This window comes from Qipengyuania sphaerica, assembly GCF_019711595.1.
Lineage (GTDB): Bacteria > Pseudomonadota > Alphaproteobacteria > Sphingomonadales > Sphingomonadaceae > Qipengyuania > Qipengyuania sphaerica.
In genome coordinates this window covers 329,073-384,413 of sequence record NZ_JAIGNR010000001.1, presented here as the reverse complement: position 1 = coordinate 384,413, position 55,341 = coordinate 329,073, and the positions used below count along the sequence as shown (strand labels likewise).

Here is a 55,341-nt window from a genome sequence, read left to right as displayed (position 1 = left end):
GCGACTTCACGACCTATTGGGAAAGCATAAACAGCAAGGATCGAAAGGCGCCCTACGAGATGCAGATCGTTCGGCTCACTGCCGGCGATTATGTCTTGAGCGCGGATTCGGTCGGCAAGGCCGTGCCCATGGCGACCTATTGCTTCGGCGCGCCGACTTGCCATGTCGAAGCCGGGAAGATCACCTATCTCACCGACCTTATCCCGTTCATGGGCGCCAAGCAGCCCGACGGCGAGAAAATCACCGGCATGGGCTATGCCCGAGATTTCGCCGTCGCGAGCGAGGCGCTCGCCTCGGTCCGCCCCGATCTGGCCGAGCGACTGGTCGATGGCGAGATACACAATGGCGCGACCTATATGTGCTCGGGCACGACGATGACGCGGATGGACTATCCGGGCATCACCGAAGCCGTGGTCGAGACGGTGGCCGAAGAAGACGCCGCGCCGGTCGAGGAAGTCCAGGCCGACGAAGCGCCGTAAGCGGCGAGGATCGGGATAAAGCTGCGGGGCGGAGCGTTGGGGGAGCATGACCATTCATCACCCCTTCCGCTCCGCCCTCGCCTTTTCTTCGCTGGCGCTTGCGCTCGCCGCCTGCGCCGAACCGATCGAAGACAGGCCCGACACCGAAGAAACCGCCATCCCGGTCGAACCCGACGGCGGGATCGGCGACGGCGCCGGACCGCCCGAAATGGTCGACGGCGATATCCCGCCCGCACTGCATGGGCGCTGGGGCCTCGTGCCAGAAGACTGCACATCCGATCGCGGCGACGCGAAGGGTCTCGTCAACATCGACGCCGAGGGCATACAGTTCTATGAATCGCGCGGCGTGGTGGATACGGTTTCCCAGAGCGATCCCGGCTCGTTCCGCGCGACCTATGCCTTCAGCGGCGAAGGCCAGGAATGGAACCGCGATATGGAGCTTACCTTGTCGGAAGACGGCACCACGATCACCCGCAGCGAATTCGGCGAGGAAGCGCTTGCCGAACCTCTGACCTACACCAAGTGTCCGGCATGATGCGCGTCACGATCCTCCCGCTTGCCCTCGCAGCGAGCGCCTGCATGGCCGGTTCACTGCCGACCGGCGGCCTCGATGCAGCCGACGCGCCCCCCGCCAGCTGCACTGCCACCGAGGCGCAGCAGTTCATCGGCCGCAAGGCGAGCAGCTCGATCGGGCGCGGCATTCTCGACATGAGCAAATCCCGCAAGCTGCGCTGGGGCGGGCCGGACAGCGTTTTCACGATGGACTACCGCAAGGACCGGGTGAACGTGATCTACGACGCGAACGGCATCATCACCCGCATCTATTGCGGATGAGCGACCGCAAGCACGCCTTCACCGGATCGCCCTTCGAAGCGAAGTTCGGCTTTGCCCGCGCGGTGCGCGTCGGCGACCGGATTATCGTGGCAGGCACCGGGCCGGTCGAGGATGACGGTTCCTCCACACCTGGCGGTGCCGCCGAACAGGCCGAACGGTGCTGCACGCTTATCCTGCGCGCCATCGAACAGCTCGGCGGCACGGCAGGGGATGTCGTCCGTACACGCATGTTCCTGACCGACTTCGACGACCAGGAAGCTGTTGGCGAAGTCCACGCCCGCTTTTTCGGCGAAGCATCGCCGGCCGCAACGATGGTCGGCGCAAGCTGGCTATGCCGCAGCGATTGGCTGGTCGAGATCGAGGCGGAGGCGATCGTCGGCTAGCGCAAATGCCGGTTTTCTAAGCTTTCCTGCAGGTGCTGATGCCGAACGGCAGGTAGGCCGGGCATACCGAAACGAGGCTTGTCACCACGAAAATTGCCGCAATCGCATAGGCTGCGATGGCGAGTGTGCCCGTCAGCGTTCCTGTCAGGGCAAGCATGACCAGTACCGCTGCCGAGATAAGACGGATCGTCTTGTCGAGCGATCCCATGTTCTTGCGCATCAGATAATCTCCTGCATCCCGGCCAATCTGTCCCGGTTTCGCCGATCTACAGCCATGCAGACGACCCCGCATTGATCTGGCGCAAATCGGCGCTGCGGGAATCAACGTCCACGCTTGGGCAGGAGGTTCGTCACCGCCCCTTCCCTAGCGGCACTTGCGGCGCTAGAGCGCGCGCCATGACTACGAATTCAGGACAATTCCAGCTTACCGAAGAGCAGCTGCAGATCCAGGAAATGGCGCAGCGCTTCACCGCCGACAACATCACTCCGTACGCCGCCGAGTGGGACGAGAAATCGCACTTCCCGCGCGACGTCATCAAGCAGAGCGCGGAGCTCGGCTTCGGGGCGATTTACGTCTCCGAAGAAAGCGGCGGCATCGGCCTCGGGCGACTGGAAGCGGCGCTGATCATGGAAGCCATGGCCTATGGCTGCCCTGCCACCAGCGCCTACATCTCGATCCACAACATGGCCGCCTGGATGATCGACCAGTTCGGCGGGGCGGAGGTGAAGGAGAAATACCTCCCCGATCTCGTGACGATGGAAAAGATCGCCAGCTACGCGCTCACCGAACCGGGCAGCGGCTCGGATGCGGCAGGCCTCAAAACCAGCGCAAAGCTCGACGGCGACCATTATGTCCTCAACGGCACCAAGCAGTTCATTTCGGGCGGCGGTTTCAACGACGTCTACGTCACCATGGTGCGCACCAGCGATCACAAGACCAAGGGCATCACCTGCCTCGTGATCGACAAGGACACGCCCGGCGTTTCCTTCGGCAAGCCCGAAAAGAAGCTCGGCTGGAATGCCAGCCCGACCGCACAGGTCATTTTCGAGGACGCGCGCGTACCGGTCGCCAACCGGGTCGGCGATGAAGGCGAAGGCTTCCGCTTTGCCATGATGGGACTCGACGGCGGCCGCCTCAACATTGGCGCCTGCTCGCTCGGCGGGGCGCAGCGCTGCCTCGACGAGGCGGTGGCCTACACCAGGGACCGCAAGCAGTTCGACACGCCGATTGCCGACTTCCAGAACACCCAGTTCATGCTCGCCGATATGGCCACCGACCTCGAGGCGGCGCGCGCGCTGCTCTATCTCGCGGCGGCCAAGGTCACCGATGGCGCACCCGACAAGAGCAAGTTCTCCGCCATGGCCAAGCGCCTCGCCACCGACAGCGGCAGCAAGATCGTCAATGACGCGCTGCAGCTCTTCGGCGGCTACGGCTATTTGCGCGAATACCCCATCGAGCGGTTCTGGCGCGATCTGCGCGTCCACTCGATCCTCGAAGGCACCAACCAGGTCATGCGGATGATCGTGGGCCGCGACCTCCTGCGCCAGTGAGCACCAGAATGACCGACGAAGTCCATATCCACACGCATGGCCGCACGGGCCATATCTCGCTCAATCGCCCCAAGGCGCTCCATGCGCTGACGCTCGACATGTGCCACGCGATGAGCGCGGGCCTGTCCGGCTGGGCGGGCGACGATCCGGTCGAAGCCGTGATCCTCGACCACGCCGAAGGCCGCGGTTTCTGCGCCGGCGGCGACATCAACCTGCTGCGCAATTCGGCATTGAACGACGGCGGCGCATCGGGCCGCGCCTTCTTCCACGACGAATACCAGCTCAACCACCAGATGATGACTTATGCAAAGCCCATCGTGGCTTTCATGGACGGCATCACCATGGGCGGCGGCGTGGGCATTGCGCTGCCATGCAAATACCGCGTTGCGACCGAACATACGCGCTTCGCCATGCCCGAAACCGGCATCGGCCTGTTCCCCGATGTCGGTGGCGGCTGGCACCTCTCGCGCCTCGGCGGGCGGCTGGGCCAGTTCCTCGCGCTCACCGGCGCGCGGCTCGACGGGGCGGAATGCCTCTGGGCAGGCATCGCAACGCATTACCTGCCAGCTGAGAAGCTCGCCGAAGCCAAGGCACGCATTGCCGAACATCCCGACCGCATCTCGGGCATCCTGTCCGAACTCTCGGTCACGCCGCCCGAAGCGCGGATCGAGGGCAATTCCGACAAGATCGCCAAGCACTTCGCCTCCGATCGCTTCGAAGACATCCTCGCGAGCCTCGAAGCCGACGACAGCGACTGGGCGGCGAAGGAGCTGGCCACGCTGCGCAGCAAGAGCCCGCAGACCTGCAAGGTTGCGCTGCGCCAACTGGCGACAAGCAAACAGCTCGACGATTTCGCAGACAACATGGTGATGGAATACCGCATCGCCAGCCGCGTGCTGACCCGCCCCGACTTTGCGGAAGGAGTGCGCGCAGTGATCGTGGACAAGACCAACGACCCCAAATGGGATCCGGCAACGCCCGAGGGCGTGAGCGAGGAATTGCTCGACAGCATCTTCGCCCCGCTTCCCGCCGATGAGGAATGGAAACCCCTATGAGTTTTGAAACCATCACCGTCGAACAGCGCGATGCGGTCACGCTGATCACATTGAACCGTCCGCAAGCACTCAATGCTTTGAACAGCAAGGTGCTCGAAGAGCTGACCGAGGCATTCGCCGCCTATCAGGCCGATGCCAGCCAGCTGTGCGCGGTGCTTACCGGATCAGGCGACAAGGCTTTCGCCGCGGGCGCCGACATCAAGGAAATGAGCGAGAAGGCGGCAGCCGACTTCTATCTGGAAGATTTCTTCAGCCCCTGGACCAGCGAGATCGTCAAGAAGACCCGCAAGCCGTGGATCGCTGCGGTAAACGGCTTCGCGCTCGGGGGCGGGTGCGAACTCGCCATGATGGCGGACTTCATCATCGCCTCGGACAAGGCCAAGTTCGGCCAGCCCGAAATCAAGCTCGGCGTTGCACCCGGCATGGGCGGATCGCAGCGCCTGACCCGCGCCATCGGCAAGTCGAAATCGATGGAGATGTGCCTCACCGGCCGCATGATGGATGCCGAGGAAGCCGAGCGCAGCAACCTCGTCGCGCGCGTGGTGACGCATGAGCAGCTTCTCGACGAGGCGATGAAGACTGCCGCGCAGATCGCGAGCATGCCGCCAATGGCCGCCATCGCGAACAAGGAAATGGTCAACGCAGCCTTCGAGACCAGCCTCGACCAGGGCCTGATTATCGAGCGCCGCATCTTCCAGATCCTCACCGCCAGCGAAGACAAGAAGGAAGGCATGGCCGCCTTCGTCGAAAAGCGCGAGGGCAAGTGGAAGGGGCGGTGACGCGATAATCCTTTCCTACACGCCGCCGGGACATGTATCGCTCTCGGCGTCGTTCGACACTGCTGCACCAGGCGTAATCTCCGCCACCGGCTCGGTGTCACTTTTTGCGGGAGAACAGCGCCTATATCGCTGTAAAACAGAGGGAAACCGAAGTTGACACAGGTGTCAGCTTCGTCGTGTTCGAGAGAGGAAAACGACATGCAAATCGCCTTCATCGGCCTCGGCAATATGGGCGGCGGGATGGCCGCGAACCTCGTCAAGGCGGGGCACGATGTGAATGCCTTCGACCTGTCCGAAGAGGCGCTCGCGACCGCCAAGGCTAACGGCTGCGCGACCTTCACCGATGCGGCTGAGGCCGTTCAGGGCGTCGATGGCGTCGTGACCATGCTGCCCAATGGCGGGATCGTGAAATCGGTCTACGAGGGTAGCGTGATCGGCAAGGCCCCCGAAGGCGCGGTGCTGCTCGATTGTTCGACCATCGATGTCGCCACCGCCAAGGAGGTGATCGCAAGGGCCGAGGCGGCTGGTTACGACATGGTCGACGCGCCCGTCTCGGGCGGCATCGCGGCGGCCAATGGCGGCACGCTCACCTTCATGGTCGGCGGGACCGACAAGGCGTTCGGGCGCGCAGAGGAAGTGCTCAACGCCATGGGCAAGGCCGTGATCCATGCGGGCGATGCAGGCGCAGGACAGACGGCAAAGATCTGCAACAACATGCTGCTCGCCATCACCATGATCGGCACGACCGAGGCGATGACAATGGCGAAGAAGCTCGGTCTCGATCCGCAGAAGTTCTACGAGATCAGCTCTGTTTCGTCGGGCTACTGCTGGCCGCTCAATGCTTACACCCCAATGCCCGGCGTGGGAGTCGAAAGCCCGGCTGACAAGGGCTACCAGGGCGGCTTTGCCACGGCCCTCATGCTCAAGGATTTGCGCCTCGCGATGGAAGCCGCCGACAGCGTCGATGCGAAGACCGCACTCGGGCGTCACGCCACCGAAATCTACGAGGCATTCGCCGAAGAGAATGGCGGGCTCGATTTCTCGGCGGTCATCAAGACGCTTTGATTTTCAAGAAGGTGGTATCGCGACACCGCCTGTAGGGCGACTGGCCGAAAGGCTCGGGGCAGCACCGCGATACCGGGGTCGGCTATAAGCAACGAAGGTTGCAAAGTCCTAGCCCCGAATCTGGATTTTTCCGGAATTATTCGCCGATTTCAGTCAGTATTCGCGCCAGCCAGTCGCGCGGAGCCTGCCGGCGGCCGATATCGGCGACGAATTCCTGACCGCGCGCGACCGATCTGAGGCGTCCGCCGCGAAGCCAGCGATTCGGGCGGTCATGATAGCTGAGCCCGCCCTCCCGCAGCCAGTCGGGGCGTTTCCACAGGCTGGGCGGGCCGCCGGGAACGGTAAGGCGCAAGGTCTCGCTCGCAGCCGCAGCGGTCGTCCCCCGCCCGACGTAGAGGCAATCGTTGGCCCCGTGCATGCCGAGCGCATGCGGATGAAGCCTGGCCGCAAACTCGCACCGTTCATCCTCACCGCACGCGCCGAGGTGAACCATCCGCTCTACCCGGAGGTAGCCGAAGATCCGATGGTGCGGCTCGCCGCTGTCCTCCTCGCGGAAAAGGCCGAAGAACAGGAACACATCGCCGATGCCCACGCCCCGGTTTGCGAGATGCGTTTGCGCCGCACCGACCTGGCCGAAAATGCAGGTGCCGTCATCGCGGAACATGGGGTCGTGATGGCAGAGGTCATCCGCCCCCAGCCTGCCGCGGCTGGACTTGGCAGCGAGCTCGCCCAGCCCGAGGTCGCCATAACTCGTGCGCGACGCCGTACCCGCAGGGATCGGCAAGCTTACCGGCTTGCCATCCACGATCGGCGACGACCCGCCGCCTGCCGCGCTGTCGAAGCCCTTGCGGCTGAAGACGATCTTCATGGCCGCAGGCGAGCGATCACCGCCCGCCCTGCTCGCTCATCGTCGGTTCGCCGCCCGGAGGATTGGGTTCTTCCCAAGCGAGGATGGGCTTGCGCGCCGCCAGCGTCTCGTCGAGCCGGCGACGCGGTGCGTAATGCGGCGCGGTCTTGAGGCTTTCGTCGCCTGCCCGAGCCCGCTCCGCCACGCTGCGGAGCGCCATGATGAACTGGTCGAGCGCGGCCTTGCTCTCGGTCTCGGTCGGTTCGACCAGCATCGCACCATGCACCACCAGCGGGAAGTACATGGTCATCGGGTGGCAGCCCTCGTCGATCAGCGCCTTGGCGAGATCGAGCGTCGAGATATCCTCGGCAAAGCCCTTATCGCTGAACAGCGCCTCGTGCATGCATGGGCCGCTGTGGCCGAAGGGGGCATCGAGCACGTCGTCGAGGCTGCGCAAAATGTAATTGGCGTTAAGCACCGCATCCTCGGCCACCTGCCGCAATCCATCGGCGCCATGGCTGAGGATATAGGTCAGCGCGCGGGTGAACATACCCATCTGGCCGTGGAAAGCGGTCATGCGGCCGAAGGCCTTGGTGTGCTCGAACTCGTCGGCATTCTCTTCCTCGACGAGGTGCACCGCGCCGTCCTTGCCGCGCACCACGTAGGGGAGCGGGCCATAGGGTGCGAGCGCTTCGGAAAGGACTACCGGCCCCGAACCCGGTCCGCCGCCGCCATGCGGGGTGGAGAAGGTCTTGTGCAGGTTGATGTGCATCGCATCGACGCCGAGGTCGCCCGGGCGCACCTTGCCGACGATCGCGTTGAAGTTCGCCCCATCGCAATAGACGAAGCCACCCGCTTCGTGGACCGCGTCGGAGATCGCTTTCAAATCGCGTTCGAACAGGCCGAGCGTCGAGGGGTTGGTGATCATCACACCCGCGACATCGGGCCCGAGACGGCTCTTGAGCGCATCGAGATCGACACGTCCGTCGGAATTCGCAGGGATGTCCTCGATCTTGTAACCCGCAAAGGCCGCGGTGGCGGGATTGGTGCCATGCGCGCTTTCGGGAACGAGGATGACTTCGCGCGCATCCCCGCGCGCTTCCAAAGCGGCGCGGATGCAAAGGATGCCGCACAATTCGCCATGCGCGCCCGCCTTGGGGCTCATCGCGACACCGTGCATGCCGGTGAGGTCGATCAGCCAGTTGGCGAGTTCGTTGATGACTTCGAGCCCGCCCTTCACCGTGTCGACCGGCTGGAGCGGATGGACATCGGCAAAGCCGGGCATCCGCGCGACCTTTTCGTTGAGGCGCGGATTGTGCTTCATCGTGCAGCTGCCGAGCGGGAAGAGGCCGAGGTCGATCGCGTAATTCTGGCGGCTGAGGCGCGTGTAGTGACGCACCGTTTCCGGTTCGGAGAGACCCGGCAGGCCGATCTCCTCGCTGCGGTCGAGGCCGCCGAGGCGGTTGGCGCCACGCGAAGGCTCCGGCAGGTCCACGCCGGTCGTTTCGGTCGTCCCGATCTCGAAGATCAGCGGCTCTTCCAGCATCAGCGCGCGGTTGCCGGTGACGGTGTCGGGGCCGCTCATCGCGTTGTGATCCTTGACGGGGCTGCCGGGTTTCCAGCCGGACTGGTTGGGAGCGCTCATGCCAGCACCTCCTTCAGCGCGGAGACCAGCGTTTCGATGTCCTCCTCGGTGGTGGTCTCGGTAACCGCGACAATGAGGCCGTCGGCCAGTTCCTCGTGCTGCGGGAACAGGCGGCCGAGCGAGACGCCGGCAAGAACCTTGTCCTTGGCGAGCTTGCGCACCACCGCGCGGGCATCGGTACCGAGGCGGATGGTGAATTCGTTGAAGAAGCTGTCGTTGAGCACCGTGACTCCCGGCACCTGTGCCAACCGGTCGGCGGCGAGGCAGGCAAGGCGGTGGTTCTCCGCCGCCAGCTGCCGCAGCCCCTTCTCGCCCAGCAGGGTCATGTGGACGCTGAAGGCCAGCGCGCAGAGGCCGGAATTGGTGCAGATGTTCGACGTCGCCTTCTCGCGGCGGATATGCTGCTCGCGGGTCGAGAGCGTGAGCACGTAGCCGCGCTTGCCTTCCGCATCCTGCGTTTCGCCGCACAGGCGGCCGGGCATCATGCGGACATGCTTGGGATCCCGGACGGCGAAGAGACCGAGATAGGGACCGCCGAACTGGAGGCCGACGCCGATAGACTGGCCCTCGCCCACGACGATATCCGCGCCCATTTCGCCGGGCGACTTGATCGCACCCAGCGCCACAGGCTCGGTATTCACGACGATAAGCAGCGCGCCCTTCGCGTGGGCAGCATCGGCAATCGGCTGGAGATCGGTCACGCGGCCGAGGATGTCGGGATACTGGACTACGACGCAGCTCGTGTCGCCGTCGATGCGGGCAATCAGGCCTTCGGTATCGGGCGCCGCCGTCATCGCCGGTTTGGCGTGGGCGATCTCGTCGTCGGTGAACTTCGCCATGGTCTTCACGACCTCGGCGTAATGCGGGTGCAGCGCGCCCGAGAGCACGACCTTGCGCTTCTTTCCCCGCGCGATGCGGCTGGCCATCGCGACTGCTTCCCAGCAAGCGGTCGAGCCATCGTACATGCTCGCATTGGCCACCGCGCAGCCATAGAGATGCGCGACCTGGCTCTGGAATTCGAACAGCATCTGCAGAGTGCCCTGCGCGATTTCCGGCTGGTAGGGCGTGTAGGCGGTCAGGAACTCGCCGCGCTGGATGATGTGGTCGACGCTTGCCGGGACATGGTGCTTGTAAGCCCCAGCGCCAAGGAAGAACGCCGCGTCGGACGCCGCAAGGTTCTTCTTCGACAGGCGGCGCATATGCTTTTCGACCGCCATCTCGGAGGCATGCATCGGCAGGCCATGGATCGGTCCGGAAAGCCGCGCCTCCTCGGGCACGTCGACGAAGAGCGCGTCCACATCGGGCGCACCGATTTTCTCAAGCATCGCCGAACGGTCGGCGTCAGTCAGCGGCAGGTAGCGCATCGATTACCTCTTATGTCCCGCGTGCGGGATGGGAATTAGAGTCCGTCGCAAAAGCTCTTGTAGGCCTTGTCGTCCATCAGGCCTTCGAGCTCGGACTTGTCGGAGACGGTCATCTTGAAGAACCAGCCGTCTTCCTCGGGCGAGGAATTGACGAGTGCCGGGTCGTCTTCGAGGCTGTCATTGACCTCGACAACTTCGCCCGAAAGCGGCGCGTAGACGTCGCTTGCGGCCTTGACGCTCTCGACCACTGCGGCGTCCTTGCCCTTTTCGACCATGGTGCCGACGTCGGGCAGTTCGACGAAGACGATATCGCCGAGCTGGCCTTGCGCGAAATCGGTAATGCCGACCGTGGCAGTGTCGCCTTCGAGGTCGATCCATTCGTGTTCATCGGTGAAATAACGGGCCATCAGGTCACTTCCCTCTGTAGTAGCGGTTGGGCACGAAGGGCATCGTTGCGACCTTCGCAGACAGTCTCTTGTTACGAACCTCGACCTCGAGTTCGGTTCCCTCGGAAGCGAGCGCGGTGTCGATGTATGCCATCGCAATCGGGCGCTGGAGCGTGGGCGAAAATCCCCCGCTGGTGACGCGTCCGACCTGTTTGTCGCCCGAATAGACCAGCGCACCTTCGCGGGCGGGCAAGCGGCCCTCGATGTCGAGCCCGACGCGCTTTTGCGCCGGACCATCGGCAAGAACCTTGGCGACCGCCTCGTGGCCCATCCAGCCGCCTTGCTCGCGGCGCTTCTTGGTCAGCGCGAAGAGGAGGTCGGCAGAGACGGGGTCGGTCTCTTCGGTAATGTCGTGGCCATAGAGCGGCAGGCCGGCTTCCAGGCGCAGGCTGTCGCGCGCGCCGAGGCCGATGGGGCGCACCTCGATTTCGGCGCAGAGGCGGTTGCACAGGCTTTCGGCATGTTCGGCGGGGATGGAAATTTCGAACCCGTCCTCGCCGGTATAGCCCGAACGGGTGATCCGCAGGGGCCACTCGCCGAAATCGTGCAGCACCGAATCCATGAAGACCATGTCGTCGATGACATTGCGCATCACGCGGTTGAGAGCCGTCGCCGCATTGGGGCCCTGCAGCGCCACCAGTGCATGGTCGTCCATATGCGTCAGCGTCACATCGTCATCGAGATGTTCGCGCAAGTGGGCGATATCGTCCCACTTCATCGCGCCGTTGACGACGAGATAATAGGCCGGGTCGCCCCAGTGGCTCTCGGTGCCTTCCTCCTCGTCGCCCTCGATCCAGGGGGTGGCGTTGGTGACCATCAGGTCGTCGAGGATCCCGCCATCTTCGGCCATCAGCAGCGAATAGCGCGTGCGGCCGGGCTTGAGCGAGGCAATGGCGCCGGGAAGCAGCTTTTCGAGTTCCTCGGCGGCCTTGTCGCCCGTGACCATGAGCTGGCCCATGTGGCTGACATCGAACAGCCCCGCCTGCTCGCGCGTCCAGTTGTGTTCGACCACGATGCCCTCGTATTGAATCGGCATTTCGTAGCCGGCGAAAGGCACCATGCGCGCGCCCTTGCGGCGATGCCACGCATCGAGCGGCAGCGTCTGGATTTCTTCGATGTTGTCGTTCTCTTCGCTCAAGTCCCGTCCTTCAAAAGCATGGGAGCGCGCCTTTCCAGCGCACCAAACCAACCCATGCCCCCTCTGTCGGGAAACCTGAGAGACTGGCGCAAGAAGCGCTTACCCCTTCGGTGGCCCCGCGCAGCCGCGCGTGACGCTTTCCAGAGTGTCGATGGCGGCGCACGGTCCGTTGGCCTGAGAGTTTCCGGGGCGGTTGCTCCTTCGGCGTTGCGGCTGACCGCAAGCTCTCCCGTGCGCGCCCGCCGCAGAATCGCTCCCGCAGCCGACGGTCCAGCCCTGCGCGATGCAGCCCGCCGGGTCAATTCCCTGCGGCGCTCGAATAGGTGCTAATTCCCCGTTTCCGTCTTTATTCGCAAGGCACGGCGGACCAATATCACCTCTTCGAATGCAAAACCGCCTTCGTCGGGCGCAGTTCGATCCGGAACTTGCGTCACAAAATAGGCGATGCCCGTGCCTGCTTCGTAATCGAGCCACAGACCCGATCTCAGGCCATAAGCTTCTCCCGCATGACCGAGACGCGAGCGTCCATCTCCGACCAGAGCGTCGTCGCACTCTTCTCCCGATAATTCGATCAGCTGCACATGAAATCCGTATATGCAGAAAAAATGTTGCCTTTGGGCTTCGGAATTTGCCGTCAGCGAAAGAAACAGCTCGTCCAGCGCGCGCTCGGAAAATACGCTTTCCTTCGCCGGCTTGAGCAATTCAGCCCCCAGGCGGGCCAGGTCTCGCATCCCGATCCGCAATCCTCCCTGCGGCGAAAATACCGAAGCATTGGTGCCCGGCTCGTAAGCGTCGAGCGAGCAGGTCCTGTCGTCTGCCACGGGGATAGTGCAATTCGGCGGTCGGTCCGCCGGATCGTCGCGGGCGATCTCGCCATTGCTACGATAAAGCGTGACCGCACGGTCGGCCATTCCCTGGGGGCAGCCGATCCAATTGAAGCAGGCATCGATGGCGAGTGGCTCAAAGACCAGCCGCTGGACCAACCGGTCGAAGCGTTCGCCGCTCGCTCCTTCCAGGATGGTCGCCACGACAGGCGAACCGATGTTGGCATATTCGAAGGGAGCCTCTCCCGGCGGCGAACCGCGATACCACGCTTCCGGTTGCTTCAGATGGTCCTCGAGACTCTCGCCGAGCGGGATGACATATCCGGCGGTGTCGCGCAGGCCACTGCGATGCGAAAGGAGCATCGGCAGGGTTATCGGAACATCCGGATGATCGGGATGTCGCAAGGTAAAGCCGAGATGTTGCGAGACGTCCGCATCGACTTCGAGCTTCCCTTCCTCGACAAGTTCCAGAGCAGCAATCGCCATTACGAGTTTGGAAATGCTCGCGATCCTGACGGGATCGTTCGCTTCGACCGGGCGGCCCGTTTCGCGATCGGCCAATCCTTCCACGATTACGGTAGTCGAATCATATCTGTCGAAGACCACGGCTACCGAGGCTGCTGGTGATGGAGCGGGCTGGTTGGCGCATCCGGTCAACATCACTAAGCAGGCGATGGTGACAATGGTTCGCATGGACGCAGACGATTGCGCCACCCAAGCCCGCTGTCAATCAGCCTCGGCCAAGCCAGAGCAGATACATCGCCGAGAGGACGATCCAGCTGCCATCGAGCGTTTTCAGTCGCCGTGCCCCCAGCCACAGGGCGATCGGGCGAGCGAGAAAACCGCCCAGCACGGCTGCCGGGGCGGCGAGCAGGACGACCTCCCACTGGATGGTTCCGGCCTCGACATGCCAGAGCGCCCCCGCAATCACGCTGATGGAGGAAATGAGGCACGCGGCGCCCGTGCAAAGCAGGACTGGATAGTGGCGAATGAACAGGTAGAGCGCGACCAGCTCGCCAATCCCGACCGAGAACAGGGCGGTCAGGACGCCGCCCGGTACGGCCAGCGCGAGCAACACCAGCAGGTCGACCCGCTCAAGCCGGTCTTTTTCGGGACGGGCGAGGTTGACCGTCCAGGTGGACAGGATGAGCGCAAATCCAAGTAGAACCGAGAAGGCCTTGTATCCCATGAGCACGGCGTGCTGGTCGAACTGCGTCATTCTCTGCGTCACCAGCATCGCGGGTAGCGACAGCGCCAGGACTGCCAACGCCACGGTGAAGAAGTCGCGCGGGCGGACAAGTGCGTGCAGATGGTCTGGCGAGGGTTGGTGATAGAGCCGGTCGGTCCAGCGCAATGCACCCATGGTCATGCCGAAGCTCTGGATGCACATCGAAACCCCGACTACCTGGAGCGGTTCGAGGTCCATCACGTCCCATTCGCGGAGCGCGTTGAACACGGGCACGAAGACGACACCTCCGCCCGTGCCGGAAGTATTGGCTATGATTGCACCGACGACCCCGACGCCGGGAAGGAACCACAGCTGCCCCATCAGGCCCGGGTCGCTCGGCACGATGGCCGCCATGGCAGCATAGGCCAGCAGCAGCACGCCGCCGCCCAGCCATACCAGCCTGCCCGGAGGCAGCACGCTCAGTCGAGATTGGGTCGCAGCCATCGTTCGGCCGTCGCCATATCGACCCCGCGGCGACGCGCATAGTCCTCTAGCTGGTCGCGGCCGATACGTGCGACACCGAAATACTCGGCTTCCGGATGCCCGAAGTAGAAACCGCTCACGGCTGCGGTGGGCAGCATGGCGAAATTTTCGGTCAACGTCAGCCCTGCGTTGGTTTCCACATCGAGCAGGTCGAACAGGATCGGCTTGAGGCTGTGATCGGGGCAAGCAGGATAGCCCGGCGCCGGACGAATGCCGCGATATTCCTCCTTGATCAGCGCCTCGTTGGTGAGTTGCTCCTGCGGCGCATAGCCCCACAGATCGGTGCGGACGTGCTGGTGCAAGCGCTCGGCAAAGGCCTCGGCGAAGCGGTCGGCGAGCGCTTTCAAAAGAATGTCGGAATAGTCGTCCTTGTCTTCGAGGAAGCGCTTCGAATGCTCTTCGATCCCGTGGATGCCCACGGCGAAACCGCCGATCCAGTCACCCGCCGGGTCGATGAAATCGGCAAGGCACATATTCGCGCGGTCGCGTGACTTTTTCACCTGCTGACGCAGGAACGGCAGCACGACATGCTCTTCGCGATCGGCGAGGTGGAGCGTCACGTCGTCGCCATCGCGCGCGCATGGCCAGAACCCAGCAACGCCTCTCGCTGTCAGCCATTGGCCCGCGATGATCTGGTCGAGCATCGCATCGGCGTCGGTTTTCAGCTGGCGCGCGGTCTCGCCCACCACATCGTCGTCGAGGATCTTGGGATACGTGCCGTGCAACTCCCAGGCGCGGAAGAAGGGCGTCCAGTCGATATAGTTGCGCAGGTCTGCAAGCGACCAGTCGTCGAACGTATGGATACCGGGCTTCAATGGCGGCGCGGCCTTGTCGCTGAGATAGGCGTCGAAGAAGTTCGCCCGCGCCTCTTCCAAGGTCAGCAGTACGCTTTGTGCCTTGCCCTCGCGCGCCTCGCGGACTTTCACGTATTCGGCTGCCGTGTCCTCGACGAACTCGTCGCGCTGGGTATCGGACAACAGCCGGCTCGCCACACCCACGGCGCGGCTGGCATCGAGCACGTGGATGACCGGGCCCTCGTAGGCCTTGTCGATGCGCAGCGCTGTGTGGACCTTGCTGGTGGTCGCCCCGCCGATCAGCAGCGGCAAATCCATGCCCGCCGCCTGCATTTCCTCCGCCACGGTCACCATCTCGTCGAGCGAGGGCGTGATGAGGCCAGACAAGCCGATCATGTCGGCCTTAACCTCGCGCGCGGTTTCGAGGATTTTCGCCCACGGTACCATGACGCCAAGATCGACCACTTCGTAGCCATTGCACTGCAGCACCACGCCGACGATGTTCTTGCCGATATCGTGGACGTCGCCCTTCACCGTGGCCATGACGATCACGCCCTTGGCCTTGGCGCCCTCTTCTTTCTCCGCCTCGATAAAGGGGATGAGGTGGGCGACGGCCTTCTTCATCACGCGCGCCGATTTCACCACTTGGGGCAGGAACATCTTGCCGCTGCCGAACAGGTCGCCGACGACGTTCATGCCGTCCATCAGCGGGCCTTCGATGACCTCGATCGGGCGTCCACCTGAAGCGGCAAGCAATTCGCGTGCTTCCTCGGTGTCGTCGACCACATGCGCGTCGATGCCCTTGACCAGCGCGTGTTCAAGTCGCCGTGCAACCGGCCAGCTGCGCCATTCCTCGGCCGCTTTCTCGTCCGCCGCGCTCTTGCCGCGATAACTTTCGGCAAGTTCGATGAGGCGCTCGGTCGCGTCCGGGCGACGCATGAGGATCACGTCCTCGCAGGCCTCGCGCAACTCGGGATCGATCTGGTCGTAAACGTCGAGCTGGCCCGCGTTGACGATCGCCATGTCGAGCCCAGCCGGGATCGCGTGGAACAGGAAGACCGAATGCATCGCGCGGCGCACGGTCTCATTGCCGCGGAAGCTGAAGCTGAGGTTCGACAAGCCGCCGCTGGTCTTGGCGAGCGGGCAGCGATGTTTGATCTCGCGCACCGCCTCTATGAAGTCGAGCCCGTAGCGGTCGTGCTCTTCGATACCCGTCGCCACGGCGAATATGTTGGGATCGAAGATGATATCTTCGGGCGGGAAGCCGATGCCGGTCAGCAAATCATAGGCGCGCGAGCAAATCTCGACCTTGCGATCCTTCGTGTCGGCCTGGCCGGTCTCGTCGAAGGCCATCACGACCACCGCGGCGCCGTAATCCATGCATTTGCGCGCATGGTCGAGGAATGCTTCCTCGCCTTCCTTCATGCTGATCGAATTTACGATCGGCTTTCCCGAAACGCATTTGAGCCCGGCCTCGATCACCTCCCATTTCGAGCTGTCGATCATTACCGGAACGCGCGCGATATCGGGTTCGGCAGCGATCAGCTTGAGGAAGGTCGTCATCGCCTTTTCAGCGTCGAGCAGACCCTCGTCCATATTGACGTCGATCACTTGCGCGCCGTTTTCGACCTGGTCGCGCGCGACCTCGACGGCGGTTTCGTAGTCGTCGGAAAGGATCAACTTCTTGAACCGGGCCGAGCCGGTCACATTGGTGCGTTCGCCGATGTTGACGAAGCGGGCTGTCGTAAGATCGGACATCAGGCGGCGATCGTGAAAGCTTCGAGGCCGGCAAGGCGCATGTCGTGATCGACCTTCGGCAGCTTGCGCGGCGCGACCCCCTCGACTGCCTTTGCCATGGCCGCGATGTGCGCAGGAGTTGAACCGCAACATCCGCCGAGCGCGTTGACGCGGCCATTGTCGGCCCAGACCTTGGTCAGCGCAGCGGTGGTCTCCGGCACCTCGTCATATTGCCCGAGATCGTTGGGCAGTCCGGCATTGGGATAGGCCATCAGATAGGTATCGGCGATATCCGAGAGGATCTGGACATGCGGACGCAATTGCTCCGCTCCGAAGCTGCAATTCAGCCCGATGGTCAGCGGCCTGGCGTGGCGCACCGTGTGCCAGAAGGCCTCGACCGTATGGCCTGACAAATTGCGGCCCGACAAGTCGGTGAGCGTTAGCGAAATCATCAGCGGGATGTCGCGGCCTAGTTCCCGCTCCAGCTGCTTTACCGCCATGATCGCGGCCTTGCAGTTGAGCGTATCGAAAACGGTCTCGATCAGGATGAAATCCGCCCCGCCCTCCAGCAGTGCGCGCGACTGTTCGACATAGACCTCGACGATCTCGTCGAAACTGACCTCGCGAAAGCCGGGGTCCTCGACATCGGGCGAGAGCGACAGCGTCTTGTTGGTCGGCCCCATCGCACCCGCCACGAAGCGCGGCACGCCATCGGTGCGCGCGTCGACGGCTTCGCGGATGATGCGGGCAGCGGCCACGTTGATTTCGTGGACCAGCGCTTCGGCACCGTAATCTGCCTGGCTGATGCGGTTGGCATTGAAGGTGTTGGTGGCAAGGATATGCGCGCCAGCATCGATATAGCTGTCGCAAATCGCGCGGATGACCTGCGGCTGGGTCAAATTGACGAGGTCGTTATTGCCCTTCTGGTCCGCCTCCAGCCCGGTGTCGCCCGCATAGTCTTCCGCAGCCAGCCTGGCGCGCTGGATTTCGGTACCGTAGGGTCCGTCCTTGATCAGGATGCGCTGCGCTGCGGCGGCGGTGAATTCGTCTCGTTTCGACATGTCAGGCCTTCGGTCGCAGGCCGAGCATATGGCAGATGGCATAGCTCAGCTCGGCGCGGTTGAGAGTGTAGAAGTGGAACTGGCGCACGCCGCCTGCATAGAGGCGGCGGCACATCTCGGCCGCGATCGTGGCGCTGACCAGCTGGCGCGCTTCGGGCCGCTCGTCGAGACCGTGAAACAGGCCTTCCATCCAGTCGGGGATGGCAGTGCCGCACAGCCCACTCATCCGCTGGACCGCGGCAAAGCTGAGCACGGGCATGATGCCGGGCACGATCTCGCCGTCGATCCCGGCGGCAGCGGCCTTGTCGCGGAACTCGAAGAAGCATTCGGGCTCGAAGAAGAACTGGGTGATCGCCCGCGTCGCACCCGCGTCGAACTTGCGCTTCAGGTTATCGAGATCGGCCTGCCGGTCGGGCGAATCCGGGTGAACCTCCGGATAGGCGGCGACCGAGATTTCGAAATCGGCGACTTTCTTGAGGCCCGCGATCAGGTCGGCGGCGTTTTCGTACCCGCCCGGGTGCGGTGTATAGCCTGCGGATCCGTCGGGCGCATCGCCGCGCAGGGCAACGATGTGGCGCACGCCCTCTTCCCAATATTCGCGGGCGACCGCGTCGACTTCCTCGCGCGTCGCCTGGACGCAGGTGAGGTGGGCGGCTGCGGGAATGCCGGTCTCGCCAACGATACGGCGCACCGCTTCGTGCGTACGTTCGCGGGTCGAACCGCCCGCTCCATAGGTGACCGAAAGGAAGCGCGGGCCCAGCGGGCGCAGCGTCTCGACGCTCTGCCACAGGGTCTCGGCCATTTTCTCGGTCTTGGGCGGGAAGAATTCGAAGCTCACTTCGATGTCTCCCGGCAGGCCGGAGAAGAGCGGCGTTTCCAGCGCCCGCTGGGCTTCACGCATCTGGTCGAGCGTGGGGCTCATGCAAAATTCCTTGTCGCTGCGCGGCGCCGTTCGGCCACCCAGATATTGATCCCGATCTCGCCATCTTCGAGCGATACCGTGTCCTGCGGCGAGAACCCCGCATCGTCGAGCAGGTCGCGCATCTGGCCATCGGCGAACCCGAGCCGTGCATGCGCGTGCTTTTCTCGCAGTTCCTCGCGCTGATGCGCATCGAAATCGACGATTGCGATGCGTCCTCCCGCATTTGTTACGCGGGCCGCTTCGTAAAGCGCGGCTGCGGGGCTGTGCGCAAAGTGCAGCACTTGGTGAAACAGCACGGTATCGAAACTGTCGGGCGGAAACGGAAGGCTGGTGAAATCGCCCTGCACCACCTCCACCCGGTCTGCGGAAAGATGCTGCAGCTTGGCACGTGCCACGCGTAGCATCGCCAGGCTCTTGTCGAGCGCGACGATATGGTCGGCCCGTTCCGCAAAGAGTTCCGCCATCCGGCCGGTGCCGGTACCGATATCGAGCAGCCGCCCAAGCCGTCCGTCACCCAGCGCACCGGCAAGGGCAGTTTCCACTTCCTCGTCAGACGAATGGAGCCGACGCACCTCGTCCCAGTCATGCGCATGCTGTGCGAAATATTCCTGCGCCTGAGCTTCGCGCGTGGAACGGATTTCGGCGAGCTTCTGGCGGTCGGTTTCGCAAAGCGCGCCGAAGTCCGGATCGGCACTTTCCGCCCGCGCCAGCAAGCGTGCGAAATCGGACCTCAGCGGCGGACCGTCGCGCTGGTCCGAGCTTGCACGAAGGAAAATCCAGCTGCCCTCGCGGCGCCGCTCGAGCAGACCTGCATCGCACAGGATGCCGACGTGGCGAGAAACGCGCGGCTGGCTTTGCCCGAGTACCTGCGCGATCTCGCCGACCGCCAGCTCCATCGAGCCGAGCAGCCGCATGATCCTGAGGCGCGTAGGGTCTGCCAGCGCGCGAAAGAGGGATTCAATCCGCATGGTCGGCCCAGATATAAAGATATTTTTATGTCCGTAAACGGCTCGGGGAGAAGCTTTGCCTTGGCCGCCATCAAGGCGAAATTCGCCAAGTGCTTACCGGATCTTCACCATTATGCGGCAGCTTCATCGCCGGGTCAGCCCATGTCGGCCCGGGAGCGCGGACAATAACGCGTCACCGGATTGCGCAGGGCCGTAAATTCGAACGGGCGTATCAATGCGTAAGCCAGCGCTGCAATTTCGGTCATCGGGCGGGGTTCGCCGCACGCAGGTGAGCGCGTGAGCAATTTCGTGACCCGCACCGAATGCGAACGCGTGGTGACCGATCTCCTCGCAATGATGTCCCCCCTCGAGAAAGCCGGGCAGCTGGCGGTCCGTTCGCTCCCTTCGGCGGACGATCGCGACGCGCTGGACAGCCTGCACGAGGACATCGCGGCCGGCCGAGTGGGGGCTGTCAGGGGGATACACGACCGTGCCCAGGCCGAACAGCTCCAGGCCATCGCGCAGGAACGTTCGCGCCTCGGCATCCCGCTCCTGTTTCTAACCGAAACCGGGACCGGGATCGAGACGATCATGCCCGCCCCGCTGTCCATGGCCGCCAGTTGGGACATGGACACGATCGAAGTTGCGGAGAGAGCCGTCGCGCAGGAAGCGCGGGCGCATGGCATCAACTGGGCTCTAAGTCCCGAAGTCACTCTCGCCGAAAACGGATCGACAGGAACGAGCCGCGACTGCGGAAGCGAAGTGCACCTTGCGGCCAGTGTCGCGGCAGCACGCATCCGTGGCCTCCAGGCGGACGGACTGCGCGATCACCAGGGAATGCTGGCGTGCCTCGACCTGTCCGACATCCTGACCACAGCCTGCAGGCGCGATCCTCTCGACCTGCTCCGCATTGCACGCGCCGCGATCGGGAGCGCAGGAGTTGGAGCGATCAGGCTCACCCGCGATGGCGGGCCTGCACGCGAGGCGCTCGAGCGTGCATTCAGTTTCCTGCGCGGTCCCGGGGGATTCGATGGCATTCTCTTATCGGAATGGGACAAGCTGGAACGGCAGGCAGCACCCGGAGAAAATACCGGCCCGATCGGAGTTGCCTCCCCCGATGCCGTAGCCGACGGCGTGAAGGCGGGGCGGTGCAGTGCCAATCTCCTCGACGACACGGCTGCACGGGTGCTGAGAGCTAAGTTCCGCCTCGGCTTGCTCAGCGCCGCGCACCTTGCCGGGAAGCCCCAGCTGGCCAGTGCATTGCCAACCCCCGTCCGCAATCGCGAAATCGCTCTCAACCTCGCCAAGCGTTCTGCCATCCTCCTGCGCAACGAACCGCGCCTCCTGCCGCTCGGCATCGACTCCGGCGACCTGGTCATAGTCGGCAGCGCCGCATCCGATCGCCGCGCACCGCTCGCAGGGCGGGATGGCGTTGCGGCAAGCGTTATCGACGGCTTCGAGCAGCTCGGCATTCCGCATCGGTTTACACCCGGCCTTGCCCTGCGCGAAAACGGCGCCGGGACGGGCCGGATGATCGCTGCCGACAACATGGCAATCGGCATGGCTTGCGAGGCGGCCAAGCGTGCCGGGACGGTCATCTTCGTAGTGGGAAGCAGCGAGGAAGGCCGCATAGGCGAGGCCGACGAGAAGCTCATGTCGGCCCTGTTTGCCGCCAATCCGAACCTCGTGGTCGTCACGCTGGGTGAGGCTCCGCTCGATCCGCTCGTGAACGGGCGGCAGCTACCATGCCTGCTCCATGCCGGTGCGCTCGGCACGATGAGCGGACATGCGGTTGCCGAATTACTGACCGGCGAGGCCGATCCGAGCGGCAAGCTTCCGCTCGAGCTGCCCGCCACCCCGAAAGGCGCCGGACTGCCTTTCGGTCACGGCCTGACCTATGCGGATTTCGCCCTGACCGACCTGTCGATCGAGATCGGGCGCGAGCGTATCTGCGCCTATGCGGACCTGCGCAATACCGGCGAGAGGGAGGGCGTCGAGACGGTCCAGCTCTACCTTCGCCGCATATCGCGCGAGGGATCGGAGGACGCGAGCGCTGTGCTCCTGCTGGTCGATTTCCAGCGCGTGCGCCTGCGACCGGGAGAACGCGAGACGCTGATCTTCGAACTGGGACGCGACGAACTGGGCCAATTTGCCGAAGACGGCAGCTTCCATGTCGAAGCGGCCGGCTTCGACCTGTTCCTCGGCCTCAGCAGGAGCCGCGGCATGTCCGACCGGTTCGAACTAACCGACGAGTGCGCCCGCGCCATGGCCGGCACCGGCATGGCAGCCATTCAGGTGCAGGCGCGCCTCGAAGCCTGAGCGCGAAGCCCTAGACCTGGGCGTCGCGCTTCACGGTGATGACCTGCGGATAGGTGAATTCCTTCAGGCCATCGATCCCGTATTCCGCGCCGATCCCCGATTGCTTGTGCCCGCCGAAAGGCGCGAGCGGCGAGATGTGGAGGAATTCGTTGATCCACACGGTGCCGGTTTCGAGCTGCTCGGCGATCTCGACACCCTTGTCGGTGTCCTTGGTCCAGACTGCGCCGGCGAGGCCGTAATCGGAATTGTTCGCCCGCTCGATGACTTCCTCGACGCTCGAGAATTTCATCAGCGGCATGACCGGACCGAACTGCTCTTCGGCCACGATGCGCGCATCTTCGGGCGGATTGTCGAGGATGGTGATCGGCACGTAGTAGCCCGTGCCCGAAGGATCGACATCGCCGCCGGTCAGGAACTGATAGCCCTTGTCCTTGGCGTCCTGGATGAGCTCGCACACGCGGTCGAACTGCTTCTTGTTCTGGATCGGACCGACGCCCGTGCCTTGCTGCGAGCCGTCGCCCACGACCACGCCCTTGGCATATTCCGCGATGGCCTTGGAGAGATCGTCGTAAATGTCCTCGTGGATATAGATGCGTTTGGCCGCGACGCAGATCTGTCCGGCGTTGGAAAAGCTCGACCAGAAGAGCTGCTCGGCCACCTTCTCGACATCGGCATCGGGCAGGACGATGGAGGCATCGTTGCCGCCAAGTTCGAGCGTGATGCGCTTGAGGTCACCCGCTGCGCCTTCCATGATCTTCTTGCCTGTCGCCGTGGAGCCGGTGAAGGTGATCTTGTCGATATCGGGATGCTCGGTGATGAGCGGGCCGAGTTCGTCAGGTCCGGTGATGATATTGACCGTACCGGCCGGGACCACGTCCTTGATCAGCTCGGCAATCCGCAGCGTGGTTAGCGGCGTGAAGGGAGAAGGCTTTAGAACGATGGTGCAGCCCGAGATCAGCGCGGGCACGATCTTCTGGATCGCCATCATGACCGGGAAATTCCACGGCACGATGCCGCCGACCACGCCCACGGGTACCCGGCGGGTGCGCGAGAGGCGCGTGTCGTCATCCTGGTTGATCACATCGTCGAGGGTCAGCGTCGACTGGGCAGCGGCAAGCCCGGCCGCGCCGAAGATTTCCATCTGTGCCTGCGCATGCGGCTTGCCCTGCTCGGTGGTGAGCAGGCGGAACAGCTCGTCGGCATTTTCCTTGATCACTCCGGCTATGCCCTGGACGACCTTTTGCCGCTCTTCGGCGCTCGTCTTGCGCCAGCTCTTGAAGGCCGTGCGCGCCGCAGCGACTGCGCGATCGAGCTCGGCCTTGCCGCAGGAGGGGGCCAGCCCGACCACTTCCTCATTCGCGGGATTGACGACTTCGAAAGTCGCATCCGTCGTCACCATCTCGCCGTCGATCAGGTTCGCATAGGTCTTGGTCATGGCTCTCTCCTCAAATCCGCAGAATCGGTTGCGGAGAGAAACCTAGACCTTTGCGCGCGAATGACAAACGCGAACTGGCGCCGCCTCACTTCTCACGCAGGGCGAAGTCGACCTGGATGTAGACCTGGCTGCGTGTGGTGCCCACCATCATGCCCGGCGATGCGCTCTGGGTACGCACGACGGGGGGCGGCGAAACCGGCGGCGGCGGCGCTGCCACCTCGACGGCCATCTCGTTCATTGCCTGCGCCCCGCGGAGCCACTGCTGACCCTGCTGCCCGCCAGCGTCGCGGATGTAGAGAGTGCGGCTTATCTCCATCCCTGCAGCCTCGGCGTAGGCTTCGGCCCGCTTCCTCGCCGCCTTGAAGGCATCGGCATAGGCGAGGTTCGCGACTGCTTCGGGATCGCTCATCGTGAGGCTCGGGCCGCTAAGGATATTGGCTCCCGCTTCGGTAACCGCGCTGATCGCCGCGCCTGCCCGGTCGGGATCGTCCATCGTGACCTGAAACACATTGCTGGCCTGGTACTGGCCCTTGCGATCGCCCCAGTCGATCCGGCGAACGGATACGTTCTGCGTCTGGATATCGTCTTCCTCGATTCCGAATTCGCGCAGGGCGGTGACGATCTCCTCGATCTTTTCGGCATTGGCTTCGCTGGCGGCTTTCGCGCTGCGCGAATAGGTTTCGATGCCGGCATTGAACTGCGCGCGATCGGGGCGGCTTTCGGCTCGCCCGCCGGCGCTCACGGACAGCAGCGTTTCGCCGTGTTCGACCCCGCGCACGTCATCGGCGCCGGGAGTACAGGCAGCGAGCGGGAGAATCGAAGCCGCCAGAAGAATGGTATTTTTCACAAGAATGCCCTCCATGTAATGTTGTTACATGGAGGGCATTTCACTCTTCACATGAATGTCAGCTTACAACGGTCAGTCGGCCTTGCGGAAAAGCAGCGTCATCCGGTCGCTCTCGCCGATGGCGAGGTAGCGGTCGCGATCCTGATCGCCGTAACGAAGCGTCGGCGGGAGTGTCCACACACCGCCTTCCCAATCGGCTGGATCGTTGGGGTTGGCGTTGATATCGGAACTGCGCACCAGTTCGAAACCGGCCAGTTCCATCAGCTTGACCACATCGGCTTCGCGCATATAGCCGCGTGCCGGATTGACGTCGTCATAGCTCGCATCGGCAGGAGCGCGATGCTGGACCACCCCGATCACGCCGCCATCCTTCAACAGCGGGCGAACTCTTTTTACATCACCCAGCAGCGTTCCAGCATTCCAGGCACCATGCAAGGTGCGGATGGCAAGCAGCATGTCCACCGTGCCCAGAACCTCTTCGGGCAATTCATCGACTTCATACGCGTGCACGCTTGCAGCATCGACGCCGAACTCTTCCGCGAAATCCGCCTTGAAACGCTCGGTCCAGCCGAGAGCGCGAGCCAGCCGCGCCCGATCATCGGTTTGGATGGTACCGCTGTCCTGCGCGAGTGCGATGTATTTGCCGTGAGGGAGCAGGTAGGGAGCGAGGACGCGGGTGTACCAACCGCCTCCCGGATTGAGTTCCGCCACGGTCATGGTCGGCTCGATCCCGAAGAACTTCAGCGTTTCGGCGGGATTGCGATAGCGGTCGCGCGCGCGATCATCTTCGCGCAAGTCCGCAGCTAGAACCTCGTCAAGATCCGGCGCATGATCGTCGGCGGCAAGCGGGGTAGCCATCATGGCAGCAGCAGCAGCAACACTCATGAAAATACGCATGAAATCTCTCCTCTAGCTTCTTTGCCTTCCCTGCCCATGAACTGGACGGATGACAAGGTGGAGACGGCTTCCTACATCGCGCAGGCAAAGGAGAACACGAATGGCGCAGGAACAGGTGATCGTCGCAGGCGGATGCTTCTGGTGCACCGAGGCGGTGATGAAGGATGTCATCGGCGTAAGTGGCGTCGAAAGCGGCTATATCGGCGGTGACAAGCCCGACCCGACCTACAAGGAAGTGTGCAGCGGCAATACCGGCCATGCCGAAGGCGTGCGCGTGACCTTCGACAGCGAGCGAATTACGCTCGACCAGATCCTCGACGTGTTCATGGGCACGCATGATCCAACCCAGCTCAATCGCCAGGGCAATGATGTCGGGACACAGTATCGCAGCGCGATCTTCCCTGCCGACGGCCAGCGCGAAGCGGCAGAGGCCGCAATTGCCCGGTGGAACGAAGAGCACCCTGGCCAGAGCGCGGTGACCACGATCGAGACCGGCGAATGGTATCCGGCGGAAGACTACCACCAGGAATATTGGGAAGGCGAAGGCCAGCGCAATCCCTATTGCCTTGCCGTGATCCCCCCCAAGCTGATGAAGCTGAGGAAGAGCTTCCAGAAATACCTCAAGGAAGACGCCGAATAAAAAGGGGCGGACATCGCTGTCCGCCCCTTCTTTCTTATCTGGCCTGTCGAGCCTCAGCCTTCTTCCGTCGCCTTGCTGACGAGGATGTTGACCGAGACGCGGCGGTTCTGTGCCTTGCCTTCGGGCGTGCTGTTGTCCGCTGCCGGGTCCGATTCGGACATGCCGGTCGGGGTCAGCATGCGCCACGGCTGCCAGCCGCACTTCTGCTGGAGGTAGTTCACGACGCGGCCCGCGCGGCGCTCGGAGAGGACCTGATTGTAGTCTTCGTCACCATCGGAATCGGTGTAGCCGACGACGAGCAGCAGGGCGTTGTCCATTTCTTCGGCCTGCGAAGCGATGTTGCAGATCTCGCGCTGGCCTTCAGGCGAGATGTTCCACTTGCCGCTGTCGAAATAGACGTTGGTGAAGCCCTTGACGTTGTACTGGTCGATGTTCGCCAGACGGCCCTTCAGCGCTTCGGCTGCGGCAGTGTTGGCGTCGATATCACGGCGATGGGCGACGAAGCGCTGCTCGGTTGCACCGCGGATCATGTTGGCAGTGGCAAGGTCGCTGGCTTTCAGCTTGACCTTGCTGGCAACGAGACCGCCTTCATACTGCAGCGTGTCGACTTCGACCGGGAGGCCGGCCATCAGGCGTGCCGATGCGATGTCCTTGCTGCCGAGGCCGAGGAAGCCGCCGGTGGCGCGCACTTCGGTGCCTTCATCGACGTAAATCTTGGTCGTCTGGCCGTTTTCGAGCGTCACTTCGATCGATTCCGAATCGCGCGAGGTGATCATGCCTTCGATCTGCGGGCCGTCCGACAGGCGCGAACCGTAAACATCGATGCTGGCGTCTTCCTGGGCTACGGCCGGAACGGCCACCGGAAGGGCGAGGGCGGACAGCAGCAGGGGTAGGGCTGCCTTCTTCGTAATTGCAGTCACGTATATTCTCCTAATTATCGCGGCAACCATTGCCTGTGGCCGTTTGACCGGTCGCACCTTGGGGGAGCGTGTCCGGCTGCCGAAATCCGTATGTCTTCTCTTGTCTTTCACGCCGCAGGAAGCCGCGCGAGGGGGGTGGAGGACACCGGGGTTGTTGACCCTATGCTTTCTAATAAATGAACATGGCGCAGATGGTGCCGAAGCCGGGGGCGGGTCGGACCATGGATGCGGTGAACCGTTTTTTCATTGCCTTTTTTCCGCCGCTTTTCACGCGCGTTTGTGCATCCGCGCGATGAAAAAGCCGTCGATTCCGCCGGATTCGGGCAGCATTCCGGGATCGGTCCGCAATGTGCCATCTGCAGAAGGGAGGAGGCCCTCGGGCAGTTCACCAGTCCCAATCGGCTCGGCAGAGAGTGGTTCAGGGAATTCTTGGGCCTCGCCCTCCTCGCTTTCGAGCGAACAGGTCGCATAGACCAATACGCCGCCGGGCTTGAGCCAGCTAGCGGCGCGTTCGAGCAACGCAGCCTGCAGTTCCGCCATCTCCTCGATCTGGCGTGATCCGATGCGGTGGATCACGTCGGGATGGCGGCGCGCGGTCCCCGTTGCGGTACAGGGCGCGTCGAGCAGGATCGCGTCGAACTGGTGCCTTGGCTCCCATTGCAGCGCATCGGCGCGCACGGCGCCGGCTTTCAAATCGGTGCGTTTCAGGTTCGCCTTAAGCAGGTCGAGCCGGCGCTTAGAGATATCGAGCGCGGTGACCTGCCAGCCCTGCGCAGCCAGTTGCATCGTCTTGCCACCGGGAGCGGCGCAAAGATCGAGCACATGACGCCCCTCGCCCGCTCCGAGCAGGCGTGCAGGAAGCGAGGCAGCGAGGTCCTGCACCCACCATTCGCCTGACGCGAAACCGGCAAGTTTCTCGATATTCTCCCCGCGCGCGAGGCGCAGGTGGCCGGGCATGAGGCTGTCGGCAGCGAGCTTCGCTTTCCAGACCTCGGTCTGCGCCGGGTCCTTCAGCGTCAGGTCGAGCGGCGGCGGTTCGGCCAGCCCGGCGGCAATCGCGGAGGCGCGCTCGCCCCACCGTGCGGCCACCTCGTCCGGCAGGCTCGGCGCGTCATTCAGCGAGGCTTCGCTCTTCGTAAGCGTGGAGAAAACACCATGCGCCAGCCGGCGCGGACCGCCTGCCAGCAGCGGCAGGCATGTGGCGATGACAGCATGCGGCGGCGTGTCGAGCCTTAGCCACTGCGCCAGCATCATGCGCAGCACCATCCGCGCCTTTGCATCGTCGGGCAACGGCTTTTTCGTCGCGCTGTCGATCATCTCGTCGAGATCGACCAGCCAGCGCAGAACCTCGCTCGCGATCGCGCGCGCCAAGGCCTTGTCCTCGAACTTGCGCAGGTCCTTGGTGGCCGCACCAAAGGCGACATCCAGGGTCTCGCCGCGGCGAAGCACGGCATCGAGCAGGCGAAGCGCGGCACGGCGCGCGTGAATTCCGGTAGGCTGGGCCATTGCGCGCGCCCCTACCCGCTCTTGCGCAATCCCGCCAGCACCCTCATCTTGGGTGTATGACCAAACGCGCGACCAAGCGGCCCGAGGGGTTCGAGAGGCCCAAGCACTGGAACAGCGAGCCGCCGCCCGAGCCAGCCAAGGGCAAGGACGAGGAAGACCTCAGCCCCACCCGCTATGGCGACTGGGTCAAGGACGGGATCGCGGTTGACTTTTAGTCTTTCGCACCCGCTTCCGCGGGTGCGTCCTCGCTAGATGCGAAGCAAGCTGCGCCCGCTGCGGGCGGGCAGTCGCCCTTGCACTCGCCTTCGGCTCGCGAAATATTTTTCAGATCCTGCGCAGGCTGATCTTCAGCCCGTCACGCGGCTTGGGGATCGGCCAAGGCTGCCAGTCGGGTTCCTGCTCGAGCGCAATCTCGTAGCGCGGCAGCAGCTGCGCCATCAGGATCTTCACCTGCATGTACGCGAAGTGCAGGCCGAGGCACATGTGAGCGCCGCCGCCGAAGGGCACCCAGGCATATTTGTGCCGGGCCTTCACGGCATCGGGAGTGAAGTGGTTGGGGTCGAATTCCCAGGGGTTTTCCCAATGCTCTTCCTCGTGATGCACGAAGAAGGCGTTGATCCCGACATGGCTGCCCGCCGGAATGCGATAGCCGCCATATTCGAATTCGCGGAGCGCGCGGCGCGGCGTTGAAGGCACCGGCGGCACCATCCGCAGCGCTTCCTTGAACGCCATTTCAGTCAGTTCCAGCTTGCCCATATCCTCATAGGCAAGATCGCGCGGGCGTCCATCAGAACCGACGCCGCCGGTCACGCTTTCGATTTCCTGCCGCAGCTTTTCCTGCCATTCGGGATGCTTGGCGAGCAGCCAGATGAGCGAAGTCGCACTGCTGGTGATGGTGTCGTGCGCGGCCATCATCAGGAAGTTCATGTGGTCGACCACCTCGTCGACCGGCATCAGCGAGCCATCCTCGTATTCGGCAGTGGCGAACTGGCTGAACATGTCCTGCCCGCCGCCTTCCGCGCGGCGGCGATGCGTTTCGGCAGTGAAGAAATCGACGAGGAACTTCCGCCCGTCGACCCCGCGTTTCATCTGCGTGAAGGGCAACGGCTTCCTGACCGGCGCGACCGAGGCCTGCACCATGTCGATGAAAGCGGTGTTGATCTTGTCGGCTTCGGGACCCCACTCGATGCCGATAAAACTGTCGGCGGCAAGGTCGAGCGTCAGCGTCTTGATCGCGGGGTAGAACTGCATCTTGCCCTCGCCCCAATCCTCGACCTTCTTCGCGATGCCGCGATTGAGGCTGCCCGAATAGTGCCGCATCGGACCGGGCTTGAAGGCGATCGAGAGCGCGCGGCGGTCGGCGCGGTGATGGTCGAAATCGATCAGCATCAGACCGCGCGGGAAAAGCTGGTCGAGCACCGGACCCCAGCCCTGTTCGGAGGAGAAATTCTTGTTCCGGTCGAACAGTACCAGTTCGTTCGCATCGGCCCCGATCAGCGCGATGTTCCAGCCACCGAAAGCCTTGTTCTTGTACACCCGGCCATAGGTATCGACCATGTGACGCGTGAAAGCGTGCGGGTCCTTGAGCATCTTGAACGTATTGCCGACCACCGGCCACCCGCCCTCGCCCGGGATGTGGGCGAGCTCGTCATCGGTGGGGTTGCCTTCGGTCCAGTGCGTGGGGATCGGATCATGCGCGGCTAGCGTGGCCATAGGTAGCTCCTGACAACTTACCGCAGTGTAAGTAATCGCTAGAAGTTAATCCACCCCGAAAGCTCGCGCCGCAAAAGCGCCTCGAGCATTTTCAGCCCCGCATCGGAGGTATTGAGGCAGGAGAGCGCCGCAAATTTCTCGCCCCCCGCTTCGATGAACTGGTCGCGCCCCTGGATGGCAAGTTCTTCCAGTGTCTCGAGGCAATCGGCCGAAAAGCCCGGCGCGGCGATCGCCATGCGTTTGGTGCCCTTCTCCGCTTCCTCGCCGATCACCGTGTCGGTGGCGGGTTCGAGCCACTTCGCCCTCCCGAAGCGCGACTGGAATGTGGTGCGGATGCGGAACTTCCGGTCGGCGAACCGCTCCTGCAGCAGGCGCGAGGTCTTCTGGCAGTGGCAATGGTAGGGATCGCCCAGATGCAACGTGCGCTCGGGCATACCGTGAAAGCTCAGGAGCAGGACCTCGGGCTCGAAATCGAGATTGTCGAGCTGGCGCGACAAGTCCGCCTCCAACGCGTCGACATAGGCGGGATCGTCGTGATAGGGCGGCAGCGTGCGCAGGCTCGGCTGCCAACGCATTGTGCCCAGCTTTTCCGCAGCCTTGTCCACAACGGTCGCGGTCGTAGCTGCCGAATATTGCGGATAAAGCGGAGCGAGCAGGATGCGCTCGCAGCCCGCGTCCATCAGCGCCTGCAACCGGTCGCCGATTGATGGATTGCCATAGCGCATCGCCCAATCGACCTGAACCGCCTCGCCCAGCCGCGCCTGCATTGCCTCAGCCTGCCGGCGCGTGATGACGGCCAGCGGCGAACCCTCGTCGGTCCATACCTGGCTGTAGGCATGCGCGCTCTTCTTGGGGCGCGTATTGAGGATGATCCCGCGCAGGATCGGCTGCCAGGCGATTGCCGGAATCTCCACCACGCGGCGGTCGGAGAGGAATTCGGCGAGATAGCGTTTGACCGGCCCCGGCTCCGGAGCTTCGGGCGTGCCGAGGTTGACGACGAGCACGCCGATGCGGCCGGACTTTACCGGCGGGTGGTCTGCGGGAAGGTTCTGAGGCTGCCAGGTCATGGGTTCAGCGGCAAACGATAGGAACGCTTGCCAGTCAAGGAGAAGAGCGCATTCGCGATGGCAGCGGGCGCAACGGCCACGCCCAGTTCGCCCGGATCGAAAGGCTCGGCATCGCTGGCGATGAAATCGACCAGCATGTCGGGCATGTCGCCGAGGCCCGGCAGTCCCATGTCGCCCAATGTACGCGGGACCGGGTGGCCCTTCTGGAATGCAAGCGGCGCGCCCAGTGCGAGGCCCATCCCGAACACGAGGCCGCCTTCGATCTGCTGGCGGGCGATGTCGAGGTTTACGATCCGGCCGATGTCCACGACCGCGCTCAATTGCGCCACTCGCACCCCGCCCTCGCCGCGCCTGACATGCGCGACACAGGCGATATGGCCGGCGGTTTCCGGGTCCGCGCCCATGCGGATCATGGCGATCCCCTCGCCCGAGCCTTCCTGGCCGCCGTCCCAGTCTCCCAATCGTGTCGCCTGACGCAGGCTCTCCGCCATTCGCGGGAAGCCGGACAGCATGGCCATTCGATAGAGAAACGGGTCGCGTCCGGCATTGCGCGCGAGTTCGTCGACGAAGCTTTCGGTGAAGAAGCCGGTGTAGGCATGTGCGCCGCCCCGCATGCGACCGGTCGGGATATCGACGCTGGCGGGCACGTGTTCGATGGCGACATTCGCGATGCCGTAAGGCGGAACGGAGCCTTCGACCACGAAGGGATCGGCCATGTCCCGGCTTTCCTCGCGGGCCGCGTCGGTCGTGTAGTTGTCGAACAGGCGGTGTCCCGTCTCCCGCATCCAGGAAGGGCCCGTGATCCGCGCCCGCCAGGCAATCGGTTGCCCTTGCGCGCCCAGCGTCGCGGTGATTTCGCCGGAGACCGGCGCGCGGTACGGGACTGACTGCAAATCCTGCGGGCGCGACCATGTCAGCTGGACCGGCCTGCCCACCTCGGCGGCGATCTGCGCGACCTCGATCGCATGCTGCTTTTCGAGCCGCGCATCGAAACTTCCCCCCGCAGGCATCGGATAGAGCACCACGTCCGAGGGCGATATCCCGATGGCCTTGGCGGCGGCATCGCGCGCTGCTGCGGGGGCCTGGCTGGCGATCCACAGTTCCAGCCTGCCATCGGCCAGCCGCGCGGTGGCAGAGGCCGTTTCGAGCGGTGCATGCGCTGCAGGTGCGACATCGTAACGGCGCGCCATCCGCGCATCTGCCAGCAGCGCATCGGGCTCGCCTATGGTGGTTATGCGCTCGGCACTATCGGGACCGTTCTCGACAGCCCGCTCCATCTCGGTGTCGAGCACGATCTGCTCGAGCGCTCCCGGCCCGGTGAATTCGGGCCGCATCTTCGCCAATGCGCGGTCAGCGATCCACCAGCTTTCGGCGACTGCCGCGATCCAGCGCTTCGACTTGACCACGGCCACCACGCCGCGCGTGCCGGCGACGGCATCCTCGCTGAAACGCAGCAATTCGGGCAGCCCGATCGGCCCGTGGCGGATCGAGGCAAAGACCATTCCCGGCATGCGGATGTCGCCTGCGAAAAGATGGCTGCCGTCGACCTTCGATGGCAGGTCGAGACGGGGGAAGGCAGTCGGCGCATTTCCTTCGCCTGGTATCGGCTCCTCGAATGCCGGTGTAGGGCGGAGCGGTGCCGGATCGGGCGGGTCGAGTTCGGCCGCCTCGTCGACCAGCTCGCCGAAGGACAGGCGCTGCGGGCCGTAAGTGACGAAGCCGTCCTGCACGACGCATTGCTCGGGCTCCAGGTCCCAGCGATCGGCCGCGACGCGGGTGAGCATGTCGCGCGCGCTGGCCGCAGCTTCGCGCAAGGGGAGTTCATAGGCCGCAAGGCTGGTCCCTGCTGCGGTGACATTGAAATCGTGGCGTTCGGCGAAACGGCCTACCGACCAGTCGTCGGCATTCTCGCCCGCACCCAGCATGCCTTCCCACATGGAAGACCATTGCGCCGCCAGCGGCAGGTTGGCGAAAAAGCCTCCCGGCGGGACCGGCTCGATCGCGATCTGCCGCCAGTCGGCACCCAGTTCGGTCGCCGCGATCTGTGCCAGCACCGTCCCGATGCCCTGCCCCATTTCAAGCTGAGGCACCGCCACGGTGACGACCCCGTTCCGGCCGATGACCAGCCATCCGCCGAACAATCCCTCACCCTCGCGCGCGGCGAGCGTGCTGGCATAATTGCGCGGCCATACATGCCAGGCGAGCAGCAAGCCGCCGCCCGCCGCCGCGCCTACCAGGAGCTTGCGACGCGATACGGGAAGGTCCTTCAGCTTTTCGCGGATATCCACGCCTGCAGCCTTTCGGCGATCGCATTGAAAGGAGCAGCCATCGGTCCTTCGCCCGCAGCCGGCGGTTCACCCGCATCGCTCCCCTGCCGGATCGCCATGTCGAGCGGAATGCGTCCGAGGAACGGCAGCTCCAGCCTTCCAGCTGCCGCTTCCACTCCGCCCGCGCCGAAAGGATCGGACACCTCGCCGCAGGAGGGACAGGCATAGCCCGACATATTCTCGACAAGACCGATCACCGGCACCCCGGCGGTATCGAACAATTGCCCGGCGCGCGCCGCATCGATCAGCGCAAGATCCTGCGGCGTCGACACCAGCACCGCCCCCGCGGGTTTGAATTTCTGGATCATTGTCAGCTGCACATCGCCCGTTCCCGGAGGCAGGTCGACCAGCAGCACCTCGATGTCCTTGCTCCAGTGCGCTTCAATCAATTGTGAAATGGCTCCGGATGCCATTGGCCCACGCCACGCCAGCGCTTTTCCCGGCGCGACAAGATGCCCCATCGAGAGATGCGGCACGCCGTATTTGCTCTCGATCGGCGCCGGCTTGTTGTCCAGCCCCTGCGTCTTTACCCCTTGCGTGCCGAATATCACCGGCTGCGACGGCCCGTAGATATCGGCATCGACCAGCCCGACCTTCACCCCGCCCTTCGCCAGCGCGATTGCGAGGTTGGCGGTCAGGGTGGACTTTCCTACGCCGCCCTTGCCCGATCCGACCGCGATGATCAGCGGCCCCTTCCGCTCCGCCGTCATGACGACGCGCACTTCTTCTACATCGGAACGGGCCGAAATCGCGCGCTTTATCGCATCCTCGACACCCGCTCGTTTCGCCTCCTCGATGCGCGCTGCATCGACGACCACGGTGGCGCGGCCCTCGTTCAAAACCGAACCGGTTACGAGAGGGATCAGTTCGGGCGGGAGATCGGCGGAGAAATCGGCGCGGCTCATGGGCGAAGCTGCTGTATCATCGAAAAGCGCATCGCAACCCCTGTTTTTCCGGAGAAGCCTACCTATAAGACACTTATGAGACTTATAGACGGGTTTGGACGGAGGATCGGCCTCGCGATGGCTGGCAAGAATCCCTGGGGCGGCGGGAGCGACGATTCCTCCGGTTCCGATAGCAGCGATACGCCGAAGGGCGACAAGGGCGGCAAAGGCCCGCGCAATCCCTGGCTTCCGCCAGGTTCGGGCGGCGGTCGCGGCCCGAATATCGAAGACATCTTCAAGAACCGGGGCCCCGAAGGTCCGCGCCGCAAGGGCGGCGGGCCGGGCGGCCCCGGCTTCCGCGTCCCGCAGCGCCCCGGCGGCAAGAGCTGGTTCCCGGTCGTGGTGGTCGGCATCATCGGCCTCGGCCTGCTTGCCACCAGCGTGCATCTGATCGGCCCGCAGGAAAAGGCGGTGGTCAAGACATTGGGCGATTACAGCCGCACGATGGATTCGGGGCTGCAGTTCTCGCTTCCCTTCCCGATCGAGACGGTCGATGTCGAAAACGTCGAAGGGGTTCGCCCCATCCGCATTCCCGGCAATGACAATACCGCCAAGCTGATCCTCACGGGCGACCAGAACCTCGTCGATCTCAGCTATATCGTGCGCTGGAACATCAAGGACCTCGAATCCTACAAGTTCCGGGTCGTCGATCCGGAAGAGACGGTGCAAGAAGTGGCCGAGGCCGCAATGCGCGCTTCGGTCGCCGAGAAGCAGCTCGACCAGACTTTCTCGGGTCAGGGCCGTGCCGCCATCGAGCAGGATGTGAAGACGCGCATGCAGGACAAGCTCGACCTCTACCAGGCGGGCATCCGCGTGCTGGGTGTCGAAGTCGAGAAGGCCGACCCGCCCAGCCAGGTCGTCGACGCATTCCGCGACGTGCAGGTCGCCGAGCAGAATGCCGATGCCGCGCGCAACCAGGCGCAGGGCTATGCCCAGCAGGTTCTCGCCCAGGCACAGGGTGAAGCCGAAGCCTTCGACAAGGTCTATGAACAGTACCGCCTCGCCCCCGAGGTGACCCGCCAGCGTCTCTATTACGAGACCATGGAGCGCGTGCTTTCGAAGACCGACAAGACCATCGTGGAAGCGCAGGGCGTGACACCCTACCTCCCGCTCCCCGAAATTCGCCGCCGCGCGCAGCAGCAAGCACCCGCCACCACTGCGACCGCGCCGGGAGGACAATAAGATGCAACGTGTTTGGGAAGATCACCGCCTGACGCTGATCGCCGTCGGCCTGCTCATCGTGGGGCTGATGCTCAGCGCCTATGTCGTGCCTGAAGAGGAACAGGTCGTCATCGTGCGAACCGGTGAGCCGGTCGGCACGGTCAATACGCCCGACGGGACCAAGGGCCCGGGTTTCTACCTGCGAACGCCCTTCGTCGATCGCGTCGTGCGGATAGAGCGCCGCCTGCTCGACCTCGAAATGACCAATGAAGAAGTGCTTTCGAACGACCAGCAACGCCTGCTCGTCGATGCCTTTGCCCGTTTCCGCATTACCGACCCTGTGCGCATGGTCGAACGTGCCGGGACGACCGACGGGGTCCGCACAGCGATGGAGCCGATCCTGAACTCGGTCCTGCGCCAGGAGCTTGGTCGCCGTACCTTCCAGGCGATGCTGACCGCCGAACGCGGGTCCGCGCTCGACAACGTGCGCCGCAACCTCGACCGCCAGGCCCGCCAGTATGGCGCGGAAGTTGTCGACGTGCAGATCACCCGCACCGACCTGCCCGAAGCACCGCTGCAATCCGCCTTCCAGCGGATGGAATCGGACCGTCAGCGCGAGGCGCGGACAATCCGTGCACAAGGCAGCCGCGATGCGCGGATCATTCGCGCAGAGGCGGACGCGGAGGCAGCGCGCATCTATGCCGACGCATTCGGCAAGGATGCCAACTTCTACGACTTCTATCGCGCGATGCAGAGTTATGATGCGACCTTCGCTTCAGATAACGGAGATGCTGCCAGCAGCATCATTCTCTCTCCCGATAATGAATACCTGCAGCAGTTCCGCGGACGGCGTTGATCGTTCGTCGAACGCTGCAGCGCTGCGGCACACCGTTCAACGCGCATTAACCGCGCGCCAGCAGTCTGCCCTGCGGAACCGCAATGGCGTGGCTGCATAATCAAAGGTGCCCGCGCCATACGCGACAAAAGAGGATTGAAGAAAAGGACGTGAAGCCAGTGCGATATGCCTATTCCGTAACCGCCACCCTGCTTGCTGGTGGTGCCGCTCTCTCCCTCGCCGGATTCCCGGCAGGAGCGCAGGTCGCGCAAAACGACGATTCGCAGATGGCACGGGTGGTCCCGCGTGCCGGTGCTCCCGAAAGCTTTGCCGACCTTACCGAGCAATTGCAGCCGGCAGTGGTCAATATCTCGACCCGCCAGCGCATCGAGGTGCAGTCCAACGGCGGCAATCCCTTTGCAGGCACGCCCTTCGAAGGCCTGTTCAACCAGCGTCGCGGCCGGCAGGACGATGCCGAACCGCAATATCGCGAAGGCCAGTCATTGGGCTCGGGCTTCCTGATTTCGGCCGATGGTTACGTCGTCACCAACAACCATGTGGTCAGCCCCAACGGACGCGGTTCGGTCGAGGAAATCTCGGTCACGCTGCCCGATGGCACCGAATACGAAGCCGAGCTGGTCGGCACCGATCCGCAATCCGACCTCGCCGTCCTCAAGGTCAACCGCCGCGAAGATTTCCCCTTTGTGCGCTTCGGCAATTCGGGCGATGCGCGCGTGGGCGACTGGGTCATTGCCATCGGCAACCCCTTCGGCCTCGGTGGCACGGTGACAAGCGGCATCATCTCGAGCGTGCTCCGCTCTACCGGCGGTGGCGGCGCCTACGACCGCTATCTCCAGACCGATGCCAGCATCAACCGCGGCAATTCGGGCGGCCCGCTGTTCGACATGCAGGGCAATGTGATCGGCATCAACAATGCCATCATCTCGCCCACCGGCGGCAGCGTGGGCATCGGCTTTGCCATCCCGGCTGAAACCGCGGCGCCGATCGTCGACAAGCTCGTTCGCGGCGTCGAAATCGAGCGCGGCTATCTCGGCATTCAGATCCAGCCGGTGACCGAGGACGTGGCCTCTTCGCTCGGCCTTCCACGCAATCGCGGCGAGATCGTGCAAATGGTCCAGCCCGGCGAGGCCGCCGCGCGTGCGGGTATCGAGCCCGGCGACATCGTGCTCAAGGTCAATGGCCGCGATGTTACCCCCGACCAGACGCTGTCCTATCTCGTTGCCAATATTGCTCCGGGCACGACCATCCCGCTCGAAGTGATCCGCGACGGCCAGCGCCGCAGTCTCAACGTCACCGTGGGCAAGCGTCCGAGCGAGGAAGAACTGCGGCAGAGCCAGATGTTCGATCCCGATGCCGAGCCGGAAGACGACATGGCACCGAGCGAGAACGAGGTGATCGAAGAAAGCCTCGGCCTGCAGGTTCTGCCCCTGACGGCGACGATCGCTCGCCAGCTTGGTGCGGATGCCAACACGCGCGGCCTCGTAATCGGCGCGGTCGACCAGAATTCGGATGCTGCCCGCAAGGGTCTTCGCCGCGGCGACATTATTCTGACGGCGAACTACCGCCCGGTGGTCGAAGTCGCCGATCTGGAAAAGACCGTCCGCGGAGCCCAGGCAGACGACCGCGATGCGGTCCTCCTGCGGGTTCAGCGCCGTGGTGGCTCGCCGCAATATATCGCGGTGCGCCTGCGCTAAGGCAGAGCCACTGAGGGCAACAAAAAGCCCTCCCGGTTCGCGCCGGGAGGGCTTTTTCTATTGCCTCGATCAATTAGGGGATTGGGTCGGCGTAGGGCTGGGCCTCGGCCTGTCGCGTCCGATCACGCCGTCGAGGAAATCGTCGTCGATCGCCTGCGGAGCGCCATCGGCCCCGCGACCTGTCGAAGGCTGGCGGGGCGCCGGGACACGCTGGACGCGTGGCTGTTGTTGTTGTTGGCGCGGGCGCGTCAGGTCGACTTCGCCCTCACCCGAGCTGTCCTCGGGGAACGGGATCGCTCCTCCCGGCCCTTCGTTGCGGCCCGGCTCGATCAGGTTGCCCTGCTCGTCGATGTAATAATAATCGTCCGGATCGCCGAAGAAGAAGTCATCCTCCTCGTCGATCTGCCATTCGGGCAGCTGAAGCTCGGTGTCGAATTCCTCGACCGGACGATCCTTGACCGCGTAGCGCATGTAGGCAGCAAAGGCCTGGGCGGGAGCGCGTCCGCCCTGAAGCCCGCCGACACGCTTGTTGTCGTCGCGGCCCATCCATACGCCGGTGGTGATCCCACTCGAAAAACCGACGAAGTAGCCATCCTTGTTGGAACTGGTCGTGCCGGTCTTGCCCGCCACGGGGCGACCGATCTGCGCCGCCCGGCCCGTGCCGGTCTGGACGGCCGCCTGCAGCAGGTCGGTAATGCCGCGCGCGACATGATCGGGCACAAGCTGCGTGCTGCGGGCGCGCTTGTGCTGGTACAGCAGCTCGCCGTCGGAGGTTGTCACCTTGACGATACCGTAAGGTTCGACCGAGGAGCCGCCAGCCGAGACCGCGGCAAAGGCGCGCGTCATGTCGAGCAGACGGACCTCGTTCGATCCGAGGACCATCGCCGGATAGCTGTTGATCGGCGTGGTAATGCCGAAGCGACGCGCCATCGAGGCGACCTGGCCGAAGCCGACTTCGTTTCCGAGCTGTGCGGCGACCGTGTTGATCGAATAGGCGAAAGCAGTGCGCAGGTTCGTTTCGCCGATATTGCGGCCATTCGAATTTCTCGGGCTCCATCCGCCGATGCTGACCGGGGTATCCACTACACGGTCGTTGGGAGTGTACCCGGCTTCCAGCGCGGCGAGAAAAACGAACAGCTTCCAGCTCGAACCAGGCTGGCGCAGCGCATTGGTGGCGCGGTTGTAATTGGTCTCGACGTAATCGGTACCGCCGACCAGGGCGAGGATCGCACCGTCGCGGTCGAGGCTGACGAGCGCCCCCTGCGCCCCGTCGGGCGCGTTGCCCGCCACGGCCGCCGTTGCAGCCTTCTGCATGCCCGGGTCGAGCGTGGTCCAGACCTCGATCGGTTCGAAGGTTTCCGGCAGGAGCAAGTCGAGCTGTGGGAGCGCCCAATCGGTGAAATAGCGGACCGAGTTCGTGCCGGTCTCCTGCTTCAGCTTAACTGCCGAGACGTCGACATTGGCCTCGCTCGCGCTGATCTTGCCCTGCTCGCGCATGAGCTGAAGGACCACGCCGGCACGCCCGACAGCGGCATCGACGTCGGCGGTGGGCGAATAGCGGCTCGGCGCCTTTACGAGGCCCGCGATGATCGCAGCCTCCGCCGTGCTGAGCTGGGTGCCCGGGTGGCTGAAGAACTTCCGGCTCGCGCTATCGATGCCGTAGGCACCTCCCCCGAAATAGACCTTGTTGAGGTAAAGCTCGAGGATCTGGTCCTTGGAGAATTTCCATTCCAGCGCCATCGCCAGCACCGCCTCGCGCAGCTTGCGGTCGAGCGAGCGATTGTTGTTGAGGAAGATGTTGCGGGCAAGCTGCTGAGTGATCGTGGACGTACCGCCGATCTGCGAGCGCTCACCGGTAATCCCTTCGATCACCGCCCCGGTAAGTCGCACGGGGTCGGTGCCGAAATGCGAATAGAAACGCTTGTCCTCGACCGCGACCATCGCATCTTTCATCACCTGCGGGATCTCGTCGGAGGTAAGCCACTTGCCATAGCTCGGGCCCAGCTCGACCAGTTCGGATCCGTCGCGGGCGCGCACCACAATCGTCTGCGCGTTCTGGGTTGCCTTGAGCTGGTAATAGCTCGGAAGCGAGCGCGCCGCGAAGGCCACTGCGATCCCGAGGAAGATCAGGCCGAGGACAACTGCGCCCCCGCCCCACAAGGCAATACGCTTGCCCCACAGTTTCACGCCGGAATAATCGCGCTTGCCTTCCGCTTCGGCCCGCCTTGCGCGTGCGGCACGCGTGCTCTTCCTGCGGCGGCTGCCTCTCTTGTCCATCTAGTGCGACTTCCTCATGATCCGTTGCGCTGCCCTATATCCGCCACAATCTTCCATGGCGAGACGTAACCTCGGGTGAACGCGACCACACTTGTGGAAGCTGCCCGCTTCAATCCTCCGGCTCGAAATCGAGCGAGGCGGAATTGATGCAGTAGCGCAGGCCTGTCTCGCCCGGTCCGTCGGGGAAAACATGGCCCAAGTGGCTTTCGCATTTGGCGCAGACGACCTCGGTGCGGATCATGCCGTGAGTGACGTCGCGGTGCTCCTCGACCGAATCGCCCTCGGCCGGAGCAGTGAAGCTCGGCCAGCCCGATCCGCTGTCGTATTTGGTGTCGCTCTCGAACAGCAGCTGGCCGCAGGCGGCACAGTGATATTCGCCTGCCGCCTTGTTCTTTTCATACTTGCCGGTGAAGGCCCGCTCGGTGCCCTTCTCGCGCAGGATTCGATATTGCTCGGGCGTCAGCTTCTCGCGCCATTCGGCCTCGCTCAGTTCCAGCTTCTCGCTCACGCCTTGTCCTTTCCTTGTGCGCTTACCATATAGGGGCAACAGGGCGCGCCGCAGCAGGTTCCGCACTCGCAAGACGATTTGCTTGACGATTCGGGATCGCGAAGCTAAGTGCGCCGCTTTCCGGCGGTTCGTCCGCCTTTTTCGACACGCCCAGACAGAATTTTCCGCCGCGACAGGTTGCGGCTCGATCGAGGACAAACATGGCCAATACGCCGCAAGCCAAGAAGCGCATCCGTCGCAACAACCGCCGCGCCGAAATCAACGGTGCGCGCATGAGCCGCATTCGCGGTTTTGTGAAGAAGGTCGAAACCGCATGCGAAGCGGGCGACAAGGATGCCGCACAGACCGCGCTCAAGATCGCCCAGCCCGAACTGGCTCGCGGCGTCGCTCGCGGCGTGATGCACAAGAACACCGCCTCGCGTAAGCTGAGCCGCCTGACGAAGCGCGTCGCCGCTCTCTGATTCGGCTCCGGCTCGGGCCGGACAAGCAAATTTGAAAGGGGTCGCCGCACATCGCGGCGGCCCCTTTGTCATGTTCGCGTTGCACTTCGAAACCCGCAGGTAACTTTGCTGCAACCTAAGTCACGCAAATCCTGCGATTCGCATGGAAAATTCGGCAATTTCTACGTTTTTCAATGACATGAACGGCGGGCTGCGGGGTAGCGCCGAGTCAACAAGTTTATTTCAGATTTTTTGCAGTTATCCCCCTTGCGACTCATCGCGGGTGCGACCTACACAATAGACCTGCTCGGGGGGGACAGCCCGAGTTTTCACATCGATGGCCAAGGGGAGGGACCACCCGTGAATCACGTGATTCCGGGAGAGGGCAGAGCCGTGCCTGCTCCCCGCAAGGCCAAGGCAACTATGCGACCCGCAAGCGGTCGTTCCGGGGGGAATGAAACTATAATGGCGAAGATGGGCGGCCCGACGGGCAAGCGGAAGGCGACTGACGAAATGGAAGATCTCGAGGCGGTGAACCTCGCGGCCGACTGGGCTGATATCAGCCAGGGCCTGCGAAAGGATCTGGGTCACCAGCTTCACAGCCAGTGGATCAAGCCGATCCAGCTTGGCAAGATCGATCCGGACACCGGCACGCTCGACCTTTTCCTGCCGACCGAATTCAGCGCCAACTGGGTGAAGGACCGCTTCGCCGATCGGCTCTCGCTCGCCTGGAAGATTGCGCGCAGCGAAGTGCGCAAGGTTGCCATCTCGGTTCATCCGGGCCGCCGCCAGGTCGCCGACCTGCGCCTCCACAACGATGGCCGTCGTCCGGCGAACGATGCCGATACCTCGATGATGGCGATCGGTGCCGACACGCTCGGCGATGCCGGCTTCACTTCCAGCGTCGGCCTCGATGCTTCGCTGACCTTTGCCGCCTTCATTACCGGCGAGGCCAATATCCTCGCCTTCAACGCTGCGCAGCGCATGTCCGCGACCGAGAAGCCGCAGTTCAGCCCGCTCTACCTCAAGGGCGCGACCGGCCAGGGCAAGACGCACCTGCTCCACGCCATCGGCCACACATTCCTGCAGACGCACAACCGCAGCCGCATCTTCTACTGCAGCGCCGAGCGTTTCATGGTCGAGTTCGTCCAGGCGCTGAAGGCCAACCGGATGATCGAATTCAAGGCCCGCCTGCGCAGCTTCGACCTGCTGCTGGTCGACGACATCCAGTTCATCATCGGCAAGGCTTCGGCGCAGGAAGAACTGCTCTACACGATCGACGCGCTTCTGGCCGAAGGCAAGCGCCTCGTCTTCGCCGCCGACCGTGCCCCGCAGGCTCTGGACGGGGTCGAACCGCGCCTCCTTTCGCGCCTGTCGATGGGCCTTGTCGCCGACATCCAGCCGGCCGATATCGAACTGCGCAAGAAGATCCTGCACTCCAAGCTGTCGAAATTCGCGCCGCTCGCCGTGCCCGAGGACGTCATCGAATTCCTCGCCCGCACGATTACGCGCAATGTCCGCGAGCTCGTCGGCGGCCTCAACAAGCTTATCGCCTATGCGCAGCTGACAGGGCAGGAAGTTTCGCTCCAGCTCGCCGAAGAGCAGCTGACCGATATCCTCTCGGCCAACCGCCGCCGGATCACGATCGACGAGATCCAGCGCACCGTGTGCCAGTTCTACCGCATCGACCGCAGCGAGATGTCGAGCAAGCGCCGCGCGCGTGCCGTCGTCCGCCCGCGCCAGGTGGCCATGTACCTCTCCAAGGTGCTGACCCCGCGCAGCTATCCCGAAATCGGCCGCAAGTTCGGCGGGCGCGATCACTCGACGGTCATTCATGCCGTCCGCCTGATCGAGGACCTGCGCCAGCGCGATGCCGACATGGATGGCGACGTGCGCAGCCTGCTGCGCCAGCTGGAAAGCTGATTACCTGACACCCCAAGCCCTTCGGCTCGCGTTTCGAGGAGGGGAGTGCTCGTCGGCAGGTCCATCGCAGAGGCCTGTCGACAGCTTGCCAACATGCTGCCAACAGGCTGTCCATGAGCTTGTCCACGGATAGGCCGGATGCTTCCGGCCAGCCTTACGAACTGCCTGCCAACCTGTGGCAGACCCTGTGGCGCGGCACGCTGTGTCGCTGCCCGCGCTGCGGCGAAGGCACGCTGTTTCGCCGCTGGCTGAAGCCTGTCGATGCCTGCGCAAACTGTGCGCTCGACATCTCGGGCCAGCGTGCCGACGACCTTCCCGCCTATATCGGTATCTTCGTGACCGGCCATCTGCTCGCGCCTGTCATTATCGCGCTGGTGACCGGTTTCGCGCTCTCGGCGCTCGCTCTCCTTGCGATCATCATCCCCGTTGCCATCGTCATGCTGATCGGGCTGCTGCAGCCTTCGAAGGGCGCGGTGATCGCCCTGCAATGGTGGAACGGGATGCACGGATTTCGCAAGGAGCGCCTGCCTGCCGCACCGGAGATCAAGCCGTGAGTGCGCTGGGCGAGGACCGGCTCGAAAGGTTCGCACGCCACATCGTCCTGCCCGAGGTCGGCGGGGCGGGACAGGCCGCCCTCGCGCGCAAGCATCTCGTGCTCGTGGGCCTTGGCGGGATCGGCAGCCCGGCGCTGCAATATCTCGCCGCAGCGGGGATCGGCAAGCTGACGCTGGTCGACGACGACAAGGTCGATGTCAGCAATCTGCAACGCCAGACGCTCTACAACGAACGCGATATCGGTCACGGCAAGGCCATCTCGGCCAAGCGCTGGGTGACGCTTTTCGACCCCGCGCTCGATGTCGAGATAAGCGACCGCCGGATCGATGCAGGGCGTGCCGCCGCGCTGGTTCAAGGGACCGATCTCGTGCTCGACGGCACCGACAATTTCGCCACGCGCCTCGCCGTTTCCGATGCCTGCGTGAAGGCCGGAACCCCGCTGCTTTCCGCAGCCGTGGGGCGCTTCCAAGGACAGGTCGGCGCCTTTGCGGGACACCTGCCTGACGAAGCTTGTTACCGCTGCTTCGTCGGCGATGCTTTCGATGCCGATGATTGCGACACCTGTGCCGAAGACGGCATGCTGGGTGCAATGGCCGGATGGGTCGGCAGCTTCGCCGCGCTACACGCCGTGCGCGTGCTCCTTGATGGCGTAAGCGCATATGGCGACCCGCAGTGGAGCATGGTCAATCTGCTCGACGGCATGCGTCCGGGAATGCGGCAATTCGCCATCGCCAAGGATCCCGAATGCAAGGGCTGCTCGCTGCGATAATCGCCTATTCATGCGGATTTGCGCAATTTGTGCGGCATGAGAAAAGCAGCCCTCGCCCTTCCCCTCGCCGCTCTGGCCGTTCCTGCCCATGCCACGGGCGGAATGGCGTGTAGCACCGCAGGGCCCGAACCGGTCGAGATCGTGCTCGGCTTTGGCCATGTGCCGAGCGCAGGACTGTTCCTCGCCAGGCTTGCCGATGCAGGCCGGGAAATTGCCGCCGAAGCTACCCAGTGGTGGATGCAAGGGAGCGAGATGCGCCTAGCCATGGTGAGCATGGAGACAGGCGAGGCTGAAGTTACCCTGGTCGCCGACTGGAACGAGGAGGCGCGCGCCTATGACGGCTCGATATGGCGCGAGGGCAAGAAGCGCTGGGTGCGCTGCCGCGAAGCTTGATCAGCCCTCGATGGACAGAATTTCGTCGACCCATCGAGGCACCAGTTCACCTGCCCTGCCCTGCCGCGATTCGTGGAACCAGTACGAACCCTCGCTCCGTTCGAGGTTGAGTTCGAGCGTGCGGGCGCCAAGTTCACGAGCATCCCTGACGAAGCCCGCAGCCGGATAGACCGCGCCGCTTGTTCCGATGCTGACGAACAGGTCCGCCCGGCGCAATTCGGCATAGATACGGTCCATCTCGTAGGGCATTTCGCCGAACCAAACGACGTCGGGGCGCAAGGCCTGCTCGCCGCATCCCGGACAGGCTGGGCGATCGATGAGCGGCTCGCTCCAGGCGTGCCGCGCCTGGCATTTCGCACACAGCGCGCTCAGCAATTCGCCATGCATATGCAGCACACGTTTCGCCCCTGCGCGCTCGTGGAGGTCGTCGACATTCTGCGTGACGATGAGCAGGTGCCCCTCCCACCCGGCATCGAGCCGCGCGAGCGCTTCGTGCGCCGGGTTGGGCGTAACTGTCCGCACTGCTTCGCGCCGCGCATCGTAGAAGCGCTGGACCAGTTCCGGATCACGCGCGAACCCCTCTGGCGTGGCGACGTCCTCGACCCGGTGTTGCTCCCATAGCCCTCCGGCATCGCGGAAGGTATCGATCCCGCTCTCTGCCGAAATGCCCGCCCCGGTAAGGACGACGATGTTGCGGATGTCGTTCATAGGGGCCATGAACCACGCAAACACAGGGAAACACAATGGCAAACATCGGCGTAATCGGTTCGAAGGGCGCAATGGGCGAGGCGCTGCGCGACGTAATCGAGGCCTCGGGTCACGATTATGCCGGCGGCGCGGACAAGGGCGACGATGTTAGCAAGCTGGCCGATGTCTCGGACGTGCTGGTCGATTTTTCCGCCCCGGGCGCGCTTGAAAGCAATCTCCATGCTGCGGTCGGTGCGGGCATTCCCATCGTCATCGGAACGACCGGCCTCGGCGACAAGCACCATGCCGCGATCGACCAGGCGGCACGGGCCATCCCTGTGCTGCAGACGGGCAATACCTCGCTAGGCGTCACGCTGCTGGCGCATCTCGTACGCGAGGCGGCGAAGCGGCTCGACAGCGACTGGGATATCGAGATCCTCGAGATGCACCACCGCCGCAAGGTGGACGCGCCCTCGGGCACTGCCCTGTTGCTGGGCGAGGCTGCCGCGGAAGGGCGCGGTATTGTTCTGGCGGACAATTCCGAACGCGGGCGTGATGGCAATACCGGCGCGCGATCCGACGGAGCGATCGGATTTGCAAGCCTTCGCGGTGGTACCGTGGCCGGAGAGCACAGCGTCATCCTGGCCGGTGACGAAGAGCGCATTACCCTCTCGCACAGCGCGGAGAACCGGGCAATTTTTGCCCGCGGTGCTGTGCGTGCGGCGGAGTGGCTGCGCGGGCGCGATGAAGGGCGCTACACGATGGACCAGGTGCTCGGCCTGTGAAGCTTTTCGCCGCCTTGGGCGGCGTTCTGCTGGGATTCGTCCTGCTCTTTTCCGGATATTCCATCGCCTTTCCCGGGGCCATCCCGGGATATCATCCGCCGCTATGGCTCGGCGCAATCGCCGCCATTGCATTGCCGGTCCTCTATTGGAGCAAGGCCTCGAGAATCCTCGGGAAAATCCCCTCGCGCCTGATCTTTGCCGCGATGATCGGCGCGCTCCTGGCGAGCTGGGGGCCACTGGTGATCGAGCCCGAGCGCTGGCACCTGTTCATGCCGGCACTGGCGGTTTTCTCGGCAGTCTGGCTAGTTGCGGCCTTGCCGTTCCTGCGCGCCGGGATAAGACACCGTCCCAGATGACAAATGACCAGATTTTCGAGTTCTTCCGGCGGCTTGCCGAGGACAATCCCTCACCCGAGACAGAGCTGGAATATGGCAATTGCTACCAGCTGGTGGTGGCCGTCGCCCTGTCCGCTCAGGCAACCGACGTGGGGGTGAACAAGGCCACCCGCGCGCTATTTGCCGAGGTCACAACGCCTGCACAAATGATTGAACTGGGCGAAGACGGCCTCAAGGAGCACATCAAGACGATCGGCCTGTTCAATTCCAAGGCCAAGAACGTGATCGCGCTTAGCCAATTGCTGGTCGACGAATATGGCGGCGAGGTTCCCGATACGCGCGAGGACCTGGTCCGCTTGCCGGGCGTGGGTCGCAAGACGGCCAATGTCGTCCTCAACTGCTGGTTCGGTCAGGAGACCTTTGCGGTCGACACGCATATATTGCGGGTCGGAAACCGGACCGGCCTCGCGAAAGGCAAGACGCCCGAGCAGGTCGAGGCGAAACTGGAAAAGCGCGTGCCCCAGCCCTTCCGGTTGGGTGCGCATCACTGGCTGATCCTGCATGGCCGCTATACCTGCAAGGCGCGCACGCCCGAATGCTGGCGCTGTCCGGTGGTGGATTTGTGCAGCTACAAGAAGAAGGTGCTGGAGAAGCCAAAGCGCAAATCCTAGCCGCCGACTTGCGAAATCGCCCCGGAAAGCGCATCATCACAGCCGTATTTCGGGGAGGGAATGCGATGCGTATCACGGTATTTATTGCGGGACTTTCGCTGGGCGCTGCGGCCTGCGCGGCGGCGCCCGCATCGGCGCAGGATGCTGTAGAAACTGGCGTGATCCTGTCGGGAAGCTCGGGCCAGGCGCGCGCGCAAAGCCGCCTAGGCGGAGCGATCAGGGGCAGCCTCGATGGTGCGACACGGGCGATCCAGACCACCCCGCGAAGGAATACGAGACGCGCGGCCCAACGGGTTCGTGCGCGTGGACGCGGACGCGGGCGCGGCGGAAATGCAAGCGCGGTCTACGCCATCCAGGATAGCGGCGACGCGCTCGCTTATAGCGATACCGAAACCTACGAGATGCAGAGCGGGACGCGCATTCGGGTCAGCGGCGGATTCACTCCGTCGCGCACGACCATTTGTGCAGAAAACTGCGCGCCGGACACAGCGCAGGAGAATAACGAAGCCGTGGCCGCGGAAACCGAATCTCCGGAATGATCGCGGCAACCTGTGGGATACATGCTGACTTTCGATAGCCCGGTTTTCGCCGCCTATGCGCTGGCGGCGAGTGCGATGGTGCTGCTGGCAGTGGCGACCGCGTGGATCACCGTGATCCAGATGATGCGGCACAAGGCGGGCTACCGCGCGCCCGAAGATGCCAAGAAGACACCGCTCAATCCCGTTCCGGCAGAGGGCCAGGTTGGCGCGTTCGAGCCGGTCGAGCGCTATCGCCGGATCATGGCCAACCACCTCGAGAACATCCCGTTCTTCCTCGTGGTCGGCCTGCTGTTCGTGCTGACCGGGCCGGGCCTCGTTCTCGCGCAGTGGCTCTTCTACGGCTACGCGATCTCGCGGATATTCCACTTTCTCGCCTACGCCACCGGCCAGATCCACGACATCCGCGCGACCTTCTGGACGATCGGTTCGGTGATCATCGTGGCGATGGCGGTTATTGTACTGATGACGGCGCTCAGTTCGATCTAGCGTTGGGGCGCATGCTGCTTGAACCGCCACCCGACCTGCGGCAAATTTACGCGGAGGGAGAGAAAACATGGGAGCGGGGATAGCCGGGACCGACATCGCGATTGCGGATAACCTGACAACGCGCGATCTTTTCGCTGCGCTAGCGGCAGGATGGCGCGATTTTCTGGCCAAACCGCAATACGGTCTGTTCTTCGCAGCGTTCTACGCATTTTCCGGCGTGGTGTTGTATTACCTGTTCATGGTGCGCGGCGAGGCAGTTTGGCTGATCGCTGCCGTTGCAGGCTTCCCGCTGCTCGCACCCTTCACCGCGGTCGGCCTTTACGAAGTAAGTCGCCGACGCGATCGCGGCATGGAGATGGGCTGGCCCGCGATCTTGGGCGCGCTTGGCGGACGCGGCGATCACCAGTTGCTGTTGATCGGCGGTATTATCTTCGTCGGCTTCGCCTTCTGGGTCATCATTGCGCATATGATTTTCGCGATCTTTTCTGCGTCGGCGGGCCTTGGCGAAGGAATGGTATTCCTGCGCTCGACCACCGGGCTGACGATGCTTGCATTCGGCGGGGCCGTGGGCGCCGGTATCGCCTTCCTGTTCTACGCCATGACCGTCATGAGCCTGCCCATGCTCGTAGACCGCGATGTCGATTTCATCACGGCGATCATCGCCAGTTTCAAGGCTTTGGGAAACAACTTCGCCGTTCTCCTGCTGTGGGCAGTGATGATTGCCCTGGCGTTGTTTGCCGCGATCCTGCCGCTGTTCGTCGGGCTGTTCGTCGTGCTGCCCGTGCTCGGCCACGCGACCTGGCATCTCTATCGGCGGACCGTGACCTGATCCCTCAAGGTCGTCCCCCGGAAATCGTTTGCCCACCCAGGTCACCGCAAGGTTCGCGCGTCCTCCAAGCGTGTTGCAAACACCCTCGATCCCGGACCCATCCCGCCCGGCGGCGGTTCTGTTCGACATGAAAGCTTACATGGCAGCAACGGCCGCCTGCGCATTCCTGCTCAGCGCATGCGTGACACCCCTTCCCGTCGCCGATCGCGCAATCGACCAGGCTTCGCTCATCGGCAATTGGGAGCTGGCGAGGATCGACAATCACCCGATCGCCAATGCAATTTCGCTCGAATTCCGAGCCGACGGCAATGTGCGCGGAGCGATCGCCTGCAACAGCTTCCTGACGGACTACACAGTGGCCGGCACACGCATCGAGATCGGGAATGCGATCATAACCGCAGCAGGGTGCCACCCGCGCTTCGATGCCGACCGGGAGCTCCAGGAAAAAGCCGAGAAGGTACTCTTTTCCGAACCACCCGCCGCTCTGACGCAGGGCGGCAATTCGCTCGTGCTTACGGGCGATAGCGTGCTGGTATTCGAACGACAGTAGTAGGCTCTGGGCCGATCTCACCTGACAAGTCCAGAATCCTTGTCAGCGGTCGTACTAGTCCGAAGCGACCGGGCCCATTTTCACATTACCGCCAATGAGGTGCCTGATTAGCCAAGTGCCGTCTTCCTGACTTGCCAGTACTGCGACGTATTCGGCGTCGAGCTGCAACCTCTGGCCTTCGATGACGCCCTGCTGACGTACGACCCCCGTTTCGAAAGCGTAATCGCCTTGTGTGACAAGGTGTCGGTCCAGCAATATGAGACTGTCGACGGTAGCAAGACTATGTTCGAACATCGGCAGGATTTCGGCGTGCCCCGCAAAAGTGCGCGCGGTCGAGTGCTTGCCGTCTTTCTCATAGAATCCGGTCATGGCCTCGGCATCGCCCCTTTCGCGTGCTCGCAGCCAAAGGGTCATCACATCCTCTGCGCTATTCGCAAAAGCTGCTTCCGTCCCAGCCGAAGGCGAGCTCTCCGGCGATGGTCCGGCCAATACAGGACCGGCCGACATCGCAAAGACCACTGCAGCGGTCAGGCTTAGTGCTCTCATCGAACTTCCCTCTCAGACATCGTCCGCCGAGATCATCTCCACGGTATCGATCTCGCCCGTCATCACCGCCACGGTGGTCGCCACCGCGGCATCGCCGCTGACATTGGTGGTGGTGCGCATCATGTCCATGATCCGGTCGACACCGGCGACGAAGGCGATCGTTTCCAGCGGCACGCCGACCGCGCCGAAGACCAAGGCCATCATGATCAGGCCCGCGCCCGGGATGCCCGCTGCGCCCACAGCGCCCAGCGTGGCTAGGATCGAGATCAGGAAGTAGTCGCCCATCGACAAGTCGACGCCGAAGATCTGTGCGCCGAACAGCGTGGCGAGGCCGAGATACATCGCGGTGCCGTTCATGTTGATCGTCGCACCGAGCGAAATGACGAAGCTCGCCACCGAATTCGAGACGCCGAGGTTCCGCTCCGCACAGCGCAGGGTCACGGGCAGCGTGGCGTTCGAGGAGGCGGTCGAATAGCTCACCGCCATCGCGTCGATGATCCCGCGGAAGAAGTCTCGCACCGGCAGCTTGGCGAGGAACTTGATCATGCTGCCGTAGATCACGCCGATGATCAGCAGGCAGCCGAGATAGTTGAGCCCGACCAGCTTGGCGAGGCTGATCAGCGCGTCGATGCCGAGCGTGCCCGCCACCCATGCCATCAGCGCAAAGACGCCGAAGGGGGTCAGCTCCATCACGATCATCGTGACCTTCTGCATCACCACTGCGCCGCTATCGAAGATCTTCTGGACCGGCTCGCCATCCTTGCCGGCCATCAATATGCCGATGCCGATCAGCATGGAAAATACGATCAGCGGGAGCACCGCCACATCGGCCATCACCTGCACCGGGCTTTCGGGCACGATCGACAGGATCATGTCGACCGCGGTGGTCGGGTTGGGTTCGGGCGTCACGCCCTTCTGGATCGCGCTGGTGTCGACGCCCGCGCCCGGCTGGACGAAAGTGCCGAGAGCGAGGCCCAGCCACACGGCGATCTGGCCGGTGACGATAAAGAGCAGCATCGCCCGCCCACCGACGGCGCCGAGCTTTCTCAAATCCCCGATGGCAGCAACGCCTGCGACAAGGCTGAAGAAGATCAGCGGGACCACCAGCATCTTGATCGACTTGATGAAGAAGTCGCCGATCCACTTGATGCTTTCCGCTTCGGGGCCCCAGGCATAGCCGGTGAGCACGCCGAGCAGGAGCGCGGTCAGCACGCGCTGCCACAGCGGAATTTCGAACCAGGTCCTCAGCATGTGTGTCCCCTCACGTCCCTTTGATTTATGCCAGCGCGTTCTTGGCGATGCGCGCGTAGATGCGGCTTAGCGTGGAAAGGTCTTCGATGGCTACCGCCTCGTCGCGCTTGTGCATGGTCGCGTTGACGAGGCCGAATTCGATCACCGGGCACACGGCGCGCAGGAAGCGGGCGTCCGAGGTACCGCCGGTCGTGCTCGGCTCGGGATCGAGGCCGGTCTCCGCCTTCACTGCGTTGGCGATGATGTCGCTGAATTCGCCGGGAGGCGTCAGGAAGGGCTCGCCCGAGATGATCGGTTTTGCGACGCCCCCGTGCCTTTCGGCGATGGCCATGACCATTTCCGACAGCGAGGCTCCCGAATGCTCGTCGTTGAAGCGGATCGAGATGCGCGCTTCGGCCCTTTCCGGAATTACGTTGTGCGCCTGGTTGCCGACTTCCAGATCGGTGATCTCGAGATTGGACGCCTGGAACCAGTCGTTGCCTTCATCGAGCACCAGAGCGTCGAGTTCGGCGAGCATGGCGACCAGCTTGGGGATGGGATTATCGGCAAGGTGCGGATAGGCGACGTGGCCTTGCGTTCCCTCGACCTCGAGCCAGATATTGACCGAGCCGCGCCGCCCGATCTTCATCATGTCGCCTAGGCGGTTGACGCTGGTGGGTTCGCCGACGAGGCACAGGTCTGGCTGGTGTCCCGCCTCGCGCATGAAATCGATCAGCGCGCGCGTGCCGTGAAGCGCAGGGCCTTCTTCGTCGCCGGTGATGATGAAGCTGATCGTGCCTGCCTCTGCCGGAACGGCCGCCACTGCATCGACCATGCAGGCGATCGAGCCTTTCATGTCGACCGCGCCGCGTCCGTAGAGGAGGTCGCCGCGCACTTCGGGCTCGAATGCGTCCGAAGCCCAGCCGCCGCCGGGAGGTACCACGTCGAGGTGCCCCGCGAAGGAGAAGTGCTTCGAACCTTCCGGCCCCTTGCGGATCGCGAAGAGGTTTTCGACCGGCGCTTCGGGCGTCCCTTCAGCCCCGTCGCCGCGGGTGAAGCGGGTCACTTCGAAGCCGAGCGGTGCGAGCATGGCCTCCATCTCGTCGAACACGGAGCCGGTGGCAGGGGTGACGCTTTTCGCGGACATCAACCGCTTGGCGAGATCGAGAACCTGAGTCATTGTCATCGCGCTAGCAGGAGTGTGCGCCAATGCCCAAGCTCGATCTCGACGCCATCCCCCAGACCAATGCGACGGGATATCCGCCCGAATATGCGGGCGCGGTCCAGGGGCGCCATTACCGCAGGCTCGCTCCCGCATCGGGTCTCACCGATTTTGGAGCAAGCCATGTGGTGCTGGAACCGGGCGCATGGTCCGCGCAGCGCCACTGGCACGAGGAAGAAGACGAGTTGCTTGTCATGATCGAGGGCGAAGGCACGCTGGTCGACGATAGCGGCGATACGATCATGTTCCCGGGAGACATTTCCGCCTTCCCCAAGGGCGATGGCAACGGTCATGTCATCCAGAACCGCAGCGACCAGCGTTGCGTGTATGTTGTGATCGGCAGGCCGGCTTCGAGCGATTGCCACTATCCCGATATCGACATGCATTTGACCAATGGTCGCGGTTTCCACCGCAAAGACGGCAGCGACTTCTAGCGTTCCGGCTCCGGCAATGGCCCCGGCGCGAAGGCCGCGTCGAGATATTCGGCCATGCGAATGCCCGCCTGCGTGACGCGGCGCTGCGAGATCGGGATGGCGCGGAGGATGTCCTCCTGCGTCAGCGCGGTTTCGTCGGCATAATCCTCGCCCTCGCAGGCAGGGCGGTCGAAGGCGTTGGGATAGACGAAATCGCGGCTCGTCTCCCAGCTTTCGCGGCCCCAGTCTGCCGAAGTGCCACCGCCGAGTTCCTCGCGCTCTGCAGCAGTATAGCGGCGCACCAGCGGGACGGGCGAAGAAGTTATCGCGCGCTCTGCCAGCGGGCCGTCCCAGATCCAGTGCAGGTTGAGGCCCGGTGCAATGCCATAGGCGGCCTCGATATCGTTGCCGCCGCGATCCTCATGGTCGCCCGAATGGAGCGGCATGTGCACATCGCCGATAAAGTGGACGAGGAAGACCAGCGCCTCGAGCCGGACATTGGCCGGCAGGCCCTCGTCGGCAAGGATGCGCTGGTTGCGCTCGATCTGGGCAAGGATGCAGTTCTGGCCCGAGCAATTGGCGCGCGGGTTATAGGCCTCGCACACCGGCGCGGTGCGATAGTGCCAGGCGAAGGTATAGCCCCAGCGCCAATAATCCTTGCGGATGCAATCGGGCCAGTAGGCCGCGTCCTCCAGCGTGGCGAGCGGGCAGTCGGGCACGCCGAGCTGCGGTGCGGCTTCCAGCAGCCGCGCGATCTTGCGCGCCGTGCCGGGCGAGACGTTCTCCATCGCGATACTGGCCGTGGTGCGATGCGCGAACTCGCCCCAGGCCATGGCGGGCGCGGGCAATAGCGCGAGGCACGCCGCGACCAGCGTCAGGAAACGGTTTCGTACTGTTCGATGACCCATTCTTCGTTTTCCGATGCCTCGACCCACCCTTGCATCCATTCGTGCTCCCACATGGCCTGCATATAGGCGGCGGCAAAGCCCGGGACGGGGATCTGGTAGCTGATGAAACGGCTGACGACGGGGGCGAAGAACACGTCCGCCGCGCCGAAGGTGCCGAAGAGATACGGTCCGCCATTGCCGAAGCGGCTGCGCGCTTCCGCCCATAGCGACAGGATGCGCAGGATGTCCGCCCTGCACGCCTCGCTCGGCTCGAAACCGTCGAAACGCTTCCTTACGTTCATCGGGCATTCGCCGCGCAGCGCGAAGTAGGAGGAGTGCATTTCCGCCACCATCGACCGCGCCATGCCGCGCGCGGTTTCATCCTTGGGCCAGAAGCGGTCGCGCCCGACCTTGTCGGCGAGATATTCGAGGATGGCGAGGCTGTCCCACACCACATTGTCGCCGTCCCACAGGATCGGGACCTTGCCGTGCGAGGGCTGCGTGCCGCTATCGTCCTGTTTCAATTCGTCCCACGCCTCGCCGCCCATCGGCACGGTGATCTCCTCGAAGGAGAGACCCGATTGCTTGGCCGCAAGCCAGCCGCGCAGCGACCAACTCGAATAGTTCTTGTTGCCGATGATGATCTTCATGCGCTTCCCCTGCGTATGCAAAGGCCGGTAGAGGTTCAGCTTGGGCGTGTCGAGCCTGAACGGGATGGCTATGCGACGAACGTCATTGCCGCTAGACGAACGCCATGAGCCTGCGCCCCTTCCACCTCGCCTTCCCCGTCCGCGACCTTGCCGAGGCCCGCGCCTTCTACGGAGGGTTGATGGGCTGTGCCGAGGGTCGCAGCAGCGAGGAATGGATCGACTTCGATTTCTACGGCCACCAGATCGTCGCGCACCTTGGCGGCGAGGCGGGCGACCGGGCGAGCAACCCGGTCGACGGCCACGATGTCCCCGTCCCCCATTTCGGCGTGGTGCTGGCGATGGAGGACTGGCAGGCGCTCGCCGACCGGCTGGTGGCGGCAGGAGTGGAGTTCGCCATCGAACCCACGATCCGTTTCAAGGGCCAGCCGAGCGAACAGGCAACGATGTTCTTTCGCGACCCCAGCGGCAACGCGCTGGAGATGAAAGCCTTCGCCGACGACGCGATGCTGTTTGCGACGTGAAATCCCGCCTCGGAGATCATTGCTCCGAATTTGGTTGACTTTCAGCAGCCTAGACCATCTTTCCCTACTCGTTCAGGTCAGGAGAGACGCAGGTTGCGCAGCGAGGAGATCTACGACGCGCTTTTCGATGACGAGGCATTTGCCCACTTGCCCGGCAAACTGGCGTCCATCGCCGGCGGCAGGTCGGCTGTCGTCGGCTGGGTCTATACCGATGGCG

Annotated in this window: 58 protein-coding genes and 2 riboswitches (2 of these 60 running past the window's edge); of the genes, 29 read left to right on the top strand and 29 right to left on the bottom strand. The window is 63.7% G+C overall.

The window, feature by feature from the left end; translation table 11 throughout:
- The 4 genes in view from K3178_RS02040 to K3178_RS02025 are tightly spaced (at most 46 nt apart) and all read left to right on the top strand, a layout consistent with a single transcriptional unit that may run on beyond the window.
- Positions 1-479, top strand: the 3' portion of a protein-coding gene (locus K3178_RS02040; protein WP_221569721.1) for a hypothetical protein. It extends 757 nt beyond the left edge of the window; the window shows 479 of its 1,236 coding nt (coding positions 758-1,236); the start codon falls outside the window, past its left edge; the stop codon is at positions 477-479.
- A gap of 46 nt (positions 480-525) precedes the next feature.
- On the top strand, positions 526-1,014 hold the full coding sequence (locus K3178_RS02035) for a hypothetical protein (protein ID WP_221569720.1): 489 nt from the start codon (positions 526-528) through the stop codon (positions 1,012-1,014).
- On the top strand, positions 1,011-1,313 hold the full coding sequence (locus K3178_RS02030; RefSeq protein WP_247713479.1) for an I78 family peptidase inhibitor: 303 nt from the start codon (positions 1,011-1,013) through the stop codon (positions 1,311-1,313). The genes K3178_RS02035 and K3178_RS02030 overlap by 4 nt, the downstream gene beginning before the upstream one ends.
- Positions 1,310-1,696: a RidA family protein gene (locus K3178_RS02025; protein WP_221569719.1), complete on the top strand. Its 387-nt coding sequence runs from the start codon at positions 1,310-1,312 to the stop codon at positions 1,694-1,696. The genes K3178_RS02030 and K3178_RS02025 overlap by 4 nt, the downstream gene beginning before the upstream one ends.
- 16 nt (positions 1,697-1,712) lie before the next feature.
- Here the strand turns inward: K3178_RS02025 and K3178_RS02020 are convergent, their stop codons facing one another.
- The gene (locus K3178_RS02020; protein ID WP_221569718.1) at positions 1,713-1,916 is read right to left on the bottom strand and encodes a YgaP family membrane protein; all 204 of its coding nucleotides are present in this window, start codon (positions 1,914-1,916) and stop codon (positions 1,713-1,715) included.
- 176 nt (positions 1,917-2,092) lie between these two features.
- Here K3178_RS02020 and K3178_RS02015 point away from each other — a divergent pair, with 176 nt between their 5' ends.
- The 4 genes from K3178_RS02015 (at position 2,093) to mmsB (ending at position 6,146) form a co-directional block, all read left to right on the top strand.
- Positions 2,093-3,247: an acyl-CoA dehydrogenase family protein gene (locus K3178_RS02015; RefSeq protein ID WP_221569717.1), complete on the top strand. Its 1,155-nt coding sequence runs from the start codon at positions 2,093-2,095 to the stop codon at positions 3,245-3,247.
- An 8-nt stretch (positions 3,248-3,255) separates the two neighbouring features.
- Positions 3,256-4,302: an enoyl-CoA hydratase/isomerase family protein gene (locus K3178_RS02010; protein ID WP_221569716.1), complete on the top strand. Its 1,047-nt coding sequence runs from the start codon at positions 3,256-3,258 to the stop codon at positions 4,300-4,302.
- Positions 4,299-5,081, top strand: coding sequence for an enoyl-CoA hydratase-related protein (locus K3178_RS02005; RefSeq protein WP_221569715.1), 783 nt, complete (start codon positions 4,299-4,301; stop codon positions 5,079-5,081). The genes K3178_RS02010 and K3178_RS02005 overlap by 4 nt, the downstream gene beginning before the upstream one ends.
- 198 nt (positions 5,082-5,279) lie before the next feature.
- On the top strand, positions 5,280-6,146 hold the full coding sequence (mmsB, locus tag K3178_RS02000; RefSeq protein WP_221569714.1) for a 3-hydroxyisobutyrate dehydrogenase: 867 nt from the start codon (positions 5,280-5,282) through the stop codon (positions 6,144-6,146).
- A gap of 136 nt (positions 6,147-6,282) precedes the next feature.
- Here the strand turns inward: mmsB and K3178_RS01995 are convergent, their stop codons facing one another.
- From K3178_RS01995 to K3178_RS01945, 11 genes are all read right to left on the bottom strand, one after another.
- Positions 6,283-7,014, bottom strand: a complete 732-nt coding sequence (locus K3178_RS01995; protein ID WP_221569713.1) for an Nmad3 family putative nucleotide modification protein — start codon at positions 7,012-7,014, stop codon at positions 6,283-6,285.
- A 16-nt stretch (positions 7,015-7,030) separates the two neighbouring features.
- Positions 7,031-8,638, bottom strand: a complete 1,608-nt coding sequence (gene gcvPB, locus K3178_RS01990; RefSeq protein ID WP_221569712.1) for an aminomethyl-transferring glycine dehydrogenase subunit GcvPB — start codon at positions 8,636-8,638, stop codon at positions 7,031-7,033.
- A complete protein-coding gene (gcvPA, locus tag K3178_RS01985) occupies positions 8,635-10,002 on the bottom strand; it encodes an aminomethyl-transferring glycine dehydrogenase subunit GcvPA (protein ID WP_221569711.1) in 1,368 nt (455 codons plus the stop codon). Before gcvPA ends, gcvPB begins: the two co-directional genes overlap by 4 nt.
- 35 nt (positions 10,003-10,037) lie before the next feature.
- Positions 10,038-10,409, bottom strand: a complete 372-nt coding sequence (gcvH, locus tag K3178_RS01980) for a glycine cleavage system protein GcvH (protein WP_221569710.1) — start codon at positions 10,407-10,409, stop codon at positions 10,038-10,040.
- Between the two features lie 4 nt (positions 10,410-10,413).
- A complete protein-coding gene (gene gcvT / locus K3178_RS01975) occupies positions 10,414-11,586 on the bottom strand; it encodes a glycine cleavage system aminomethyltransferase GcvT (protein ID WP_221569709.1) in 1,173 nt (390 codons plus the stop codon).
- 53 nt (positions 11,587-11,639) lie between these two features.
- A riboswitch (glycine riboswitch) is annotated at positions 11,640-11,738 on the bottom strand.
- A riboswitch (glycine riboswitch) is annotated at positions 11,739-11,828 on the bottom strand.
- Between the two features lie 84 nt (positions 11,829-11,912).
- Positions 11,913-13,103, bottom strand: coding sequence for a serine hydrolase domain-containing protein (locus tag K3178_RS01970; RefSeq protein ID WP_221569708.1), 1,191 nt, complete (start codon positions 13,101-13,103; stop codon positions 11,913-11,915).
- A gap of 37 nt (positions 13,104-13,140) precedes the next feature.
- Positions 13,141-14,082, bottom strand: a complete 942-nt coding sequence (locus K3178_RS01965; RefSeq protein WP_221569707.1) for a sulfite exporter TauE/SafE family protein — start codon at positions 14,080-14,082, stop codon at positions 13,141-13,143.
- Entirely contained in the window at positions 14,058-16,673 is a 2,616-nt protein-coding gene (gene metH / locus K3178_RS01960) for a methionine synthase (protein ID WP_221569706.1), read from the bottom strand. Before metH ends, K3178_RS01965 begins: the two co-directional genes overlap by 25 nt.
- Positions 16,673-17,713: a homocysteine S-methyltransferase family protein gene (locus tag K3178_RS01955; RefSeq protein ID WP_221569705.1), complete on the bottom strand. Its 1,041-nt coding sequence runs from the start codon at positions 17,711-17,713 to the stop codon at positions 16,673-16,675. Before K3178_RS01955 ends, metH begins: the two co-directional genes overlap by 1 nt.
- Position 17,714: 1 nt before the next feature.
- Complete coding sequence (gene metF / locus K3178_RS01950) at positions 17,715-18,635, bottom strand: methylenetetrahydrofolate reductase (protein ID WP_221569704.1); 921 nt, start codon at positions 18,633-18,635, stop codon at positions 17,715-17,717.
- Positions 18,632-19,603, bottom strand: a complete 972-nt coding sequence (locus tag K3178_RS01945) for an ArsR/SmtB family transcription factor (RefSeq protein WP_221569703.1) — start codon at positions 19,601-19,603, stop codon at positions 18,632-18,634. The genes metF and K3178_RS01945 overlap by 4 nt, the downstream gene beginning before the upstream one ends.
- Positions 19,604-19,879: 276 nt before the next feature.
- On the opposite strand from K3178_RS01945, the gene K3178_RS01940 reads away from it, so the two are divergent.
- Positions 19,880-21,901 (top strand): glycoside hydrolase family 3 C-terminal domain-containing protein, encoded by a 2,022-nt coding sequence (locus K3178_RS01940; protein ID WP_221569702.1) that lies wholly within the window; start codon positions 19,880-19,882, stop codon positions 21,899-21,901.
- A 10-nt stretch (positions 21,902-21,911) separates the two neighbouring features.
- Here the strand turns inward: K3178_RS01940 and K3178_RS01935 are convergent, their stop codons facing one another.
- The 3 genes from K3178_RS01935 to K3178_RS01925 all read right to left on the bottom strand — a co-directional run bounded on the left by K3178_RS01935 (position 21,912) and on the right by K3178_RS01925 (position 25,080).
- Positions 21,912-23,336 (bottom strand): aldehyde dehydrogenase family protein, encoded by a 1,425-nt coding sequence (locus K3178_RS01935; protein WP_221569701.1) that lies wholly within the window; start codon positions 23,334-23,336, stop codon positions 21,912-21,914.
- 85 nt (positions 23,337-23,421) lie between these two features.
- Positions 23,422-24,183 carry an SIMPL domain-containing protein gene (locus K3178_RS01930; RefSeq protein WP_345719837.1) on the bottom strand — a complete coding sequence of 254 codons (762 nt, stop codon included), beginning with the start codon at positions 24,181-24,183 and terminating at the stop codon, positions 23,422-23,424.
- Positions 24,184-24,255: 72 nt separating this feature from the next.
- The gene (locus K3178_RS01925) at positions 24,256-25,080 is read right to left on the bottom strand and encodes a class I SAM-dependent methyltransferase (RefSeq protein WP_221569699.1); all 825 of its coding nucleotides are present in this window, start codon (positions 25,078-25,080) and stop codon (positions 24,256-24,258) included.
- 100 nt (positions 25,081-25,180) lie between these two features.
- On the opposite strand from K3178_RS01925, the gene msrA reads away from it, so the two are divergent.
- On the top strand, positions 25,181-25,720 hold the full coding sequence (gene msrA / locus K3178_RS01920; RefSeq protein ID WP_221569698.1) for a peptide-methionine (S)-S-oxide reductase MsrA: 540 nt from the start codon (positions 25,181-25,183) through the stop codon (positions 25,718-25,720).
- A 53-nt stretch (positions 25,721-25,773) separates the two neighbouring features.
- On the opposite strand, the gene K3178_RS01915 is transcribed toward msrA, so the two are convergent.
- Positions 25,774-26,640 (bottom strand): OmpA family protein, encoded by an 867-nt coding sequence (locus tag K3178_RS01915; protein ID WP_345719836.1) that lies wholly within the window; start codon positions 26,638-26,640, stop codon positions 25,774-25,776.
- A gap of 267 nt (positions 26,641-26,907) precedes the next feature.
- Positions 26,908-28,146 carry an RsmB/NOP family class I SAM-dependent RNA methyltransferase gene (locus K3178_RS01910; protein ID WP_221569696.1) on the bottom strand — a complete coding sequence of 413 codons (1,239 nt, stop codon included), beginning with the start codon at positions 28,144-28,146 and terminating at the stop codon, positions 26,908-26,910.
- Between the two features lie 56 nt (positions 28,147-28,202).
- Between K3178_RS01910 and K3178_RS01905 the strand changes: the two genes are divergently transcribed.
- Positions 28,203-28,361, top strand: a complete 159-nt coding sequence (locus K3178_RS01905; protein WP_221569695.1) for a DUF1674 domain-containing protein — start codon at positions 28,203-28,205, stop codon at positions 28,359-28,361.
- A 109-nt stretch (positions 28,362-28,470) separates the two neighbouring features.
- Here K3178_RS01905 and K3178_RS01900 read toward each other — a convergent pair whose 3' ends face one another.
- Genes K3178_RS01900 through K3178_RS01885 form a run of 4 tightly spaced genes read right to left on the bottom strand, consistent with a single transcriptional unit; the run spans position 28,471 to position 33,963 of the window.
- Positions 28,471-29,859, bottom strand: a complete 1,389-nt coding sequence (locus tag K3178_RS01900) for a cytochrome P450 (RefSeq protein ID WP_221569694.1) — start codon at positions 29,857-29,859, stop codon at positions 28,471-28,473.
- Positions 29,860-29,897: 38 nt separating this feature from the next.
- A complete protein-coding gene (gene hemH, locus K3178_RS01895; RefSeq protein ID WP_221569693.1) occupies positions 29,898-30,926 on the bottom strand; it encodes a ferrochelatase in 1,029 nt (342 codons plus the stop codon).
- A complete protein-coding gene (locus K3178_RS01890) occupies positions 30,923-33,214 on the bottom strand; it encodes a molybdopterin cofactor-binding domain-containing protein (protein ID WP_221569692.1) in 2,292 nt (763 codons plus the stop codon). The genes hemH and K3178_RS01890 overlap by 4 nt, the downstream gene beginning before the upstream one ends.
- The gene (locus K3178_RS01885) at positions 33,193-33,963 is read right to left on the bottom strand and encodes a P-loop NTPase (protein ID WP_221570748.1); all 771 of its coding nucleotides are present in this window, start codon (positions 33,961-33,963) and stop codon (positions 33,193-33,195) included. The genes K3178_RS01890 and K3178_RS01885 overlap by 22 nt, the downstream gene beginning before the upstream one ends.
- A gap of 270 nt (positions 33,964-34,233) precedes the next feature.
- Between K3178_RS01885 and hflK the strand changes: the two genes are divergently transcribed.
- From hflK to K3178_RS01870, 3 genes are all read left to right on the top strand, one after another.
- On the top strand, positions 34,234-35,379 hold the full coding sequence (gene hflK / locus K3178_RS01880; protein WP_221569691.1) for a protease modulator HflK: 1,146 nt from the start codon (positions 34,234-34,236) through the stop codon (positions 35,377-35,379).
- A gap of 1 nt (position 35,380) precedes the next feature.
- Positions 35,381-36,214: a protease modulator HflC gene (hflC, locus tag K3178_RS01875; protein ID WP_221569690.1), complete on the top strand. Its 834-nt coding sequence runs from the start codon at positions 35,381-35,383 to the stop codon at positions 36,212-36,214.
- 158 nt (positions 36,215-36,372) lie between these two features.
- Positions 36,373-37,908 (top strand): Do family serine endopeptidase, encoded by a 1,536-nt coding sequence (locus K3178_RS01870; protein WP_345719864.1) that lies wholly within the window; start codon positions 36,373-36,375, stop codon positions 37,906-37,908.
- Positions 37,909-37,977: 69 nt separating this feature from the next.
- Here the strand turns inward: K3178_RS01870 and K3178_RS01865 are convergent, their stop codons facing one another.
- Complete coding sequence (locus K3178_RS01865) at positions 37,978-40,185, bottom strand: transglycosylase domain-containing protein (protein WP_221569688.1); 2,208 nt, start codon at positions 40,183-40,185, stop codon at positions 37,978-37,980.
- A gap of 109 nt (positions 40,186-40,294) precedes the next feature.
- Entirely contained in the window at positions 40,295-40,693 is a 399-nt protein-coding gene (msrB, locus tag K3178_RS01860; protein ID WP_221569687.1) for a peptide-methionine (R)-S-oxide reductase MsrB, read from the bottom strand.
- A 200-nt stretch (positions 40,694-40,893) separates the two neighbouring features.
- Here msrB and rpsT point away from each other — a divergent pair, with 200 nt between their 5' ends.
- From rpsT to K3178_RS01835, 5 genes are all read left to right on the top strand, one after another.
- Positions 40,894-41,154, top strand: a complete 261-nt coding sequence (gene rpsT / locus K3178_RS01855; RefSeq protein WP_221569686.1) for a 30S ribosomal protein S20 — start codon at positions 40,894-40,896, stop codon at positions 41,152-41,154.
- 444 nt (positions 41,155-41,598) lie between these two features.
- A complete protein-coding gene (gene dnaA / locus K3178_RS01850; protein WP_221569685.1) occupies positions 41,599-43,056 on the top strand; it encodes a chromosomal replication initiator protein DnaA in 1,458 nt (485 codons plus the stop codon).
- Between the two features lie 113 nt (positions 43,057-43,169).
- Positions 43,170-43,610, top strand: a complete 441-nt coding sequence (locus K3178_RS01845) for a DUF983 domain-containing protein (protein ID WP_221569684.1) — start codon at positions 43,170-43,172, stop codon at positions 43,608-43,610.
- Between the two features lie 5 nt (positions 43,611-43,615).
- Positions 43,616-44,380, top strand: coding sequence for a HesA/MoeB/ThiF family protein (locus K3178_RS01840; protein WP_221570747.1), 765 nt, complete (start codon positions 43,616-43,618; stop codon positions 44,378-44,380).
- A 36-nt stretch (positions 44,381-44,416) separates the two neighbouring features.
- Positions 44,417-44,773 carry a hypothetical protein gene (locus K3178_RS01835; protein WP_221569683.1) on the top strand — a complete coding sequence of 119 codons (357 nt, stop codon included), beginning with the start codon at positions 44,417-44,419 and terminating at the stop codon, positions 44,771-44,773.
- On the opposite strand, the gene K3178_RS01830 is transcribed toward K3178_RS01835, so the two are convergent.
- Entirely contained in the window at positions 44,774-45,481 is a 708-nt protein-coding gene (locus tag K3178_RS01830; protein WP_221570746.1) for an NAD-dependent deacylase, read from the bottom strand.
- Positions 45,482-45,516: 35 nt separating this feature from the next.
- On the opposite strand from K3178_RS01830, the gene dapB reads away from it, so the two are divergent.
- From dapB to K3178_RS01795, 7 genes are all read left to right on the top strand, one after another.
- A complete protein-coding gene (dapB, locus tag K3178_RS01825) occupies positions 45,517-46,245 on the top strand; it encodes a 4-hydroxy-tetrahydrodipicolinate reductase (RefSeq protein ID WP_221569682.1) in 729 nt (242 codons plus the stop codon).
- Positions 46,242-46,601 (top strand): hypothetical protein, encoded by a 360-nt coding sequence (locus K3178_RS01820; protein WP_221569681.1) that lies wholly within the window; start codon positions 46,242-46,244, stop codon positions 46,599-46,601. The genes dapB and K3178_RS01820 overlap by 4 nt, the downstream gene beginning before the upstream one ends.
- Positions 46,598-47,251: an endonuclease III gene (gene nth, locus K3178_RS01815; protein WP_221569680.1), complete on the top strand. Its 654-nt coding sequence runs from the start codon at positions 46,598-46,600 to the stop codon at positions 47,249-47,251. Before K3178_RS01820 ends, nth begins: the two co-directional genes overlap by 4 nt.
- Positions 47,252-47,316: 65 nt before the next feature.
- Positions 47,317-47,790, top strand: a complete 474-nt coding sequence (locus K3178_RS01810) for a hypothetical protein (RefSeq protein WP_221569679.1) — start codon at positions 47,317-47,319, stop codon at positions 47,788-47,790.
- A gap of 21 nt (positions 47,791-47,811) precedes the next feature.
- Positions 47,812-48,276 (top strand): MAPEG family protein, encoded by a 465-nt coding sequence (locus K3178_RS01805; protein WP_221569678.1) that lies wholly within the window; start codon positions 47,812-47,814, stop codon positions 48,274-48,276.
- A 67-nt stretch (positions 48,277-48,343) separates the two neighbouring features.
- Positions 48,344-49,105 (top strand): DUF2189 domain-containing protein, encoded by a 762-nt coding sequence (locus K3178_RS01800; RefSeq protein ID WP_221569677.1) that lies wholly within the window; start codon positions 48,344-48,346, stop codon positions 49,103-49,105.
- Positions 49,106-49,244: 139 nt separating this feature from the next.
- Positions 49,245-49,655: an META domain-containing protein gene (locus K3178_RS01795; protein WP_221569676.1), complete on the top strand. Its 411-nt coding sequence runs from the start codon at positions 49,245-49,247 to the stop codon at positions 49,653-49,655.
- A gap of 54 nt (positions 49,656-49,709) precedes the next feature.
- On the opposite strand, the gene K3178_RS01790 is transcribed toward K3178_RS01795, so the two are convergent.
- Genes K3178_RS01790 through dapE form a run of 3 tightly spaced genes read right to left on the bottom strand, consistent with a single transcriptional unit; the run spans position 49,710 to position 52,611 of the window.
- Complete coding sequence (locus K3178_RS01790; protein ID WP_221569675.1) at positions 49,710-50,201, bottom strand: YybH family protein; 492 nt, start codon at positions 50,199-50,201, stop codon at positions 49,710-49,712.
- Positions 50,202-50,213: 12 nt separating this feature from the next.
- The gene (locus tag K3178_RS01785; protein WP_221569674.1) at positions 50,214-51,452 is read right to left on the bottom strand and encodes a dicarboxylate/amino acid:cation symporter; all 1,239 of its coding nucleotides are present in this window, start codon (positions 51,450-51,452) and stop codon (positions 50,214-50,216) included.
- 25 nt (positions 51,453-51,477) lie between these two features.
- The gene (gene dapE / locus K3178_RS01780; RefSeq protein WP_221569673.1) at positions 51,478-52,611 is read right to left on the bottom strand and encodes a succinyl-diaminopimelate desuccinylase; all 1,134 of its coding nucleotides are present in this window, start codon (positions 52,609-52,611) and stop codon (positions 51,478-51,480) included.
- A 29-nt stretch (positions 52,612-52,640) separates the two neighbouring features.
- Here dapE and K3178_RS01775 point away from each other — a divergent pair, with 29 nt between their 5' ends.
- Positions 52,641-53,087 (top strand): cupin domain-containing protein, encoded by a 447-nt coding sequence (locus K3178_RS01775; RefSeq protein WP_221569672.1) that lies wholly within the window; start codon positions 52,641-52,643, stop codon positions 53,085-53,087.
- Here K3178_RS01775 and K3178_RS01770 read toward each other — a convergent pair.
- Together K3178_RS01770 and K3178_RS01765 are read right to left on the bottom strand one after the other, a co-directional pair.
- Complete coding sequence (locus K3178_RS01770; RefSeq protein ID WP_221569671.1) at positions 53,084-53,974, bottom strand: S1/P1 nuclease; 891 nt, start codon at positions 53,972-53,974, stop codon at positions 53,084-53,086. The two genes, K3178_RS01775 and K3178_RS01770, sit on opposite strands and share 4 nt — an antisense overlap.
- Entirely contained in the window at positions 53,941-54,603 is a 663-nt protein-coding gene (locus K3178_RS01765; protein WP_221569670.1) for a glutathione S-transferase family protein, read from the bottom strand. The genes K3178_RS01770 and K3178_RS01765 overlap by 34 nt, the downstream gene beginning before the upstream one ends.
- Before the next feature lie 104 nt (positions 54,604-54,707).
- Between K3178_RS01765 and K3178_RS01760 the strand changes: the two genes are divergently transcribed.
- Together K3178_RS01760 and K3178_RS01755 are read left to right on the top strand one after the other, a co-directional pair.
- Positions 54,708-55,124, top strand: a complete 417-nt coding sequence (locus tag K3178_RS01760) for a VOC family protein (RefSeq protein ID WP_221569669.1) — start codon at positions 54,708-54,710, stop codon at positions 55,122-55,124.
- Positions 55,125-55,217: 93 nt separating this feature from the next.
- Positions 55,218-55,341: the start of a helix-turn-helix transcriptional regulator gene (locus K3178_RS01755; RefSeq protein WP_221569668.1), read on the top strand. The gene runs 962 nt beyond the window's last position; 124 of the gene's 1,086 nt are visible here — the first part of the coding sequence; its start codon is at positions 55,218-55,220; its stop codon lies beyond the right edge, outside the window.

Bases quoted from the DNA above. Each gene is read 5' to 3' on its own strand.
- K3178_RS01775 (WP_221569672.1), top strand. From the start codon at position 52,641: ATGCCCAAGCTCGATCTCGACGCCATCCCCCAGACCAATGCGACGGGA.
- K3178_RS01810 (WP_221569679.1), top strand. From the start codon at position 47,317: ATGCGTATCACGGTATTTATTGCGGGACTTTCGCTGGGCGCTGCGGCC.
- dnaA (WP_221569685.1), top strand. From the start codon at position 41,599: ATGGCGAAGATGGGCGGCCCGACGGGCAAGCGGAAGGCGACTGACGAA.
- hemH (WP_221569693.1), bottom strand. From the start codon at position 30,926: ATGACCTGGCAGCCTCAGAACCTTCCCGCAGACCACCCGCCGGTAAAG.
- K3178_RS01805 (WP_221569678.1), top strand. From the start codon at position 47,812: ATGCTGACTTTCGATAGCCCGGTTTTCGCCGCCTATGCGCTGGCGGCG.
- K3178_RS02010 (WP_221569716.1), top strand. From the start codon at position 3,256: ATGACCGACGAAGTCCATATCCACACGCATGGCCGCACGGGCCATATC.
- K3178_RS01910 (WP_221569696.1), bottom strand. From the start codon at position 28,146: ATGGCCCAGCCTACCGGAATTCACGCGCGCCGTGCCGCGCTTCGCCTG.
- dapB (WP_221569682.1), top strand. From the start codon at position 45,517: ATGGCAAACATCGGCGTAATCGGTTCGAAGGGCGCAATGGGCGAGGCG.
- K3178_RS01885 (WP_221570748.1), bottom strand. From the start codon at position 33,963: ATGACGGCGGAGCGGAAGGGGCCGCTGATCATCGCGGTCGGATCGGGC.
- K3178_RS01795 (WP_221569676.1), top strand. From the start codon at position 49,245: ATGGCAGCAACGGCCGCCTGCGCATTCCTGCTCAGCGCATGCGTGACA.
- K3178_RS01900 (WP_221569694.1), bottom strand. From the start codon at position 29,859: ATGGCCACGCTAGCCGCGCATGATCCGATCCCCACGCACTGGACCGAA.
- K3178_RS01800 (WP_221569677.1), top strand. From the start codon at position 48,344: ATGGGAGCGGGGATAGCCGGGACCGACATCGCGATTGCGGATAACCTG.
- rpsT (WP_221569686.1), top strand. From the start codon at position 40,894: ATGGCCAATACGCCGCAAGCCAAGAAGCGCATCCGTCGCAACAACCGC.
- K3178_RS02020 (WP_221569718.1), bottom strand. From the start codon at position 1,916: ATGCGCAAGAACATGGGATCGCTCGACAAGACGATCCGTCTTATCTCG.
- K3178_RS01970 (WP_221569708.1), bottom strand. From the start codon at position 13,103: ATGCGAACCATTGTCACCATCGCCTGCTTAGTGATGTTGACCGGATGC.
- K3178_RS01770 (WP_221569671.1), bottom strand. From the start codon at position 53,974: ATGGGTCATCGAACAGTACGAAACCGTTTCCTGACGCTGGTCGCGGCG.
- K3178_RS01790 (WP_221569675.1), bottom strand. From the start codon at position 50,201: ATGAGAGCACTAAGCCTGACCGCTGCAGTGGTCTTTGCGATGTCGGCC.
- msrA (WP_221569698.1), top strand. From the start codon at position 25,181: ATGGCGCAGGAACAGGTGATCGTCGCAGGCGGATGCTTCTGGTGCACC.
- K3178_RS02030 (WP_247713479.1), top strand. From the start codon at position 1,011: ATGATGCGCGTCACGATCCTCCCGCTTGCCCTCGCAGCGAGCGCCTGC.
- mmsB (WP_221569714.1), top strand. From the start codon at position 5,280: ATGCAAATCGCCTTCATCGGCCTCGGCAATATGGGCGGCGGGATGGCC.
- K3178_RS01945 (WP_221569703.1), bottom strand. From the start codon at position 19,603: ATGCGGATTGAATCCCTCTTTCGCGCGCTGGCAGACCCTACGCGCCTC.
- hflK (WP_221569691.1), top strand. From the start codon at position 34,234: ATGAGACTTATAGACGGGTTTGGACGGAGGATCGGCCTCGCGATGGCT.
- K3178_RS02005 (WP_221569715.1), top strand. From the start codon at position 4,299: ATGAGTTTTGAAACCATCACCGTCGAACAGCGCGATGCGGTCACGCTG.
- K3178_RS01935 (WP_221569701.1), bottom strand. From the start codon at position 23,336: ATGACCAAGACCTATGCGAACCTGATCGACGGCGAGATGGTGACGACG.
- K3178_RS01925 (WP_221569699.1), bottom strand. From the start codon at position 25,080: ATGCGTATTTTCATGAGTGTTGCTGCTGCTGCTGCCATGATGGCTACC.
- K3178_RS02015 (WP_221569717.1), top strand. From the start codon at position 2,093: ATGACTACGAATTCAGGACAATTCCAGCTTACCGAAGAGCAGCTGCAG.
- K3178_RS01995 (WP_221569713.1), bottom strand. From the start codon at position 7,014: ATGAAGATCGTCTTCAGCCGCAAGGGCTTCGACAGCGCGGCAGGCGGC.
- K3178_RS01965 (WP_221569707.1), bottom strand. From the start codon at position 14,082: ATGGCTGCGACCCAATCTCGACTGAGCGTGCTGCCTCCGGGCAGGCTG.
- gcvPB (WP_221569712.1), bottom strand. From the start codon at position 8,638: ATGAGCGCTCCCAACCAGTCCGGCTGGAAACCCGGCAGCCCCGTCAAG.
- metF (WP_221569704.1), bottom strand. From the start codon at position 18,635: ATGAGCCCCACGCTCGACCAGATGCGTGAAGCCCAGCGGGCGCTGGAA.
- nth (WP_221569680.1), top strand. From the start codon at position 46,598: ATGACAAATGACCAGATTTTCGAGTTCTTCCGGCGGCTTGCCGAGGAC.
- dapE (WP_221569673.1), bottom strand. From the start codon at position 52,611: ATGACTCAGGTTCTCGATCTCGCCAAGCGGTTGATGTCCGCGAAAAGC.
- K3178_RS01835 (WP_221569683.1), top strand. From the start codon at position 44,417: ATGAGAAAAGCAGCCCTCGCCCTTCCCCTCGCCGCTCTGGCCGTTCCT.
- K3178_RS01955 (WP_221569705.1), bottom strand. From the start codon at position 17,713: ATGTCGAAACGAGACGAATTCACCGCCGCCGCAGCGCAGCGCATCCTG.
- K3178_RS01905 (WP_221569695.1), top strand. From the start codon at position 28,203: ATGACCAAACGCGCGACCAAGCGGCCCGAGGGGTTCGAGAGGCCCAAG.
- K3178_RS02025 (WP_221569719.1), top strand. From the start codon at position 1,310: ATGAGCGACCGCAAGCACGCCTTCACCGGATCGCCCTTCGAAGCGAAG.
- hflC (WP_221569690.1), top strand. From the start codon at position 35,381: ATGCAACGTGTTTGGGAAGATCACCGCCTGACGCTGATCGCCGTCGGC.
- K3178_RS01845 (WP_221569684.1), top strand. From the start codon at position 43,170: ATGAGCTTGTCCACGGATAGGCCGGATGCTTCCGGCCAGCCTTACGAA.
- gcvPA (WP_221569711.1), bottom strand. From the start codon at position 10,002: ATGCGCTACCTGCCGCTGACTGACGCCGACCGTTCGGCGATGCTTGAG.
- metH (WP_221569706.1), bottom strand. From the start codon at position 16,673: ATGTCCGATCTTACGACAGCCCGCTTCGTCAACATCGGCGAACGCACC.
- K3178_RS01760 (WP_221569669.1), top strand. From the start codon at position 54,708: ATGAGCCTGCGCCCCTTCCACCTCGCCTTCCCCGTCCGCGACCTTGCC.
- K3178_RS02035 (WP_221569720.1), top strand. From the start codon at position 526: ATGACCATTCATCACCCCTTCCGCTCCGCCCTCGCCTTTTCTTCGCTG.
- gcvH (WP_221569710.1), bottom strand. From the start codon at position 10,409: ATGGCCCGTTATTTCACCGATGAACACGAATGGATCGACCTCGAAGGC.
- K3178_RS01865 (WP_221569688.1), bottom strand. From the start codon at position 40,185: ATGGACAAGAGAGGCAGCCGCCGCAGGAAGAGCACGCGTGCCGCACGC.
- K3178_RS01830 (WP_221570746.1), bottom strand. From the start codon at position 45,481: ATGAACGACATCCGCAACATCGTCGTCCTTACCGGGGCGGGCATTTCG.
- K3178_RS01785 (WP_221569674.1), bottom strand. From the start codon at position 51,452: ATGCTGAGGACCTGGTTCGAAATTCCGCTGTGGCAGCGCGTGCTGACC.
- K3178_RS01765 (WP_221569670.1), bottom strand. From the start codon at position 54,603: ATGAAGATCATCATCGGCAACAAGAACTATTCGAGTTGGTCGCTGCGC.